Source organism: Croceitalea sp. W27 (genome assembly GCF_055693185.1).
The window spans coordinates 2,975,591-3,033,261 of the sequence record NZ_CM146327.1 but is presented as its reverse complement, the minus strand read 5'-3'; the positions used below and the strand labels follow the sequence as shown (position 1 = coordinate 3,033,261).

The window sequence follows — 57,671 nt, the reverse complement described above, 5'->3', positions numbered from 1 at the left end:
CGCCTCTAGAGATTTATGTTCAGTAAAAAGACAAGAAACCAATACCCCTTTACAAGCCCTGGTATTATTAAATGACCCGCAACTGATAGAAGCATCAAGAGCTTTAGCTGCGAATACCATTAAGTTACGACCAAATGAAAACAAAAATCAGATAACACATATTTTTCAAAAAGCTACCTCTCGCCTGCCCGATTCTGAAGAGATGGGGATGCTTTTGACCCATTATGATGATATAATGGCCAAAATAAGTTCAAATGAAATTATTGCTTCAGAATATGTTACCATTGGCGATTTCGTAGCTGATGCGACTATACCACAAGAAAAACTTGTGGCGCTATCTTTAGTTGCCCATACTATTTTGAATTTAGACGAAACTATTACCAGAGGATAATATGAGTGAGAAGAAAATTATACACGAACGTTCTTTATCATTGAACAGAAGGTCTTTTTTAGGAAAGTCTGCCCTTGGCGTTGGTGGTGCAGCATTAAGCACGCTTATGGGCTGTTCTTTTTTCAGAAAAGATGAAAATGGCATACTTACCAAAGAATCAAGCTTTGGCAGTAATCAAGGAACTTTAGATGTGCTTCATCACGCCGCAAAGGCTAAAAGAGTAATTTATTTATTTCAAAGTGGCGGACCGTCACAGTTGGAGCTTTTCGATTACAAACCAACGCTAATCAAAAGAAGGGGTGAAGAACTTCCTGAATCTATTAGAAATGGGCAGCGCTTGACCGGAATGACCTCTGGGCAAGATAGTTTTCCATTAGCAGGCTCGGTTTTCGATTTTAAGCAGTATGGCAAAAACGGTACTTGGGTAAGTGATTTACTCCCTTATACCGCAAAAATGGTCGATGAACTCTGTATCGTAAAATCGATGTTCACCGAAGCCATTAATCATGACCCTGCGGTAACTTTTTTTCAAACTGGGTCGCAACAACCTGGTAGACCAAGTATGGGTTCTTGGTTAAGCTATGGCTTAGGCAGCGAAAATAAAAATTTGCCTGCATTTACGGTTCTGCTATCCCGGGGTTCTGGTAGACCTAATGGACAGCCATTATATACAAGACTATGGGGCAACGGCTTTTTACATTCGCTTCACCAAGGAGTTCAATTTAGAGCAGCCAAAGACCCAGTGCTCTATTTAAACGACCCAAAAGGAATCACCAAAGAAAGTAAACGTGATATTCTAGATAAAATAGCTGAACTCAATGACAAGCAATATGACGAATTTGGTGACCCGGAGATTCAAAGTAGAATTGCGCAATATGAAATGGCCTATAAAATGCAAACATCTGTTCCCGATGTCATGAATACCGATGACGAACCAGATTATATTTATCAAATGTATGGTGCAGATGCCAAAATTCCAGGTACTTATGCTGCCAATTGCCTATTAGCAAGAAAACTAGCAGAAAAAGATGTTCGCTTTATCCAATTATACCATATGGGTTGGGACCAACATGATAATCTGCCAAATGCTATTGAAAAACAAGCTAAAGATGTAGATCAGGCTTCTGCAGCACTCGTTGCCGATTTAAAGCAACGAGGTCTATTAGAAGATACCCTTGTTATTTGGGGTGGAGAATTTGGAAGAACAAACTATTCGCAAGGCTTACTTACAGACACTAATTATGGTCGTGATCACCATCCTCGATGTTTCACCATGTGGATGGCAGGAGGAGGCATAAAACCAGGAACAGTTTATGGAGAAACTGATGATTTTGGTTATAACATTATCAAAGACCCAGTTCATGTTCATGATTTTCAAGCAACTATGCTTCATTTATTAGGTATCGATCATGAAAAACTTACTTATAAATATCAAGGTAGACGCTTTAGACTGACCGATGTTGAAGGACATATCATGAACGATTTACTGGCCTAATGAAAAGAAGAAACTTTATTAGAAATAGTAGCTTAGCAACTACTGGTTTAGCTTCAGGACTGTTAAACGCAAATCATTTGTTTTCATATAAAGACGCTGTAATAGGTCATAATTCCCACCAATATAAAATAGACTTGCAATGGGGAGCACTAAACTCTAACTTTTATCCTGTGAACGATTGTCATGAAATGGTTCAAGACTCTAAAGGAAGAATCATTTTATTGACAAATCATACCAAAAACAACATTATTATTTATGACCGTTCGGGAAAGCTACTGGAAGTATGGGGGACGGATTACCCAGGAGCACACGGGTTAACTTTAAATGTCGAAAATGGTGAAGACGTACTATATATTTCAGAAAATAACCGGCATGAAGTTATTAAAACTACCATAGATGGAAAAGTCATTCAAGTGTTTCCATACCCCAAAAAATCAGGAAAATACGCTAAAAAAGAAAACTATATTCCAACTGAAACTGCAATAGCCAAAAACGGTGATGTTTATGTTGCCGATGGCTATGGAGAACAGTTCATTATGCATTATAGTAGTAAAGGTGAGCTCTTAAATATTTTTGGAGGTCGAGGTGAAGAAGAACATCAATTCAATAATGCACATGGTATTTGTATTGATGACCGCGATGCATCGAACCCAACATTACTCATAACTGCACGTCAACAGAATAAGCTAAAACGTTTTAGCTTAAATGGTGACTATTTAAATAGCATTGATTTGCCCGGTGCATTTATTTGCAGACCCGTAATTCATAATGAGCATATTTATTTAGCAACTATTTGGTCCGGAAATGGTGCCGAAGGAACTGGATTCATTAGCATTTTGAACGAAAACAACCAATTAATTTCTGCCCCAGGAGGCTGTGAACCAAAATACATTGATGGGGAATTAAATTCAATGTATCAAACCTTAAAAGTATTTCAACATCCACATGATGTATGCCTTGATGATGATGAAAATTTATATGTGGCGCAGTGGAATTCTGGTAAAACTTACCCCATAAAATTATATCGTGTCTAATGAAATTCAAGATTAGTTTTTTCATATTGATAGGTTTTGGGGTTTTATCCTGCCAACAAGGAGGCAAACCAAGCTTTAGTTCGTCAGAAATTTTTGAGTTATCGCCACCTCAACTTACGATAGATTCACTTCTTTTTACGACCTCCGCTAAGCTCGAAGCAAACTTTGAAGTCAAGAATGCTAAAATTCATTATACTAGAGATGGTAGTAGCGTTAATGAAAGCTCAGCGGTGTACAAGAACCCAATTACCATACAAAAATCCGGCACATATAGTTTTAAAAATTTTCATCCTGATTTTAAGTCAAGTGATGAAATTAGCATTGACCTAATAAAGATTACTAACGATATTTCTAAAGCTAAAATCACAATTTCTCCAAATCCACATTCGAATTACGGAGGGATAGGAGTTCGTGGATTGGTGGATCTAAAAAAAGGAAGTACACAATTTAGAAATGGAAATGAATGGCTTGGATTTCAGTCACCCGTTATCACCATTAATTTAGATTTTGAAGAACAGCTCGAAATTTCAAAAATTATACTAAGTACGCTTAAAGACCATAATTCATGGATATTCTTTCCAGAATCTATCGCGGTTTCAAACCAAACAAGACGAATAGGTTCTTTAAATTTAGCGCCGCCCAAAGCACCTCAAGAAACCAAGCTATCATTTATTGAAATTCCAATTAAAAAAGATTCTTATTCTAATTTAGAAATTCAAATACACCTTTTAGACAAAATTCCGAACTGGCATCAAGGCAAGGGCACATTACCCTTCTTTTTTATTGATGAAATAATAGTTGAATAAACAATGACATACCTAACCATAAATATTGGCAATTTTCATCCTATTTTGGTACATCTACCAATTGGGATTTTGATTTTTGCCTTTTTATTAGAAATCTACCAACGTTTTAAGCCAAAAGAAAACATAACGGGTATCATAAAATTTGCCATTGCCATTGGTGTCTTAAGCGCAATAGCGTCTATAATTACCGGTCTTTTTTTAGAAGATAGTGGCTCTTACGATGAAGATGCCATTTTCAAACATAAGTGGATGGGTATTGGCATGACGGCAATAGCTATCTTATTATATTTTGCTAAAGACAGTGGAAATAAAGTTGTATCTAAACTTTATCTCCCCATGTTTGTTGCTGTAATGATAATGCTAACGATTGCAGGTCATTGGGGAGGGAACATGACGCACGGCGAAGGTTTTTTAACCAAAGATATTACCTCAAATGAAATCATAATCGAAGATGTAAACGAAGCCTTAGTTTATAACGATATTATTCAGCCTATTTTAAATAACAAGTGCGTTAGTTGTCACAATTCTAAAAAAACCGAGGGAAAGCTGTTGTTGACCTCACAACAAGAGCTACTTCTAGGTGGAGATTCCGGGAGCCTTTTAGAGGCAAAAACATCAGAGCAACCCTTACTTTTGCATCGAGTTCAATTACCGGAAGAAGATGAAGAACATATGCCCCCAAAGGGTAAAATACAATTAACAGCCAGTGAAATTGCACTGTTACAGTGGTGGATTGAGAATGACAATTGTTTTGATTGTGTTACTTCAGATTTGGAACGTAAGAAAAAAATTCAAACCTATCTAAATGAATTAGAAGAAGATACTTCTATAAGGGCAATGATTGCTAAAGATTTGGACATTGTTGACCATAATTGGCTTACATCTAAAAAATTATCTGGCATTTCTATTTATCCCTTAAAAGAGGGAAGTCCTTTATTGCTCGTTAATTTATCCAATCGTAAAAATCTTTCCAAAAATGATTTCCTAGGACTCAAAAAATACGCGGAGCACATTGTAGAACTAAACTTGGGATATTCGAATTTTCAAGATTCATTGGCTTCTTCCATTTCAATCTTTAAAAATCTTACCAAACTGCAATTGCAAGGCACAGCGGTTGACGATGAGACTATAAAAGTAATTGATGGATTTGATAAACTAGAATCTTTAAACCTCTATGGAACGGAAATCACCGATACTGCAATAGAAACATTAAAAAACTTGACCAGTTTAAAAGATTTGTACCTATGGCAAACGAACCTTACGAATGAGGCAATAGCGCAATTAACATCAGAAAACAAAAATTTAATCGCTCATCAAATCAACAAAGATATCTTTTCAGCATCCGCTATTACTCCTCCCCTGTTTATTGTAGCTTCAAATTTTATAAAAGACTCACTACCTGTGGAGTTAGCGACTTCATTTGAAAATGCAAGTATTTTTTATACCACTGATAATTCTGAACCGGATACCTCTTCTACAAAATACTCAGAACCATTTCTTCTAAAAGAAACAACGACTGTAAAGGCGATAAGCCATAAAAAAGGTTGGGGCAAAAGTGAGGTTGTTACTACAAATTTTAAAAGAAGTACCATAGGCTACACCAATGTTGCCTTAAATAAGGAGCCAAGTGAGAAATACCAAGGAAAAGGGGCAGAAACACTTATTGATTTAGAAAGAGGAAGTGAGCGATTTGTAGATGGAAAATGGCTTGGTTATGAGGGCACACATTTTAATGCCACTTTTCAGCTGGAGGAAAAAAAAGAAATCTCATCAATTTCTGTTAGCGCCTTATCAAATCCTACCAACTGGATTTTTCACCCAAAAGGATTCAAAATATGGGTCTCAATCAATGGAAAAGATTTTAAACCTTGGCATACTGTTAAGCTTCCTGAACAAGAACCCTCATCAAATAGTAGCATTGATTTCTTTGATATTGAACTCCCCAAAGTGGAAACAAAATATGTACGTATTCAAGTTGAAAGTATTTTAAAGAATCCTTCTTGGCATCAATCTCCTGGAGGGAAAAGTTGGTTATTTGTTGATGAAATACTAATCAATTGATCTGCTGTAATTCTTGAAAGATTTAAAATCCATAAATTGTAGCTGAAAGAAACCCTTTATCATGAAACTTATTCTCAGAATTTTACTTAGCGCCGTGGCCGTTGTTATACTTTCAAAAGTACTGCCCAACGTAAGCGTAGATAGTTATGTTACCGCAATTATTGTTGCTGTAGTTCTAAGCCTTTTAAACTTCATTGTCAAACCCATATTGGTGATTTTGACCTTACCTGTCACCATTATTACCCTTGGTTTGTTTTTGCTGGTGATCAATGCGATTATCATTTTATTGGCCAGTAATTTCATTGACGGTTTCACGGTTAATGGTGTTTTATGGGCAATAGTTTTTAGCCTCTTACTTTCTTTATTTCAATCTATTTTATATTCTATTTTAAAAGAGGATAAAAAATAGTAAGTTATAGTTTGGTTTTCAATAGCTTAAAAAGTTGGCAAGCAATACAAAATATAGTATTTTTGCCACCCATTTTAGAAAAGCTAATAGTTAACTTCAGATGAATATTACAAAAGAACAGATAGACGACTTAAATGCAGTAGTAAAAGTAGCTATCACCAAAGATGATTATCAAGAAAAGGTAGATACTATCTTAAAAGACTATAGAAAACAAGCGAATATTCCTGGTTTTAGAAAAGGTCAGGTTCCTATGGGGCTTATCAAAAAACAATACGGAAAAGCTGTTTTAGTTGATGAAGTGAACAAATTGTTACAAGACAATTTGAATAAATACCTAACTGAAGAAAAACTTGATGTTTTGGGTAACCCATTGCCGAAACAACAAGATGGTTTTGATTGGGATAACGACGAATTCGCCTTTGAATTCGAATTAGGTCTTGCCCCAGATTTTAAGGTTAATGTGAAGACCAAAAAAGCAATAACCCAATACAAAATTGTTGCTGATAAGAAAATGGTCGATGAGCAAGTAGAACGTATTCAAAAACAGTACGGAAAATTGATTTCTAAAGCTGAAGTTGGCAAAACTGATGAAGTATCAGGGGTTTTCAAGAATGAATCTGAAGAAATAGATAACAAAACTACGGTTGAGCTGGATAAAATTAAAAGCAAAAAAGCTATCGATGCTTTGGTTGGTAAAAAAGTTGGTGATGTCGTTACCATAAAAACCAAAGGTTTATTTAAAGAAGATTACCTATTACCATCTGCCCTTGGTATTGCAAAAGAAAAGGCTGAAAAGTTAAATACCGAAGTATCTTTTACGATTGAAGAAATTAACGAAAGAGAATCTGCAGAACTAAATCAAGAGCTTTTTGACAAGCTCTTTGGAGAAGGTAATATCAAATCGGAGAAAGAGCTTAAGGCACGTATCAAAGAAGATTCTGAAAAACAATTCGAGCAACAGGCCGATCAAAAGTTATTGAATGATATTACTGAAAAGCTGATTGATGAAACAAAATTTAACCTTCCGACCGAATTCCTTAAAAAGTGGATTCAGGTAAGTGGCGAAAATCCGTTATCAGAAGATGAAGCTAGTGAAGAATATGAAAAATCAGAAAAAGGACTTCGTTATCAACTCATTGAAGGCAGAATCATCAATGAAAACAATCTTCAAGTTCAATTCGATGAATTAAAAGAATTTGCTAAAGGTTTTATAAAATCTCAAATGGCACAATACGGGCATTTAAACCCGACCGAAGAAGAGCTTGAAAATGTTGCTACAAGAGTCATGGGCAATCAAGAAGAAGTTAAAAGAATGTCAGAGCAACTTATGAGTCAAAAGCTGTTGGATCTTTATAAAGAAAAGGCTAATCTTAAGGTTAAAGAAGTTACTTATGATAACTTTATAAAAGAGGCCTACAAATAGCATTCTAAATAATATGTATCTTTGCGGTTCTGAAAACTTGAGTTTTCAGAACCGTTTTTTATTAAAATAAGCTTTAAAAATTCTATGGATTACGGAAAAGAATTTAAAAAATACGCCACTCAACATCAAGGCATAAACAGCATGTACTATGACCAAATCGTCAGTAGTATGTACCCGGTAAACTTGACACCGAACATTATTGAAGAGCGTCAGATGAATATCGCTGTTTTTGATGTTTTCTCTCGATTAATGATGGATCGTATTATTTTTCTTGGCACGGGTATCAATGATCAAGTCGCAAATATAGTTCAGGCCCAATTGCTATTTTTAGAAAGTACCGATGCCAATAAAGACATATCTATTTACATAAATTCACCTGGTGGCAGTGTATATGCAGGTTTAGGCATTTATGATACGATGCAGTTTATCAAACCTGACGTGGCAACAATTTGTACCGGAATGGCGGCATCTATGGGAGCTGTGCTCCTCTGCGCAGGTGAGAAAGGAAAACGTAGCGGACTGACCCATTCTAGGGTCATGATTCATCAACCCATGGGAGGCGCTCAGGGCCAAGCAAGTGATATTGAAATTACCGCTAAAGAAATACTTAAACTAAAGGAAGAATTATACGCAATCATTGCAAATCATTCGGGTCAAACTTATGACAAGGTTTATGAGGATAGTGACCGTGATTATTGGATGAAAGCAGATGATGCCAAGAAATACGGTATGATTGACGAAATCTTAGTAAGAGATAAATAATAATTTCGACCAACTACACGTCGCAAAGTAAACCATTCTTGGGCTTTTTGCGTTAGTGTACTGTAAACTTTAATGCTTTTTATGGCAAAGGAAAATCTAGAATGCTCATTTTGCGGAAGAAAAAAACCAGAAACCAATCTTTTGATTGCGGGTCTGGATGCTCATATTTGCGATAGATGTATTGAGCAAGCCTATAGCATTGTTTCAGAAGAGTCAAAGCAATCAAAGAATAATGATCTTTCATCAGAATTGGTCTTAAAAAAGCCAATGGAGATAAAAGAATTTCTAGACACTTTTGTAATTGGCCAAGAACGTACCAAAAAAGTAATGTCGGTCGCTGTTTATAATCACTACAAAAGATTATTACAGCCCAAGAGTAAGGAAGATGATATTGAAATCCAAAAAAGCAATATCATTATGGTCGGGCAAACTGGTACGGGTAAGACCTTAATTGCTAAAACAATAGCTCGAATGCTCAATGTGCCTTTAGCCATAGTTGATGCCACTGTACTTACCGAAGCTGGTTATGTAGGGGAAGATGTAGAAAGTATTCTAACCCGTTTGTTACAAGCTGCCGACTATAATCTAGAAAAAGCGGAGCGTGGCATTGTTTTTATTGATGAAATTGATAAAATTGCCCGTAAGAGCGATAACCCCTCCATTACGCGAGATGTTTCGGGTGAAGGAGTACAGCAAGGGCTTTTAAAACTTTTAGAAGGTACTGTAGTCAATGTGCCACCAAAAGGAGGAAGAAAGCATCCAGACCAGAAATTTATTGAGGTTAACACCGAGAACATTTTGTTCGTCGCCGGTGGTGCTTTCGATGGTATCGAAAGAATGATTACCAAACGCTTGAACATGCAAGCTGTTGGTTATAGCGCATCAAAAGCCGAAGACAACTTAGACCAAGAGAATATTTTACAGTACATCATTCCGAAAGATTTAAAAGATTTTGGATTGATACCAGAGATTATTGGTCGTCTTCCTGTCTTAACACATATGAATCCCTTAGATGCAAAGACTTTACGTGCTATTTTGACCGAACCTAAAAACGCTATCATCAAACAATATGAAAAATTGTTTACCATGGATGGTATTGAGTTTAGTATCACCGAACAAGCTCTTAACTATTTGGTAGAAAAAGCAATAGAATACAAATTAGGCGCAAGAGGACTCCGTTCGTTGTGCGAAGCGGTGTTTACAGATGCTATGTTTAGTTTACCTAGCAGCGAAGAAAAAGAATTTAAGGTAACCAAAGCGTATGCAGAAGAAAAGCTGTCTTATGAAACCATTAAGAAACTCAAGGCCGTATCTTAATTTGAAGATGATTTGAAATAAAAAAGGAGCCCTCAATTTGAGGGCTCCTTTTTTTATACTTTATATCGATTTTACACTGCCTTTTTGGTTACTTTATGTAAAAGTTCCATACAGACATCACCAATAATCTTTTCATCAGAATACAGCTCATGCCCAAAACTTGGAATAACATTTAAGGAAACACCAACTTCTTTCGCCCATTTCATTTCAGGTTTGAATTTATCACATTCGCCAAAAATTAGATTCATATCTACTTCTGGAGAAGCATCTTCCATTCTAATACGTGTAGCCGAAATTGCCGTAAGCGATTTCATCGGAAGCCCTTTTAATGCAGCTTTCCAAGCTATGGTTCCCCCGGTACTAAAGGCCAAAACATGGCTAGCCTCTTTCTCTTTTTTAAGTAGGTGGGCCACTGCCGTATCTATACCTCCGTTTGTAAACGCTTTATGTAAATTTTCCTCTGTATTGATAAGCTCGTCTATGTTAGCAAGTTGCTGACAATCGTAAAAAGTAATATCATAATACTGCTGAAGGTATCCGAAATAAGAGGTTATCCAAAGCCCCTTTTTTACGCCCCACATATCGGAAAGAATTAGTAATTTTTCTGCCATAATTTTTAACTTTTGTTTGATCTAAGTTTTAAGATTGGGGAATTATCTTATAACAAACTTCAACCTTAAACGTCGCAAATCCTTATTTATTTGTTCAAGCAAGAAATTTGTTCGATGAATGGTTTAAATCTACGAAAACGTTTTCGTAGATTATCGATAATATGTGTAAGTGGTCTGTTTTAGGTTATTCCTTGTTGATATCCAACAACTCTTCTACATAACATCTATCATTAGATAATCTTGGAATTTTGTGTTGCCCTCCTAATTTATCCTTAGATTTTAACCAATCATAAAATAAATTTTCACGGGCAACATGCACTTCGGGCATTTTTAAAGTAGTGTTGTTATAACGTTTAGCTTCGTAATCTGAGTTTAGCGATTTAAGGGCATTGTCCAAGAACTCGGTAAAATAGGCAATGTCATCCGGTGATTTACGAAACTCAATAATCCATTCGTGTGCTCCTTTTTCATTGCCCTTCATAAATACGGGCGCAGCGGTATAATCTTTAATTTCAGCGCCTGTCTTTACACAAACCTGTTTTAAGGCTTCCTCTGCGTTTTCGATAATCAACTCTTCGCCAAAAGCATTAATATGATGTTTGGTTCTGCCCGTTATTCGAATTCTATATGGGTCAGTAGAAGTAAACCGGACAGTGTCACCAATTTTATATCGCCATAATCCACCGTTGGTAGTTATTACAATGGCGTAATTAACCCCTATCTCGACATCCCAAATAGGTACTGTCTTTTGCGTTTCCTTTCCATAAGAGTCCATAGCAATGAACTCGTAAAAAATTCCATAGTCCAACATCAACAACAAATCTTGAGAGTTGTTGCGGTCTTGTATCCCGAAAAAACCTTCCGAAGCATTATAGGTTTCATAGTAGTTAAACTTCTTTCGCGGAAGTAGCTTTCTATACTGTTCGCGATAGGGAGCAAAACTTACCCCGCCATGAAAATAGACCTCTAGATTTTCCCAAACTTCAAAAAGGTGATTCTTACCTGTTTTTTCAATCACATTGTTCAACAATACCAACATCCAAGAAGGCACACCTGCCAAACTAGTAACATTCTCTTTGATACTCTCTTCAATAATGGCCTCGAGTTTGGTTTCCCATTCGCTCATCAAAGACACTTTGTTACTTGGGGTACTGCTATACTCTGCCCAAAGCGGCATATTATCTATAAGAATAGCAGAAAGGTCACCGAAGAAACTTCCATTATCCTCATACAACTCTTTACTGCCCCCTAAACGCAGACTTTTACCATTGAATAATTGAGAATTCTCGTTATTGTTCAGATAAAGGCATAACAAATCTTTACCAGATTTGTAATGACAGTCTTCTAAAGCCTCTGAACTAACGGGTATAAACTTGCTTTTAGCATTTGTAGTCCCGCTACTTTTTGCAAACCATTTAATATGTGTCGGCCAGAATAGGTTTTGCTCACCCTTACGTGTACGCTCTATTAAAGGGGCAATTTCTTCATAATTGACAATTGGCACGCGCTCAGAAAACTCTTTATATGTAGAAATGGAATCAAAACCATATTCTCGACCTAAAGCCGTCTCATCGGCATAGGATAATAATTGATGTAATACCTCATCTTGTACATCATCAGGATACTTTAGAAAAAGTTCTATCTGGTGATAGCGTTTTTTAAGCAGCCAAGATGCAATAGAATTAAATAAAGGTATTGGCATTTTAGGTATATTTAGTCTAGTGAACTTGCATAGACCTTTTTAATTTGCTAAAAAATTGTCTTTTTGTACTGTATTTTTGCCAAAAATAAAAAGCCAATACAAGTTCAGTGAAAAATCAGCTTGGTCTTATAGCTAAAATAGCTTTTATTTTCAATATCATTTAATACAATCCGAACCAATGTTATACGAAGGTGTTTTAAGAAAAATGCAAACGGAACTGGGTAATCCAATCCAGTATTTTTTAGTTTTTGAGAACGATTTTATCAATTTCAACCAGGCCTTGAACAAAAAATTACAGCTTAAGTTCATCAAATTTCAATGTTTGAGCTGCGGTAACGACCGGCCTATTTACCGCCAAGGCTTCTGCAAATCGTGTTTTTATGAAACCCCAGCTGCAGGAGATTGGATTATGAAACCAGAACTGAGCACCGCACATTTAGATAAAGAGGACCGCGATTTAGCATACGAAAAACGCGTACAATTGCAACCGCATATTGTCTACTTAGCAAACTCAAGCAACGTAAAAGTTGGGGTGACCAGAAAAGCGCAGGTACCTACTCGTTGGATAGATCAAGGTGCCCATGAAGCCATTGAAATTGTTGAAGTACCTAACCGCTATTTGGCCGGCGTAACCGAAGTTGCCCTAAAAGAGCATGTTGCCGATAAAACCAACTGGCGTAAAATGCTTACCAATAGTGTTGAAGATGTGAACTTGGTCGAGTGGCGTGAAAAGCTAAAAAGCCATATTCCTGAAGAAGCACAAGAATATTATATCAATTCAAACACTGAAACCAATTTAGAGTTTCCTGTTTTACAGTACCCTGAAAAAGTACAAAGCTTAAATTTAGACAAAACACCAACTTTTGAAGGCGTTTTAAAAGGAATAAAAGGTCAGTACCTCATTTTTGAAGACAATACTGTTTTTAATGTAAGAGGCAGCGAAGGCTATTATGTGGGCATCGACATCAACTAATTCAATTTATAAGCAACCCGAAATGAAGACATCAAAAATCCTGTTAGTTTTACTGTCCACTTTTCTTTTCTTCTCATGTAAAACGGAGAAAAAAGAAATCGTTGAAATAGAAAAATTTCAATTTGCCTCTCCAAGCGAAGTCGGAATGTCTTTAGATAGTCTAGCTAAAATTGATACCATGGTTATGAAGTTTGTTGAAACTAAAAAATACCCTGGTGCAGTTACCTTAATTGCTAAAAATGGCAAAATCATTTATGAATCAGAGGTAGGTTGGACAGATTCTACACGAACGGAACCTTACCGAAAAGACCATTTATTTAGAATGGCTTCCATGACAAAGCCAATAGTTTCCGTTGCGACCATGCAATTGGTTGAAGCAGGCAAACTAAATTTAGACGACCCGGTAGGTAAATACATTCCGTCATTTATGGAGACGGAAGTGCTAACAGATTTTAATGAGGTGGATACTACATGGACGAGCACAGCTACTGCCACTATACCTACTGTTCGTCAATTATTAACACAAACTGCTGGTGTGCCTTATGGTTTTATGAATCCTAAAGTGAATGGGGCGATTTTGGCCAAGCACGGCATACCCGATTTAAGTACGCATTTACCTATAACCATAGCAGAAACTGCCAGTAAATTAGGCAATTTGGCTTTGATGCACGAACCGGGAGAAAAATGGATGTACGGACTCAACACTGATGTTTTAGGGCGTGTTGTAGAAGTAGCCTCAGGAATGAAGTTAGATGACTACATCAGAGAACATATTACCGAACCCATTGGGGCCGATAAGTTTGATTTCTATTTTAATGGCTCCCTTACCAGCAAACTAGCTAAGGTACATTTAACCAGACCTGATGGAACTATTGTACTTGCGCCAGAAAATATGGGGCCATTTTACATACCCAATTACCCTACCCAAGGCGCTAAAACCTATTTGTCTGGCGGTAGTGGTATGACAGGTACAGCTAGGGACTATTTTCTGTTCTGCCAAGCTATGCTCAATGATGGAAAGCTGGGGAATGCCCAAATTTTAAACCCTGAAACGGCTCAATCCATGCATAAATCTCAGATAGACACGCTTAGTTTTCCTTGGGGCACTGGTAGCTTTGGCTATGGTTTTCATGTAGCTAAAGGCGAAACTTCAAGGCCCGATGGCACCTATAGTTGGGGCGGGGCTTTTAGCACCACGTTTTGGATTGACCCGACAAATCAATTAATCGTAATTCAATTAAGACAAGTATTACAATCTCCTTATAACCCCGAAATTGATGGCAAGCTGGAAGAAATTGTGTACAGTAGCTTAAAAAAGTAACACAACGAATTCAAAGCAAAAAATCGCCCAAGAAACCCATGGACGATTTTAAACACTAACTAATACTAATTCAAATTAGTTACCATCTCCTACACTAGGGTTGGTTGGTGAAAAAATTCCCTCAGGATTATCTTTTACAATCCATACATGAAGTTGCCATTGGCTTAAGTTTGGATTGATCTCCCATTCATCTTCCGAACCTGTAAAACCTTCGGGCGGAGAACCTGGATTGTCCAAATCCTCAATTGGTATTGCATATTCCACTGCAACAAATTGCATAACACCATTCTCATCGGGTGCGTACAGTAGTATCTCTGGCTCTTCCAATACAAAAGTTTGATCCACACGAGGAGGGAGCAAATAGTGATGACCCATATTGGGTACAAACCCAGAGGCATCAAAAAAACCTTCATTTGTCGCTACACCAACGTCGCTATACTTTGCAGTAGCAGCTTTTAACTGATCTATTTCAATTTCCAATGGAGTTAACATTATTTCATCATTTTCGTCATCACTGCAACCAATACTTAAAAGTATTACTGGCAGGACCCATATCAAATTCTTTGTTAATTGCTTTGCGTTTTTCATAATTTACAGATTTTAATTATTTATTGTTATACAAATTGAATTCCGTAGGATTTAGATATTTTGGCTACCGTTTCAAAATCAGGTGGACCTTCTGGCATTGCGTGGAATTCGTCAAACATAAGTTCCATTCCCGAAGGAAAAGCACTTACCAACATTTTGGCTTTCTGACTACCAACAACTTTCCAAGAATGCACCAAATTTTTTGGAGCATAGGCCATATCGCCTTTTTTTAAAATCGTTATATTTTCTCCAATCATAACTTCGACCTCTCCTTCAAGTACCCTAAAAACTTCATCTTCCTTGGTATGGATATGTGGCGGTATACCAGAACCAGGAGCTAAATCATCAACCCATTCGAAGAACTGATTTCCTGTATCGGAACCAACTACTTTATGCAGTTGAGGGTTCCCGAAAATCCGTAGTTCAGTACCCTCATCGTTGCGAACCACTTTAGCATTTGTCCAAATTTTTGATAATGCACTACTCTTAAAAAATGCTTTTGCCGAACTTAAAGGCAACAAAGCCATCAAACTAGTTCCTCCTAATTGCCTTAAAAACCGTTTTCTGTCCATAATCATATATTTTTTGTTATTTATGTCAATGCAAATCTATTTGGACGGTGAATTCTAAAATGGCAATGTCGTTGCAGGTTGTGATTGTTTTGTTGCAAACTTCGTTACATGAAACAAAAGTGTTATTTCATGAAACATCCCTGTCAGGATATAAGTAGTCTACCATCGAACTTTGTGGTAATAGGTACAACAGCAAAATTCAGTATCTTTTATTCCGTAACATGAAGAAATTATCCCTTTTAGCGGTTTTTATGCTATTTCTGAATATGATTTCAGGGCAAGAAGTCTATGAATTGGACCCAAAATATCCCGTACATGATTTAGACCCTTATCTTCAGGTATATGCCGATAGCACAGAAAGCTTGTCGGTTGATAAATTATTAAATGGCACCGACCTATCTTTCACCCAAGGCGATGAACTCCCTCGATTGCTACAAACCCATATCACCTATTGGGGCAAATTACAATTAAGGGCTAAAGCTAAATTACCAGGGTGGACCTTACAGTTTGAAGACATCATGATTGGCCCTCCAGCTTGGAGTAAAAGTAACGGCAAGGTAGATGTGTATGCCTATGCGAACGGGCAACAGCTCTTTAATCAGAAGACAGGGGTTGACTACCCTAAAGAAGAGCGGGCAGCCTCAAAGCATTGGGTGCTCAACAATATTAGCTTGGCGGCATTACCACCTGATACCGTGGTCACCCTTATCATAAAGGTTCAAAGCAATAGCTTGGGGTACCCAGCTTACTTTAACTTGAGCGCGCGAAGTCCAAAACAGGCCTTCTACCATGAACCATACCAATACCACCGTATTTTCAATACCTTTATGTTCGGGGTTACCTTCATCGTTTTTCTGTACTTTTTCCTCCAATTTCTATACCTAAAAGAACAGGTCTATCTCTGGTTCTCGGTCTGGATTTTTTTCTGCATGTTGACTCATGTCATGACCATAGGCCTAATTATTGGTAATTTGACGATTGCACTACGATATCCCGTCTGGATGCTCTTGGCGCATGGCATCTTTTTTACTTTTTGGTTTTTTGGTCGGTCGTTTGTCAACTCCAAAGAAAAGTTTCCACTGCTCGACAAGTTCATTTTAGCATTGGCCTTTTTTATTTTGAGCGGAATCTTACTTACAATATCATACATAGTATTCTTTAAGCCCAAGCCGTTTTTCACCTCACCTCACCGTCTACATTATCTCTTTCTCCATCTTTATGCTATTGGTAGTTTGATCTTATCTGTTCTTTTGACCATAAAAAAAGACTCATTTGCGCGTTACTTCGGTGTGGGCTCCACTATTGCCAGTATATTTTTGATTTTTGGCACACTGTGGTCTATGGGTATTCTAAAACCTCCCTTTGGCATAGATCCTTACGCTACAGGTATGTTCTTGCAGATTGTTATTTATTCCTTCGGAATTTCCTATCGTAGTCAAAAAATCAATGAACAAAATCAATTGAAATACCTAGAAGGTGAACGCTCATTGGCAGAAATACAGCGCATGAAGGATCTGGACGAAGTGAAGACCCGATTTTTTGCCAATATCAGTCATGAATTTAGAACCCCTTTAACACTTATCCACGGTCCATTGCAACAGGCGGAAAAACAATCACAGAAACTTCAAGATAAATCTGTACAGCTCTCAGAGAAGTCGTTCTCCATTATTAAAAAGAATACGGCTCGTTTACAAACGCTTGTCAACCAACTATTGGATTTGTCTAAAATTGAAAGTGGCAATCTTCAGTTGAAATTAAGCAAAGGCGGGCTCGTTCAATTTCTTCGCACACATGTCTTTTCATTTGAAAGCCTGGCCGAACGTAAAAACATTAGTTTAAATACCCATTTTTCAGGGGAATTTGAAGAGTCGTATTATGATAAAGACAAGCTTGAAAAAATTGTAAATAATCTATTATCAAACGCATTTAAATATACACCACAGGGAGGGGCAATACATGTTAATGTAAGTCTAACGGACAAAAATCTATCCTTTGAAGTTGTCGATACCGGCAATGGCATGCATAAAAAAGAAATCGACCGTATTTTTGATCGTTTTTATAGAGTTGAAGGCACCGAAGCCAACGGGTCTGGCATTGGTCTGGCACTGACCAAAGAATTAGTAACTATACAAAATGGCCAAATTAATGTGCATAGTGAAAAAGGTAGGGGTACTACTTTTAAAATTCGACTTCCCATTACTTTAGAAGATTTACCAGAGGGCGCACATATGGCCGACAAACCCGGCTCATCCCTAGTAGAAAATAAAGAAATTATCGAATCATTAGATGAAATTTCCAATGAGCGGGCCGTGTCACTTCAAGCTCATGAAGAAGTGGTCTTATTGGTGGAAGACAATAAAGATTTACAAGGTTTTATCGCTGAGATATTAGCACCACATTATAGGGTTCTTACTGCAAAAGATGGGGCACAAGGTGAACGAATGGCTTTTGAACATATTCCCGATTTAGTCATCAGCGATGTGATGATGCCCAAAAAAGATGGATATGAACTGTGCAATACCTTAAAAAACAATGTAAAGACCAGTCACATTCCCATAATGATACTTACTGCAAAAGCAGGCCAATACAGTAAAATAGCGGGACTTACACAAGGTGCCGATGCTTATTTGACCAAACCGTTTGATGCAGAAGAACTATTACTTCGCACAAAAAACCTAATTACGGCGCGGAAAAAGTTTTGGGACTATTTTAAATCGCTCGACCTTAGTGTAGTTTCAGATTTAAAACTTAGCTCGGTAGATGATACTTTCTTACAAAAAGTGGTGAAAATCGTTAATGACAATCTTGACAATGAATTGCTTACAGTGGAAGACATTGCTTCAAAAGTTGGCTTTAGCCGCGCACAGTTACATCGTAAACTCAAAGCACTGACCAACAAGTCGGCAGGGCAACTTATGAATGAAATACGATTGAACAATGCCAAAACAATGCTTACCCAAAAAGTGGGTTCGGTTTCAGAAGTTGCCTATTCCGTGGGGTACTCCAACATGTCTTATTTTACAAAAAGCTTTAAGGAAAAGTTTGGTGTTCTACCTAGCAAAGTTTGAGTTACTAATTCACCGTATCCTTTTTCTTCTATTTGCCCAATAAGCTCCTTCCCTTAATCAAGGGAAGGTGGATTTTGACAAAATCAGCATAACAAACACCCCTAAAGTCCCCTCAAGGGGACAATACCTTAAGCTAATTCTTTTGCTGTGTAGTGTCCTTTTTCTTCTTTTTGCCCAATAAACCTCCCAGAATATTCCCAGCGGCTTCTTTAACCGCATCTTTTTTAGCAGTAGAATCTGGTTGTACAGAGTCTTTCTTTTTCCCTAGAAGACCGCCTAATATTTCAGAGGTAGAAGTTTTGGTAGAGTCTGTTGCCGTAGAATCGGTTTTATTACCGCCTAAAAGTCCACCCAACAAATCTTTAGCTTTGTCTTTTCCTTTATTCAATAACTTTTGTTTTTCTATCTCCACCAACTGCTTGGTTAAATTAGAAACACCGGAAGTTAAATCTGTAGTTACATTTGGGCTGGTATAATTACCCCCGATGTTAGCTATAACCGGTATGGTCAAGTCTTTAAGGCTATCATCATTAATTCTTGCGATAAGCTTATTTACGTCTTCGCCCAAATATTTGGCCGGCACGTCTAAAGTGGCTTTGTACTGCAACTGCCTGTCGAATGTATGGCTACCATTCACATTAACGGTTATGTCTTTGTATTTTAGCGCGAAAGGCTTCACTTTCACTGTTCCATTTTCAAAGGACAAGGCTGTTTTCAATCCTTTTAAGTCGATTGCCTCCATATCCAAAAAACTCAATTTACTATCTAAAGCTTTAAGCAAAGGCGCATTTTTGGTATCTATATTGGTAGACAACACCTCAGCTAGAATATTACCTGTTAGCGCTCCAAGACTGGGCGTCATATCGTCTTTTAGATTCCCGGATAGTTTTATGGTAGAATTTAGTTTTCCTTGTAAAGCACTAGCTACTGGGGCCAATACCTTAAACATGTCCAAAGCTTTAAAGGACTCCCCAATTTTAAAACCGTCCATCCCCAAAGCCATATCAAAAGTGGATATTTCGCTTTTTGTAGACACAGAACCGTTCATATTTAGTTTACCGTCAAACAAATCTGAAGTTAAGTTCTGTAATGTCGCAGCTTCATCCTTAATTTTCAATCGCCCAGAAACATTTTTTAAATTAAGATTATCATAAAGCACATTGTTTGCCATGGCCTCAATAGTAGCGTCTAAAAAAGAAGGTATTTTAATACGTTCATTGGTTGTTGGTGTTTCTGAAGTTACATCGGTTGAAACCTCTTCATCAACCATAAAATCATTTAATGCAAAGGTGTTGGACTGCAACTTAAAATTACCTTCTACATTTTCATCATTAAACAAAAAACCCAACAAATTGTTTATGATGCCAGTAGCCTTAAAATCGGTCTGGCCTGTTTTACCATCGAAAGAATTCAATGAAACCGTACCTGGATTAAAAGTAACGGCAGCTGTGTTGATGGCCACTGGATTTTTCAACTCTTCAGAATTGTATTTGAAACCTGTTAAATCCATTTTACCACTGGTCTTTGTATTCTCGTACTTTTTATTTTCTATAGAAGCCATATCAAAAGCCGTGGTAACATCAGCTGTCAAAAGCCCCGATAAATCTAAATCTGAAGGAATAGGATACGCCTTGGAGATATTGGCCAAATTCATTTTACCGTCCATATGGGCGTTTACTTTTGTATTACCCAGCAACTCTCTAATTTTTGCATTTACATTAAAACGGTCTTCATCTATTTGAAAAGAAAGTTTATTGATGCTTACATAGGTGTCTTCGGTGATACCCGTTTCGTTGTTGATATCCGTATCTATAAATACATTTTTGACCGCTTTGGGCAAATCTGGATATTTAAATGATGCGTTATCGGACTTTAATTTGATATTGAACATTGGAATGTGCGTATCATCAACAATACCTTTTAGCACCCCGTCTACCTCAAAATTTCCAGTGGTCTTTACGCTTTCAATATTCTTGGAATATTCTTCAGGAATTACGGCAAGAAAGTTCTTAAAATCTGAAGATGGTGTCTTAAAACTAATATCCACCTCTTGGTTTTCTTCGTTGACCTTTACAAAACCATCAAAAACCAGTGGTAGTTGATTCACCAAAGCCTTATTCTCTAAAAAGGAATATTTGTTTTCTTTTAAATCTATCCCGATAAGCGCATCCAAAGAAACCTTATTTTTATTCAGGTATTTGGTGCTATCGAGCTCGAAAGAAAGCAAGGCATCCGTTTTGGTTTGTAATTCTGATTGTTCCAAGGACAAATCACCCGTTCCAGCATGGTTGATTTCAGAAACCACCAAATGTGTTTTAGTTGCAAAATCATCATATATGACCTCAGAATTCGTTATCTCATACGATTCTAAAGCCAGTGTAAAACTATCCGAAGCTTCTTCCGGAGTCGTGATTACTTCATCTACTGTCTCTTTGGCGATATCATAATTGGCATTTTCCGCTTCATCTACCTTAATATGTAGTTTGGCATTGTCTACTGTCAGGCTTTTTATACTAATCGGCTCTTCAGCACTTTTAAAGAGTTCTTTTATCGACATACTTAAGGCCACGTTACCTGCTGCAAAAAGTGTATCGCCCTCGAAAGGAGTTTTATTCACCAAAGAAGTATTCGTGAGATCTACATAGGCATTCGGAAAGCTCTTGATAAGACTAAGTTTTGCATCTTCAAAATCAAGCGTTGCATTGACGTTCTGATTGACTTTGTTCTTTACAATGGTTGCTATTTTACCCTCTAGAAAAAACGGAATTGCAATCAGCAAAGCCAACAATACTAAAAAAATGATTCCGAAAATCTTTAAGAATTTCTTCTTTGTTTTTGCCATGGTTTATGTTTTTCAATAAAATAAGAAGTTGAATTAATCCAACTCAATTTCTTCTCCTATTTTTAAGTTAAATCTTTTTCGCAATAGATATACGAAAAGATAAAGCAAAGGGGTGTCGAGAAATGCTATAAAAATCTTAAAAATAAACCCACTGATGACCAATCCGTAAAAAAGCTCCCACGGAATCTCACCAAAAGCACATAAAAGCAGTACAACGGTAAAAGTGTCTATGAATTGGGAAGAGAACGTAGAAAAGTTATTTCGCAACCATAAGTATTTGCCTTTGGTCACACGTTTCCAAAAATGATAAATCTGTATATCTACAAATTGCGCTAAGAGATAGGCCATCATTGAAGCAAAAACAGCCACAATGGTATTACCGAAAACATCTGAAAACATACTGTTTGAAACCGGAGACCATTCCGTTGCCGGAACCGCAGAAGCCGTGTAAACAATAGCCAAAGAGAAAAAAGACGCAAAAATGCCGGCAATCACCACTTGGTTGGCCTTGCGCTTACCAAAAATCTCCGAAATTAGATCCGTAATCAAAAAGGTTATCGGGTAAGGCAAAATACCCACGGAAATCTCAAATATCGAAGCGCCAAAAATCTTAATATCTCCGAGAGGGTTCCAATAAAAAAACTTTTGAAAAATTAGGTTCGATACTACCAGTGAGGTAATAAACAAAGCTCCAAGATAGAGGTAAATTTGAAACGCAACTCTTTTGTCTTTTTGGGTCATATTCAAAACACCCCTAAAGTCCCCTCAAGGGGACAATAGCAAGGTTTTATTTTATGTTTAAGGTAAAAGGCATTCTAGTCTGAACTCCCTTTTGTTTAGATAGTTGCTTAAATTCTTTTAAAATCTGAAAAGCTTCATTGCCCAATTCTTCTTTAATGAAAGCTTCACCTACTTTTGCCTTTGCACCACCAAAATCTTCCATTAATTTTTCAAAATCAGATTTATATTTTGGATACTTACGAATACCATAACTTTCTAAATCTACCATTTCGGCCGCTGCAGCAATGGCGTCATCTAAATTTCCTATTTCATCGACCAGGCCTAAATCTTTGGCGTCAACTCCGCTCCAAACACGACCCTGTGCAATAGAATCGACCTCGGCAATCGACATATTTCTACCATCGGCAACACGCTGTAAAAAAGTATCATAAGTCTGTTCAATACCTTCTTGAACTTGATTTCTAAAGGTATCGGTCATCGGCTCAAACAAAGAATAATCGACCGAATTTTTATTGGTACCCACTTGCTCGGCATTCACACCGATATCAGCAGCTAATTCATTTATATTCGGTATCGTTCCAAAAACCCCGATGGAGCCCGTAATGGTTGTTGACTCGGCAAAAATCTTGTCAGCTCCGGCAGCAATATAATATCCGCCAGAGGCAGCTACATTACCAAAAGAAACGACCACAGGTTTTATTTTTTTGGTCAGTTCTATTTCTCTCCAAATTATATCGGAGACCAAGGCACTTCCCCCTGGGGAATTCACACGCATTACAATCGCTTTTACGCTCTTATTATCCCTTGCCTTTTTTAAGGCCTCGTTGACAACTCCTTGTCCAATAAAATCTTTACCGCCTTCACCATATAAAATCTCACCCTGAGCATAGATAACAGCAATTTTATCGGCACCGGTTTTTAAGGTCTTTTTACTGGCTACTTTTGCATAATCTTCAAAATCAACATAATTCAGCTTTGCATCGGCTTCAACAGCAACACTTTCTCTTAACAAGGATTCATATTCATCAAAATACATATTTCCGTCTAAGAGTCCTGAAGCGACGGCGTATTCAGGTGTTCTACCTCCCAAAGTATCTGCAATGACGTTTAAATTGGAAATGTCAATATTTCTTGAAGTAGCGATATCCGTTAGCATACTCGTCCATAAAGAAGTGATCAACTCTTTTATTTGCGAACGATTCGCATCGCTCATGGTGTTCGATAAATAGGGCTCCACGGCGCTCTTGTATTTACCATGGCGAATTACTTCCATTTTCACCCCTGTCTTTTCTTGTAAATCTTTATAATACAATACCTCAGAGGCCAAACCTTTAAAATCCATGGCACCCAATGGGTTTAAATACAGTTTATCCGCGATAGTTGCCAGATAGTAATTTTTTTGTGTATAAAAATCAGAGTATGAATAGATAAACTTACCCTCAGCCTTAAAATCGGCAAGAGCTGCCCGTATTTCTTGTGTTTGGGCCAATCCTGCCTGCAAGAAACCGGTGGTCATGCTTATCCCTTTTATTTTATCATCATTTTTGGCTACCGCTATGGTATGTAGTATTTCATCCAAGCCCTGACCTTCTTCAAATAATGCCCCGAAAGGGTCTGAATCATTTTTTCCTTCATAATCCCTTATAGGCGAATTTAAACTCAACTCCAAAATCGAGTTTTCTTTAACTACCACACCGTCATCGCCACTGCCAACAAGTGCCGCGAAGACAAAAAACATAAAAAATAAAACACCAAAAGCAATCAAGCAGCCTAGAATAGCCGCGAGTAAATTTCTCAAAAACTTCATTTCACTTTATTTAAATCGGCTACAAAGATAACCATTGTTAGTATGTCTCCCTTTTACGAAATATGTTACAGGATAATTGCGTTAGCTCTTCAAATGTTTTAGTTATTTTGCCATGAAATATGAATAATTCGAATCAGGCATATCTATCTATTGGCAGCAACTTGGGCAATAGACACCTAAACCTACAAAAGGCCCTATTAGCCTTGTGTAAAAAAGGAGTCACTATTCTTAAGACCTCAGCGGTTTATGAGAATGCAGCCGTGGGTTTTGATGGTGAAGATTTTTTAAATGCTTGTATCTTGATAGAAACGTCTTTATCACCCTCGGCCCTTTTGGAACAGCTCAAAAAAATTGAGTCTGGTTTTGGAAGAAAAAAAGATGCTGAAGAAGGTTACGCTTCGAGAAACATTGATTTGGATATTCTTTATTTTGATGATTTAATTCTTAATGGGGCGGGGCTCTCCATACCTCACCCTAGAATGACCCAACGAAATTTTGTTTTAAAACCTTTGGCCGATATTGCCCCACAAGTATATCATCCTGTTTTTCACAAAGACACCAGAAATCTTTTACAGGAATGCAAGGACAAAAACAAATTACAAAAAACAGAACACCGGCTTTATAAAAGTAGGATGGAGCTGTTTTCTCAATTACAGTTCTTGGCAATCGAGGGAAATATCGGAGCAGGTAAGAGCACGCTTGCCAAAAAAATAGCCGAAGATTTTAATGCAAAACTCGTCTTGGAACGTTTTGCAGATAATGCTTTTTTGCCAAAATTCTATGAAGACCAAGCGCGCTACGCCTTTCCTTTAGAGATGTCTTTTCTGGCAGATCGTTATCAACAATTTACAGATGACACTTCGCAGTTTGACCTTTTCAAAAAATTCATGGTGAGCGATTACGATATCTTTAAATCACTCATTTTTGCGAAAATTACTTTGCAAAAAGAGGAATTTGAGCTCTACAAAAAGGTGTTCGGTTTTATGTATAACGAAGTTAAAAAACCTGACGTCTACGTCTATTTATACCAGAATACGAGCCGACTTTTATCTAATATCAAGAAACGCGGACGCGACTATGAACAGAATATTAGTGCCGATTATCTAGAAAAGATAAATAGAGGATACTTGGATTTCATTAAAAGCCACCCTCATCAAAACACCTTAATGATTGATTTGGGAACCCTTGATTTTGTTGAGAATAATGATGATTACGAGGTTATCTTGGCACTACTCGAAACACGTATAATCGAGCTTACACATTAAGATAATTTTTAGAAAATATTTGGATATAACGAATGGTTTTTATTTATTAGCACCCTGCTTAGACAGAAACTAACTAACTCAAACTATATGTTATGCCCCTGACCAAAAGTCGGGGGTTTTTTGTTGCCTACCCCACTGCAACTTAAATTTAAACGCTTAGCTTGGTCCAAAAATCCCATACCACTACACCTGCACTCACTGAAATATTTAAAGAATGTTTTGTGCCAAATTGAGGAATCTCTAATACTACATCACTCTTAGAAACTACATCTTGAGATACCCCCTTCACTTCATTACCAAAAACAAGGGCATACGTCTTATTTTCTTCAGTATTAAAATTATTTAGCATAGTAGCATTTTCAGCTTGCTCTATTGCTATCACCTCAACATTTCTTTTTTGGAGTTCTTCAACCAAATCAAGCGTACTTTCACGGTACTCCCAATCAACGCTTTCTGTAGCACCCAAAGCGGTTTTATGAATGTCTTTATGTGGAGGTTTTGCCGTAATACCGCACAGATATATTTTTTTGATCAAGAAGGCATCGGCGGTTCTAAATACCGAACCAATATTGTTTAGGCTTCTAATATTATCAAGAATTAAAATAAGCGGGGTTTTCTTGGCTTTTTTATATCCTTCCACATCTAATCTTCCTAATTCGTCGTTGGCAAGCTTACGCATGAATTTATCCACTTTTGGCCTTATAATATCAACAATGGTTTAAGAAACATTTCGAAGTTCCTATTTTCGGTAAAATTAAACTTTTAGAATTGGCGAGTTCAACGAAAACAAAAAAGGTTACCCCTTTAATGCAGCAGTACAATACTATCAAGACCAAACATCCTGATGCGCTTCTGCTTTTTCGTGTGGGTGATTTTTACGAGACTTTTGGTGAAGATGCCATAAAGGCTGCGCAAATACTAGGCATTGTTTTAACCCATCGTAATAATGGGGGTGATAAAACAGAACTTGCCGGTTTTCCGCACCATTCTTTAAACACGTATTTACCAAAACTGGTAAAGGCTGGTCAGCGCGTAGCCATTTGCGACCAATTGGAAGACCCGAAACAAACCAAAAGTATTGTCAAACGCGGTGTTACAGAATTGGTGACGCCTGGTGTTGCTTTAAACGATGATATTTTGAACGCCAAAAGCAATAATTTTTTGGCATCGGTACATTTTGGTAGAACAAAATTGGGGGTTTCATTTTTGGATATTTCCACTGGGGAGTTTTTAACTTCGGAAGGATCTGCAGAGCAAATTGATAAATTGCTCCAAAATTTTAGTCCCAATGAAATTCTTGTCTCCAAGGCACATAAAAAGGAGTTTTTAGAGCTTTTTGGCAGTCAGCTGCATTCCTTTTTTCTCGAAGATTGGATTTTTCAGGAAGATTATGCCAATGAAAGTTTAACCCAACACTTTAAGACCAAAACACTTCAAGGTTTTGGCGTATCACATTTGCAACACGGTATTATCGCTTCAGGGGCAATTTTACACTATCTCTCTGAAACCCAGCATCGCCAACTACAACATATCAACACCCTACAGCGCATTGCGGAAGAAGAATATATCTGGATGGACCGTTTTACCATACGTAATCTAGAACTGTACCAGTCTACCAATCTTAATGCCGTTACCTTATTGGCAATTATTGATAAGACCATTTCACCCATGGGTGGTCGTCTATTAAAGAGATGGCTGGCACTTCCATTGAAAAATGCTGAAAAAATACAACAACGCCATCAGGTTGTCTCTTATTTAAAAGAAGAGGAGACGCAGCTGCAAAAAATACAGCACTGGATCAAGCAAATGGGCGATTTGGAACGTTTAATTTCAAAAGTCGCTACTGGCAAAATTAACCCCAGGGAAGTCGTCCAGCTTAAAAATTCTTTGGAGGCCGTTGTGCCTATAAAACAGTTGGCAAAAGAAAGCTCGAATGTCTCACTTCAAGAAATTGGACATAAGTTATTTTCTTGCGAAGAACTAAGGAGCAAAATAAAGGAAATGCTCAATGAAGAAGCTCCGATAAACATTGCCAAAGGAAATACCATCGCCAAAGGGTATTCAGAAGAGTTAGATGAGTTGAGAGGTTTGGCATTTTCGGGTAAAGACTATTTGAACAAAATGTTGGAACGTGAAACCGAAGCTACCGGTATCACTTCATTAAAAATTGCTTCAAACAACGTTTTTGGATATTATATTGAGGTACGGAACGCACATAAAGACAAAGTACCGGAAACTTGGATCCGCAAACAAACTTTGGTAAACGCAGAGCGCTATATCACCGAAGAACTAAAGGAATACGAAGCCAAAATACTAGGTGCCGAGGAGCGTATTTTTAGTTTAGAGCAGCAACTTTTTGAGCAATTATTAGTTTGGATGCAAGCACATATTGTAGAAGTGCAGCAAAATGCACAATTAATTGCACAATTAGATTGTCTTTGTGGTTTTGCCCAATTGGCAAAAGATAACAATTACTCACTACCTGAAATTAACGATGGCACTGCGCTAGAAATTAAAGAGGGTCGCCACCCGGTTATAGAAAAACAACTTCCTTTAGGTGAAAGTTATATTACCAATGATGTTTTTTTAAATAGGGAAGACCAGCAAATTATTATGATTACCGGGCCAAACATGAGTGGTAAATCTGCAATCTTAAGACAAACGGCCTTGATTGTCTTATTAGCACAAATGGGGAGCTTTGTACCTGCAGCTTCGGCAAAAATAGGGGTAGTGGACAAAATATTTACACGAGTGGGCGCTAGTGATAATATCTCGATGGGTGAATCTACCTTTATGGTAGAAATGAACGAAACTGCCTCAATTCTTAACAACCTGTCAGAACGCAGTTTGGTACTTTTAGATGAAATAGGGCGTGGAACAAGCACCTATGACGGTATTTCAATTGCTTGGGCGATATCTGAATACCTTCACGAACACCCCTCTCGAGCCAAAACACTTTTTGCGACACATTATCATGAACTTAATGAAATGACCAATACCTTTGTTCGAATTAAGAACTATAATGTATCGGTCAAAGAGTTAAAAGATAACGTACTTTTTCTAAGAAAACTTGTTGCAGGGGGCAGTGAACACAGTTTTGGAATACATGTAGCAAAAATGGCCGGAATGCCACAGCAGGTAGTTCAAAAAGCCACCAAGATGCTGAAAAAACTTGAAAAATCACATTCAAGTGAAGAATTAGCCGCTAATTTAGAAACTGCTCAAAACGAAATGCAATTAAGTTTCTTTAATCTTGATGATCCCTTGCTGGAAGAAATAAAAGAGGAAATTCTTCATTTAGATATTGATACCTTAACCCCTGTTGAAGCTTTGATGAAACTTAACGAAATTAAACGCCTACTCAGTAAAAAGAAAAAGGCAAGTTCTTAAAAAAAGTAGGTGCTAAGAAGTTTTATCTTTTCATTTAAAAATTCTTTTAGATTTCAAGAATTGTATTAAATTTGCATCCGCACTTATGAAAGTGCACGTTCATTAAAATGCGAAAATAGCTCAGCTGGTAGAGCATCACCTTGCCAAGGTGGAGGTCGCGGGTTCAAATCCCGTTTTTCGCTCAATTTCAACTCCGCTCTCTCACCGTGGGTGGAGTTTTTTTATTCTGATACCAATTATCAGGCCATGCCATAGGCAGGCAAGCTCGAGTGGTGGAATTGGTAGACACGTTGGACTTAAAATCCAATGGACATTAGTCCGTGCGGGTTCAAGTCCCGCCTCGAGTACAAAGGGAAAGCCAAGATTTAAGTCTTGGCTTTTTTATTTCAGGTACAACATAGGTACAACAATTCTGTATCTTCAGACTTTAACATTTTAGTTAACTCAATTTGGTGTTCTTTAGATTCTTGGCCATATAATCTTGCCAAGTAACTAAAATAAACTTCTCTTTTCCACCTTCAATTTTTTTTAAAAACCCGTATTCATAAACAAATAGATAAACCTCTCCTTTTTGGTTCTTCCAGTAGTGAGTAAAAAAATTGGAATCAAAATCTAAAAGAATTTTGGCTCTGATTACAGATTTGCCTGCTTTATTATATTCCTTTAGGAGCTTCCGATTCAACTTCAATTGGTTATCCACCTTATTGTAAAAACGTTCAGGCTCTTCTTTTTGCTTTTTGTATTGGTAAGCACTTTTACAATGTAGATTACAGTACTTTTTATCCGTTCGACCTTCTAGCTGCTTGTTACAATACAGACATTTCTTTTGTATTCTCATCAAATTTGAAAGTTAGTCGAATGCTATTCGAACAATATTCGATTAAGATACGACTATATCATTTTCTTTGTTGATATTGTAAAAAAAAAATCATGTTCAAAGGAAGGAGCATTACCCTAAGGCATTTACTAATCGATGGCAGAAAACACATTGGACTCCAGTTTAAATCTGACAAAGTGATTCAAGCTCTTGTTGAAAAATTACCCGCTGTTGTTTGGAATGAGGAATTTGGTATGTACCATATCATGAACAGTAAAGTCAACCTTGGAGTTCTCATCAGTACTTTTCGCGGCGAGGTATGGATTAATGGAAACTATTTTTTCGAGAATAAGGTCGGGCTCAATTCGGAAAAACCCAAGAATATTTCCTGGTATAGAACAAGAGAACTCGAAGAAGGATTCAAAAGATGTCCTAAGGAATATCTAGACAAATTGGAACTAAGAAAATATGCTGACAATACGGTAAAGACCTATGTTCACCATTTCGAAACCTTCATTAACCATTATCGGAACATTAAGCCCCAAGCAATAACCGAAAACGAGATAAGGCTTTACCTGCAAAAACTTTCAAGAGAAGGGCGCTCAAGCTCCTATCTAAACCAGGCAGTAAACAGCATTAAGTTCTATTTTGAAGTGGTTATGGGAATGCCGAATAGGTTCTATAACATTGAACGGCCTATCAAACAAAAAAATTGCCAAAGGTACTCTCGAAAGAAGAAATCCTTAGTTTGATAGAAAATACAAATAATCAGAAACACCGTTGTATTGTTTCTCTATTATATTCTGCCGGTCTACGTAGAAGTGAACTGTTAAACCTAAAATTGGGTGATATAGACAGTAAAAGGATGCTGATTACCATACGGGCAGCTAAGGGCAATAAAGACAGAATGACGGTTTTAAGCCCTACCCTATTGGATGACCTACGTAAATATTACAAGGAATATACGCCCAAGAATTTTCTTTTTGAGGGACCCGGACAGAACGCCTATTCGGCATCCAGTGTATTAAAACTTATCTCTATGGCCGCTAAAAGAGCAGGTATTTATAAAAAAGTGACGCCCCATATGCTCAGGCATAGCTTTGCTACCCACTTATTAGAAGGTGGTACAGACATAAGGCACATTCAATTGTTATTAGGTCACAGCTCGACCAAAACAACCGAAATCTACACTCACGTCGCCGAATCCTCCTTCAAAGGCATAAAAGATCTCTTATCTTAGTTCCACATATATAAGATATATAGATCATATGATCTATATCCTTACGTTGTGTTTAATTTCAAAAAAGGAAAATTATCGAAAAAATAAATATTTACGTTTTAGTCATCATTCTGATTTTTGGAATCATTATTCTTTTTGCGATTTATGGACAAATTAAAAAGAGAAAAGAAGGAAAACAGGGCTGGAAAGTATCTAAAAGAGGAAGGGATGGAATTGTTTACTCTCAAAAAGTTGACGGAGAATGGAAATCTATAGAAGTAGACGGAGAATTACTTCTAGGCAAAATAAGTCATGTTATTTACTTCAAAACCGAAGATGAATGGACTGGTTACCCAAAATGGGCTCAAAATAGGACAGAAATAATCAGTCGGATTAAAATAGTGTTCCCGCCAGCTCGAACGGAATACGAAAACGCATAAAAAACTAAACACAACAAAGGCTAAAATTCATTGCTTGCGGATTTCCTAAACGGAAATCACGCGCAAAAAGCTATCTTTAGGTTCGGCTGGATTGTCCTTCGGACGAATCACCGCAACGAACCTTAGCCCAACCGTTACCCACAAGCTGAAAAACTGAATCAAATAAATGGAGATATTCGATAACATTTGGACATATTTAAGTCCAGTAATTGCATCTTTTTTAACATACTTTATTACTGTTAAAGGAAAAAATAAAGATGTCGATATTGAAAAAGTTAAAAAGCTAAATATCGTAATATCAAATTTATTGGATGTTTGGAATTATTTAGGAAAACTTGAGAATTTTTCTGACTTAAACAAAACGGACTTACCAATACCATTTAAAATTATACCTCATATTTTATTAAGTTCTAAATCCTTAAATGACAAATCTTTTAAAGAATTAGAGAATTCAATAAGCTTACTAAAAGAATATGACCCAATTACTTATTATGAATTGAGTGGAATTGGAAATAGATTTGACGAAATTAAAAATAACTTCATTTTACCATTTTTAAACGCTAAAAACCAAAACGACTTAAATAAAAAAATATCCGAAACTTACATTAAAGAAACTATCGAAGAAATTGAAGAATATTTAATCTCAATTTCAAAACATTTGGGATATAAAACATCCAGAAGAATAAAGAAAAAAATCAATAAGCATATAGAAAACGACCTAGAGGAAACTAAAAAAGAGTTAATTGAAAACTATTATGACTTTATGATGACTTTAATTCCTGAAAATCAAGAAAAACCGACTTTGGAAGAGTTCGAAAAAGAACTAAATAGCCCAGAAACGAAAGAAATGCTTGATAAACAAATGGAGATATTTACTAGTGCTAATTTTGGACAAATAATGAGTATAGTAGCTGAAAATCCATACATTTCAGTTGAGGAAATGAAAAACAATTTAGGATTAAAAGCCAGTGGGTAACAATGTATCCTATGAAAAGCCATAGTCCAGTGTCCCAAAGATAGTTAATATGTAATTTTTATCTTAAACCACTTTTTTCTTTTTAGTATAACTTGCTCAGCATCCTATATGTGATCGTCTTTAAAGTCGTCACCAGCATCTGTATGATTATAAGCTATAATACGTTCAATCACTTGCTAACCGATGTGATGACCTGAATACGGGCCTCACCTACATTGTTATGTGCTTTGAACGTTTGCCTTTAAATGAGCTTGGCTATCATTGTTTTTATTCTACTACCCCTATTTCATAGGGCGTCCTTGTTTTGATAACGGCCAATGTCCGGCTCAATAGCTTTCTGGCCACTTTAACGATTACTTTTTTAACGTTCTTTCCTTGGTGTTTCCTGTAATACCGCTGCATAATGGGGTCGGCACGTATCGCCTGCCATGATGCCTCAATGAAATAACTGCGCACCAAACGGTGCGCACGCATGGCCATTCCCGTATGTTTTAGAGTGTCCCCGCTTTGGTAAATGCCAGGGGAGAGACCAACATAGCCCGCCAGCTGTTTGATGTTCCTGAACCTTCGCAGGTCCCCCAGCTCGCTCAAGATGCCACTGGCAACTATGGGGCCGATTCCCGGGATACTGCGCAGGAGCATATAATCTTCTTTGTAATGTTTCTTGGTCCATTTGCGCAGTTGTGTGGAAACGTCCCTGAACTCCCGGTCGATGAACCTAAAGCTCCGCATGCGGCTCTCCAATGACTCCTTGCCCGTTTGGAACTCAAAGTCCAGGGCATCCAACCAATGCCTGAAACCATGGCTCCAGTGGTCGTTGTCGTACTGTTCGGGCACCTTGATACCATAATAGAGCAACTGCATCTTGATGTAGCTCTTTATCTGGCGCATGTCCTTCACAAGGTCGTTCCTCCTTCGGAACAGGCTGCGAAGCTGCTCACGCTTGGGATCCGGTACCTCGATACCGGCCAACCTGCCGTCCTTGAGCTCCCTTGCCAATAGTTGCGCATCTATGCTATCGGTCTTGGTATGGCGCTCCTTGCCACGGCGGAAAACATCCGCCGGGTTCACTACCATTGAATCCCAACCATAGGACTCAAAACAACGGTGGGCGGAATAACCGCAGCAGCCCGCCTCATAGACAGTGCTGACATGGTGGCCACCATAGTACTTGTTCACGTAGCTCTCCAATTGATAAGCGTCCGGAACCATGGAAAAGGTCTTGCCCATTCCGATATCAGTGGCACAATGTACCTTCCAGCTCCGTTTGTGGATGTCAATGCCAATGTATAACTTAGGTGTTGCAGTAATTTGAGTGTCCATATCTTAAGTTTTTTGCTAACCTTTAAGATACTCGACTTACTGCTTTTTCATAGATGCTAACCGCAATTACGGCGGATTCGACTACGTCCGAATCCACTCGGAATTGCTAAAGTCTGTGCCAAACCGAAAATTAACGCATATTAACCCGTAACTGACGGTTATACTAGACCGTTGTGGGTAATTTAACTGAATGACCGAGAAAGATTTAAACATATTAAAATCATTATTGGAACGGACTGAAAACCTTCCCGATATTCTGCATTTAAGAGCAGCACCTTTAGGTTATGAATTAACCCAAAATGATAAAGATTTACTTCTAGACACTTATCAGAAGTTAGATGACATTTTAAAAGAAGTTGCAGCCTTTATCAACGTCAAATTTCCAGGTAGACAAGATTACATACAACCTTGGAATAAAATAGATTTTGACACAAAGATTGGTGGAATGAAAATAGTTACGACTGACAGAGAACACACCAAATCAGCGTGGAAAAAAGGAATGTTTGACTTAAAAAGTTTAATAAAATCACTTATTAACGAAGTCAGACTTCTTGTTGATGAAGAAAATGAAATGAAAAGAAACCCATTATTTGATGAAAATGAATGGAAAAAATATTTGGACAAGCGACTTGAAAAAAGAGCTGACGAAGCGGATTTTTTTCTTGATATGATAATAGAGAAAGGACTTATCAATTTAGACAAGTCATCGGTAAGAAAGCATTTTAAAAGCTGGTTTAAAGAGACTCAAAATTTTGATTTACAATTTAAAGATGGAGACTTTGCAATTGAAGATGGAGATATTCAAATTGTTCCCGATTTCGACAAAAACAATATTCCTGAATTTCTAAATTGGTTCGAAAAGAAAGGCAATAAATTTATGGACTATTTAAAAGAACAAGGTGTGAATGTAAAGAAAGGTGCAAAAGAGACAATTATCAATAATGGAAACATGATAATTAACAAAAAATCGAAGATTGGAAAACAAACTCTCAATAACGGAAAAGAGGAAAAAGAATCGAATTGGTCAAAGGCAAACGTTATTATAGCTTTAATTGTTGGAATAGCAACAATAGTTGGAATCGTTTGGCAAATAATGAATTAAAAAACTACCCACAACAATGGCTCCTATGAAAAGCCATAGTCCAGTGTCCCAAAGATAGTTAATATGTAATTTTTATCTTAAACCACTTTTTTCTTTTTAGTATAACTTGCTCAGCATCCTATATGTGATCGTCTTTAAAGTCGTCACCAGCATCTGTATGATTATAAGCTATAATACGTTCAATCACTTGCTAACCGATGTGATGACCTGAATACGGGCCTCACCTACATTGTTATGTGCTTTGAACGTTTGCCTTTAAATGAGCTTGGCTATCATTGTTTTTATTCTACTACCCCTATTTCATAGGGCGTCCTTGTTTTGATAACGGCCAATGTCCGGCTCAATAGCTTTCTGGCCACTTTAACGATTACTTTTTTAACGTTCTTTCCTTGGTGTTTCCTGTAATACCGCTGCATAATGGGGTCGGCACGTATCGCCTGCCATGATGCCTCAATGAAATAACTGCGCACCAAACGGTGCGCACGCATGGCCATTCCCGTATGTTTTAGAGTGTCCCCGCTTTGGTAAATGCCAGGGGAGAGACCAACATAGCCCGCCAGCTGTTTGATGTTCCTGAACCTTCGCAGGTCCCCCAGCTCGCTCAAGATGCCACTGGCAACTATGGGGCCGATTCCCGGGATACTGCGCAGGAGCATATAATCTTCTTTGTAATGTTTCTTGGTCCATTTGCGCAGTTGTGTGGAAACGTCCCTGAACTCCCGGTCGATGAACCTAAAGCTCCGCATGCGGCTCTCCAATGACTCCTTGCCCGTTTGGAACTCAAAGTCCAGGGCATCCAACCAATGCCTGAAACCATGGCTCCAGTGGTCGTTGTCGTACTGTTCGGGCACCTTGATACCATAATAGAGCAACTGCATCTTGATGTAGCTCTTTATCTGGCGCATGTCCTTCACAAGGTCGTTCCTCCTTCGGAACAGGCTGCGAAGCTGCTCACGCTTGGGATCCGGTACCTCGATACCGGCCAACCTGCCGTCCTTGAGCTCCCTTGCCAATAGTTGCGCATCTATGCTATCGGTCTTGGTATGGCGCTCCTTGCCACGGCGGAAAACATCCGCCGGGTTCACTACCATTGAATCCCAACCATAGGACTCAAAACAACGGTGGGCGGAATAACCGCAGCAGCCCGCCTCATAGACAGTGCTGACATGGTGGCCACCATAGTACTTGTTCACGTAGCTCTCCAATTGATAAGCGTCCGGAACCATGGAAAAGGTCTTGCCCATTCCGATATCAGTGGCACAATGTACCTTCCAGCTCCGTTTGTGGATGTCAATGCCAATGTATAACTTAGGTGTTGCAGTAATTTGAGTGTCCATATCTTAAGTTTTTTGCTAACCTTTAAGATACTCGACTTACTGCTTTTTCATAGATGCTATAAGTAATTGCTTTTTCTCGCCTACTTCTGAAAATCCTCGCGGATTTTCAGTTTGGTGTGTACTTGCAAAGTTAAGTGCTAACCCACGCAACTACTCATAGCCGAGACCGTTGTAGGTAATTAGATAATATGAAAAACGTCTTTTTTGTTCTCGTTCTTCTTGTTTTTTCATCGTTCTCAAATGCCCAAGAATTGATGAATGTCAACCCAATTGAGATCAATACCAAATTCCGAATCAAACTAATAAAGAAAGGGTCGTCCGGTTTTTCATATGAAATTATTTCTAAGGTTCCCTTCAATGATGAACTGAATTCCGGTAAAGCCCAGTCTATCCTTGATGACTCTCTAGAGGTCAATGAAATTCAAGGAATCTTTGCAGTCGGAACATTCGGCAACAAGGAGAGCACTTTACTTGTTTTGAAAAGTGGAAGGAAAGATCCCTTACAGTATAACCTCTTTATTGACCTAAAGGGGAGAAATAAATTCAAAAAGACATCAACTCTACCGCTACACTCGGAATATCCGAGTATTGAAGTTTGGCAAGACTATATTCATGCTATCAAGTTCGCAAGCTTCAAACAGATTGCACTTGGGCAGACAGAGCCTCAAATGGAATTGGATACAACATGTTATAGCGCTTTAAATATCAATCAGGGGAACATCCTTTTGAATGATCAATTAACTTTTTTATCTGAGTTAATTAACAATCAAGAAAAGTCAGCAGTAGATAAAATTAAAAAGTATGAGGATTCTATAAATTCAATTTCAAAATCCTCGTGGGGTTGGGGAGATCAACTTAACATTGTTGACAACAATGGCAGAAAAATTGGAGAACATGTTAAACCAAAAAAAATAAAGGACATATTAGTATTCAAACTAACCGAGTGTCCTTATCTAAGTAGGGAAGTAGGTTATTTTTTTTCAAAAAAAGATAGAAAATTAAAATTTGTTGTCTTTAAATGGCGCCAAAGACGGGTTAATGGATGGCGATCCAGAGATTACAAAAACATGAACGATGATTATAGGTCTAAATATGAATTTCTAAACAAATATTTAAACTTATCACTTGGCCCACCCACAAATAGTTTAAATATAGAAAATAGGAGATATAAAAATAAATGGTTGTCAAATAATGGCTTGAGTGTTGAATCTACCCTGTATATCGATCAATACTCACGAAGTTTAAGGCTTAAAATCTATTTACGGGATAAATAAAACTACCTACAACATTGGCTATAATTCATTGCTACTTTTCGTTAACTTGAAACCTTTAAACAAATAAGTCGGCTGGATTTCATACGGAAAGGTCCTTCGGACATTCTCCGCAACGAAATCATAGGTACTGTGTCAAAAAACAAGTTTTTTCTTTAAAATATTAGGAAACAAGTTGAGTAATCAATTTGTTATCCCGCGCAGCAAGGGCTTCATGCTTTTGCTGCTTTTTTATTTCAAACTCGGCATCATAAACTTCTTCGTTCTTCCATAGGGTGTACATCAATATCAATAGCTTTCTCTGAACCGCTACCAAGGCCACTAATGGCTTCGCTTTTTTAGGCTTCAGTCTATTATAGAATTGTTTCAGTGTTGGGTTACAGCGCACACAGGTCATCGATGGCATATGTAGCGCTGCTCTGATATGACTGTTCCCCTTTTTACTGATTCTTGTTTTTCCTTTGAAATTACCGGACTCTCGCAATACAACATCATAACCGGCATAGCCGGCCAGTTGTTTTGCGTTGGTTATCGATTCAAAACCTAAGGTCTCTCCAACGACCGTAGCAGCCGATATGAAGGAAATACCCGGTATACTCATCATAAAACCAATCTTCCTTTCCAACTCTTCGTTTTGTGAAATAAGCCCTTTCATCTCCGATTCTATCATTTCTATCTGTGCGTTGAGAAGTTTTAATCTGTTCTTGTGTCTCTTTAAAGCTTTGGCATTGCTATAAACACTAGATGCAATGGCTCCCTGGCGATTATTCTCTATCGTCCTGTCCTTTAACAAAGAGCTACGTTCCCTGCTCAATGCCTTTAATGCTTGAAGTGCCTTACTTGGTGGGTTCCAAAGACGAATAGACCTTTCCAGACCAAGCATACTGAGCATCCTACTATCCAGGGCATCGGTCTTAGAGCGTTGATCCAAACTCTGAGCATAACGCTTTACACGACCGGACTGCATCACACAAACATTATAACCATTATCATACAGATAATGGGCTATACCTTGGTGATAGACCCCAGTAGCTTCCATGACGACCAATAGTTCCACGCTAGGGTCAACCGAACCCTTTAGCCAGTTCAAAAGCTCTTTATAACCCAATATATCATTGGGTACATCTGGATGGGAATTGAATTCCTTGACCAGCTTATCCGTTAGAAATCCAAGGGACAATGATAAGTTCAATTTTGAAACATCGATTCCCAAACTTTGTTTTAACCGCTTTTCCATTTTATCATTTTTAAAGCTAAAATCCCCTGTATCATCTTTGCTCGCATTTGATTCGACCTCTATAAATAGGATCTAGGTACTGTTCAGATTCCAAGAAGATTATAGAAGGGCCGAAAACCTATGAAACGATATCATTCAATGCATCTAGCCGAGACCTCGATGTCCCTCCTATTTAAGCTTGTTAATTGCTTTCTAAGCTAAAGCTTTAGCTTAGAAAATATTTTGATAATTATAGTATCTTCATCATCAATAACAAACATACGAGCCGAGACCGTTGATAGTCATTGAAACGGAAATGCATTTATATGATAATATTCTGAATAACCAAGACTTTACTTAAATTCAAACTTTAAACTATTTTTTATGAAAAATTTTAAATTCTTTTTATGTCTATTACTTGTAGGACTATACTCTTGTAATCAAAATCCAAATAATTCAGTATCAAAAGAAACAAAGACCGAGAAGGAAACGATAATTTCAGAAACAGAGCAAGCCATTAACCAACTAGTAACTGATGCCTATAAAGTCATTACTTTTGAGAAAGGAACAACGCCAGATTATGTAGCTATGAAATCCCTTTTTACGCCTAAAGCTACCTTGATTAATTTTCGGGAGGATAGCTTGAATTCCTACTACATTGATGAATTTATTGAAGAATTCAAAGCTGGTAATTTTGCCGGTGAATTAACTGCTTTTGATGAAGTAGAATTGGGAGGTAAAACCGAATATTTTGGCAAAATCGGACATCGTATTAGTGCTTATGCCACTAAATTTAATGGAGCCGAAGAAATTGGAGAAAGAGGTGTTAACAGTTTTCAGGTCTTAAATGTGAATGGAAAATGGTTAATTAGCTCGATAATATGGGATATTGAAAAAAGTGGCCAACCAATTCCAAAAAGATACATAACTGATTAATTGGAATAAAACAACGAACTACCAACAACGTTTATAATTAATGGCTAGTTCTCGCCTACTTACGAAAATCCTCGCGGATTTTCTATTCGGTTTTTATTTGCTGAATTAGGTGCTTAAACACGCCACTAATCATACACAAGACCGTTGTATGCAACCAAAAATTAGAACACAAATGAAAAGAATAAATCTAATTGTATTAATAGTATTTTTTTTTATTAGTTGTGAAAAAAGAGTCGAAAAGGATATAAATATTGAAAATTTTGACCTCATAAAGTTGGCAGAAGGAGTTTATGCCTGTATACACAAATTTGGTGGAAAAGCTATTTGTAACTCGGGCATAGTAGATAATGGAAATGAAACCATAATATTCGACTCTTTTTTATCCCCAGAAGCAGCAAAAGAGTTGATTGAAGTCGTAAAAAAATTAGATTTATCTCCGATCAAATATGTTGTTAACAGTCATGGTCATAATGACCACATAAGAGGTAATCAATCTTTTGATTCAGATGTAGAGATTATTGCTACAAAAAAGACAAAAGAAAAAATAGAGAATGAAGAGCCCGAATCAATAATGGCAGAAAAAGTATATGCCAAAGCGCGATTTGAATACTTTGAAAATCAAATGAAAAAGTATAATGGAGATACCACCTCTAGAGGTTATTTAGAGTTGAAAATGATGAAGCCTTACTTTGAAGAGTTATCTGTGAGTTATGAAAAAATAAAGACTCGGTTGCCAAATAACTTTGTAGAAAAAGAAAAGAGAATAAACGGCATCTCCAAAGACGTGATTTTGATAGAATTAGATTCAAGCCATACTGTAAGTGATTTAGTAATGTATTTACCGAAAGAAAAGATATTATTTTCAGGAGATGTTATATTTAATAAATTTCATCCCTTTTTAGCAGATGGAAATTCAAAACAATTAAAAAATAGTCTAAGAAGTCTAAAAGAAATGGAAATTGATAAGATTGTACCTGGACATGGAAATATTGGAGGTAAAGAATTGTTATCAATAATGACTAATTATGTTGAAGATTTAGAGGTTGTTGTAGAACAAACAATAGAAAGAGAAGAAGGTCTTGAAGAATTGAAAACAAAAACTATTTTGAATAAATATGAAGATTGGTGGCTAGGGAGTTTTTATCCTATGAACTTGGAATATTTATACAAAATGAAGCTAGATCAATAGGCAGCATACAACAACGGCTATAATTCATTGTGGTCTTGTGCCACATCAAAATAAAAGTATAAATCAAACGGCTGATTTCTAAGCGGAATAATCCTGTGGATGATTCCACAACGAAATCATAGCCTAGACCGTTGTAGCCCATTAAAAAACCCAACAGAATAAAATGGAAATATTTCGAAATAGAATTTACTTCATCCTTTTAATTTGTCTTACGACTACTACCTATGGTCAGGAATATGAAGATTTTACCCTAGAAGAATCAAGAAAATTTCATCAGGAATTTGAAAATAGTATGTTTATTGGTGGTGGTGAGATGTCTCGATATTTATATCTTCATTATTCTGAATTTTTCCCTCATACAGTAATCACCAGAGGAGATACTATCAGAGAATTACCCATCCATTTAAGAAAAGAGGTTTCTAATCATTTAGTCACTATCGATAGCCAAAAAAAAGCCCTTCATGATTATGTCTATAACTCACCAACTGACGGAGTAATCATTATCCATAAGGGACAAATAGTATTTGAAGAATATCCTCGGATGTTGCCAAAAGACAAACACATCTACTTCTCTGTTTCAAAAACTTTCGTCTCAACTTTGATTGCAATATTGGAGGATAGAGGTATGATTGATGTATCAAAACCTATAGAACATTATATGCCAGAACTCAAAAATTCTGGATGGGAAGGAATTCCAGTTGTTGATATTTTGGATATGAGTTCAGGTATCAATTGTCGAGAAAAAGAAGAAGGCGCATATTATAATCCTGAAACTTGCTTTCAAAAATTCATGGCTGGATTTGGATTTCCTAATCTCGATAATGCCCTTGACAATCCAGTTGAGTTGTTAAAAACAATGGAAAAGTATGAGCCAAACGGAAAAAAAATGGATTATACTTCAGTTAATACCTGGCTCTTGGGATGGTTAATCGAGAGGGTGTCAGGAAAATCTTTTAGTGATATGATGGCTACTGAAATATGGCAAAAAATGGGAGCTGAATCAGATGCTTTAATGTTAACTGGAACACAGGCTCATGCTGCCACACCACTTGGAGTTAATTCAAATTTAAGAGATTTGGGGAGGTTTGGTTTATTATTTACGCCATCTGGAAGGCAAGCACCATACGATATTATTTCTGACAATTACCTTGAAAAAATCCAACATGGAGGTAGACCAGAAATATATGCTAATGGATATTGGCCAAACTTGTTTAAAGATAAGACAATAATAAAGCATAATACCTATCAATGGGACCATGTTACTCAAGAAGGAGACTTTTTTAAAGCAGGCATTGGCGGACAAGGATTGTACATATCGCCAAGTAGAGATTTAGTAATTGCTTTTTTCGGAACACATGATGAGAAAATGACCGAAAATCTAATGCCAATGATTGCAAGACAATTAGCAATATCTGGACTATTTGAGGAATAAATAAATTGAGAACGGGCTACAACAACGCGTATAATTCATTGCTGGTACTTACCTACTTACGAAAATCCTCGCGGATTTTCTATTCGGTTTGTATTTGCTAATTTAGTTGCTTAAACACGCAACGAAATCATACACAAAACCGTTAGAGCACATTCAGCTGAAGCTGATTTTTTTGGCTGTTTAAGTGCTTTTTGTCTAATAAGAGTTTTCTTTACTAATCAACAGCGAGCGAAACTATGTTTCGCGCTGCAAGCCCAAAGCTTACCAAAAAAACTTAGTGCTGGATCCTGTTTCGATGGTATTGCGTTTCCGAGAGATTAGCAATTTTATGACATCGAAATAGGGCACTCCTATTTAGTCTCAAAATCCCCTTTTTACTAAAAAATGAATTGATAATCAGTGTATTATATAGTTTTTTACTAAAAAATCTTTTTACTCTTAAAATTAAATACCTAAAAATGAGATACTTATAAAAATAACCTGCGCTAGCAGGTTATCCTCTTGCTTCTCCGAACCTATTGCAAAGCAATACTTAAAAAGAAGTTTTTCATTGTTAAAAAAGCAGGTTGGTTGCGACCTATTGAATTTTTGATTTACGCTTACCTATCTGGACACTACAAAATTTCAACAGGAACCATTCGCAAAAGTTAAGGGTAAGAATTTGGGGTTAGATTTTTCTAAGATTTAAAAGTTCACAACTTTTTCAAGAGCGTCATCCTTTTCATCATTCATGAAGTTTGCTTGATACATCATTGTTGTAGTTATAGTAGAATGACGATAAAGTTTCTGTAACATCTGAATGGGAATTCTACTGCCTGCAATATTACCGAAGCTGTGACGAGCAATATGCATAGTCAGTTTTTTACTTATTTCAGTTTTCTGTGCTATCTCTTTAAGATATTTATTAAACTTTTTAATTGCTGTTTTTGATTTTCTAAAGACATCTTTAGCATCTTTAAGATTAGCTTTTTTCATTTCAGGAAACACGAAATCACTATCATTGCTTTTAAGTATTTTATAAGAATCTAAAATAGGGAGTACTTTTTCTGGAAGAAGTAATGATAGTAATTTTGAGTTTTTACCCATACGATAGTGTAATCGCCCATCAAAAATATCACTCCATTTAATCAATAACACATCACTGACTCTAATACCCGCAAGGTAAAAGCTAAACAACCATACATTAAGTGCATGTCGCTGCTGTGAAGATAAATTTTCTATTGATTCTAACTTTTGAACTTCTGAAATGGTTAGCCCTATTTTATCTGTTTCTGGAAATCTAATTCTAATTTTATCTGAACCAAAAGGGTAAAGTTGTCGTTTAGCAACCCCGTTTTTTATAGCCCGATTATAAATAGTGCGTATTACTACCAAATTATTAATAACTGATCTTTCGGATAAACCTTTTTCATTTTTTAAATAAGTTTGAAATTGCCTTAAGAAAGATTCGTCTATTTCTTGAAAAGTTAATTGCTTGGATTTGGCAAAATTCAATAAGTGATTTACACGAACCCTATCCGCTGAAACTCTTGTAAGTTTTTTATCATTCTCCAGTTCTATCAAATAATTACTCGCAACATCATAAAAATTACCAAACTTGTTGCTTGAAACAATTTGCTTCTTTACTTGATTTGCGGAAACATCTTTAGAATTAGACTGTAGTTCCATCAATTTTCCATTTGCCTCCGTAAGTTTCGAAAGCAAAAGCGTATTCAATTGATTTGAGTTGGGATGCGATTTTCTCACCTCCCTATTTTTCTCATCCCAATGTTTTAATTCAATATAATGTCCAATATAGATGTAGGTAGATTTTCTATTTTTTGTGATACGAATCACTAATGGATACAGCCCCGCTTTATTTGGTTTTTTACGTATTGTAATCTTAGCTTTAGAAGCCATTCCTATAGTTTTATATCATAAAGATATAAGTTTTAGGTACAACATAGGTACAACATTTATCGATATTAAGTGATATTCTTCAATATCATAAAATATTAAATCATTTGTAATCAATTGATTATGAGAAATATTATATCAAATTACAGATAAACCCATTGGACTTAAAATCCAATGGACATTAGTCCGTGCGGGTTCAAGTCCCGCCTCGAGTACCAATAAATGAAAAACCAAGGTTATACCTTGGTTTTTTTATGGAATAAAATGAGTTAAACTTGTTTAAGTGAAATTTTATAACAAACAAACCAATTCATGTAGAATTGGTTTTTCATTTTCAAAAGGTTTGGGTGGGACTCAGCGAAGCTAATTCCCGCCTAGAGTACAGAAAAACTCCGTAAGCATAGCGTTTATGGGGTTTTTTTCTTTCATTTCCTTGCATTTTCCTTGCATTTTCCTTGCAAGTAAGAAAATTGCCATATTTATCAAAACCATTTTCAATAAGCACATAATGTGTTTAGAAATTATCTGATTTCGATTTATGATTGAATCTCCAAACTCCCGTCATCCACACTTACACAAAGACTTAATCAACAAAATTATAGTTGTTTGCGCAATTTAATTTAATACTTTCCGAACATTCTCCAAACAATTCTCCTTTTAGTGATGGAAAGCCGATTCTCAGTTCTTTAAATTTAATTCTATTCAAAAAAGGTACTAGGTTATGGAACTTGTAAAAGAGTTGTAATCTGAAAGTTTTTTGTAATTTTCGGGTTTTTAGATAGATTTATTTAAGGCTATTTTTGCTGAACATGAGACTTTTAATAATTATTTTCTTTTTGATTTTTGGTTCCAATAATTTGAATGCTCAAATACAGGGTTTGAAGGAGGAGGGATTGAAATTAGCAGTTAAGTTGAGTAATGAAAAAGGCAGGCCAATTGGTTCAGGTTTCTTTTATCAAGATTCTACTGCCCTTTATCTTGTCACTGCTAAACACGTCTTATTGACAAGGATAGGGAAAAGAACAGTTCCCATTTTTAGAAAATTTAATATCGAGTTCTTTGGTAAGGAACAGTCTTTCAAAGAGAAAAGTAAAGTCGAGATTAACTTAGAAGTACTCGTACAAGATTCAAAATATGTCAGGTTCAATGAAAAGGACGATATTTTGGTTGTTAAGATAGGTGACCTCAAAGAAAATAAAATTCAACATCCCGATGTAATTAAACTGCCTCTAGGGAAATTTGGACCAGAGGTTGTTTATTACACATGGTTGAAAAAATTTGATGAGATTAATTATGGTTCGGAAAGTTGGATTATTGGTTATCCCGAATCTTTAAATTTGGTTGCTCTAAATCAATATAATTTTGAGGTCCCTTTACTCAGAAAAGGTATTGTGGCTGGCAAATACTCAGAAAAAAAAACACTTGTGATTGATTGTCCTTCTTTTCCTGGAAATAGTGGTGGACCGGTTTTTAATTCAAGTAGGGGAAGGGGGAATAGATTTAATATAGTTGGAATTGTTGTGGCATTTATCCCATATGCTGAACGTTGGACTAATAAGCAATTCAATATAGTAAATACAGAATTTTCTAATTCAGGATATTCAATTGTTGAACCCATGGACAAAGTTCTCGACTTAATTAATGAGTAAATACCAAATGTTGGTAAAAAGGGACTCCAAAGAAATCTTGATTAAGCATATTATAATCTTGCAGATAATCGGTCTTTTCTGAAATCAATCGTTTTAATTGCTCCTTATAATCAAGATGCTTGATTGCTTGAAATTGCGTAGATTATACTCCCGCCTCGAGTACTTAAAAAGCCGAAACAAATGTTTCGGCTTTTTTATTTTAGTCTTCGATTTCCAACTCAAAAATGTCGTTCACGGAAATTTCAAAAACCTTAGAAAGTTTTAAAGCCAAAACTGTGGAAGGTACATAACGGTTTTTTTCAATAGAATTAATCGTTTGCCTAGAAACTCCTAATAGCTTTGCCAAGTCCTCCTGTGTTAAATCCTTTATGGCACGTTGTACTTTTAGATTATTTTTCATCTTAAGTACTACGTTTTAAAGCATGAAAGAACATAATCTGAACCAACAAAATATAGAGCAATACTTGAAAGTAACCATTGTCTATTTTCGCATTTACAGGGTCTAATAAAGATTCGATACCATAAGTCACATAGGGTTGTATTAAAGCATACAAAACACCTATAATCAATGCCAACCGATAAGAAGTTGCTCGTAGGCTAGCCATAAGTTCATCCTCTATTTTTTCTTTAGAGATAGAAACCATTAAAAAACCTAAAATCATAACATTACGTAAGACTGGTTTTACCCAAGTAGGTTCATCTACAAATTTCTTTGCTATCATTAGCACAAAAGCACCTATTATAACGGCCCATCCTATCTTCTTGTACTTATTGGGCAATTGAAACTTACCCCAACGATGTAACTTGTTACGTTCAGATTCACATATATTCTTCATACTATTAAAAGTAAAGTTTAAAAGTCTAAATGTATGTTTTATTTTCCATAATGACAAATATACTTTACATTTTACTATAAAAATAAACCGAAGTATACGCTTCGGTTTATCGCAATTTTTTAAAAAATGAGGTATGTACTTAATACCAATAGTGTTATTAGACCACCAACTATCCAGGCATATTTCCAGGGTGTCGTATCAATTACATCGGTAACCTTTGGTACATAAATATCTGTTTTAGGTTTAATAAGCCCTACTATCAACATAATTATAATATTTACCACAAATAGAATTCCCATAATATGTAAAAAGTGCGGATAAGCTTCAGCTTCAACTAATTTTACATTATCCATATAGGCATCTACATCAGTAACGTTTATACTTTCAAAAAATGCTTTTTTAGTATCTACTCCGTCTTCAACCTTTAGACTATTTATATAGCCTGTACTAACCAAACCTTTATCCTCAAGTGACGATGCTATCATATTTGGACCAAGAATCAAGAGACTTATTAAATACATGATTACACCGGCTATTAAAACAATCTTTGCTCCAATAGCGGGCACCTTTTTTGTTAGCATACCAATAAGAACTACTGCTAAAATTGGCACACTTAAACTTCCTAATGCCTGTTGTATGTATGAAAACAATCCATCTGGCGCATATCTTATAAATGGTGCAATAGACATAGAGATAACAGCAAGTGCCAAGCCAAAACGTTTTCCGGATTTTACGGTTTGAAGCTCAGTAGCGCCTTTATTAAAGAACTTTTTATATAAATCAAATCCGAATAATGTAGCACTACTATTTAACAAACTATTGAACGAGCTTAAAATAGCCCCAAACAATACCGCCGCAAAGAATCCCAATAAGCTACCCGGCAGTACTCTTCTTACCAATTCGGGATAAGAAGCATCTGCATCTGTTAGTTCTGATCCAAACATATTATAGGCAATGACACCTGGCAAAACAACTATAACGGGTATTAAAAATTTTACAAAAGCGGCTAATAACACCCCTTTTTGACCTTCTTTTAGACTTTTAGCCCCGAACACACGCTGTAAAATAGACTGATTGGTTCCCCAATAATACATTTGCGCAATCATCATACCCGTGAAAATAGTACCTGCCGGAATTGACGAAGTGACACCCCCGGTAACATCAAACTTATCTTGATTTTCAGACCATAGTTTGGCCAGACCTCCTGAAATGGTTCCGTCATCGCTAATCATTGTTAATCCGAAATATGGGATCAATAATCCCCCAATTAACAACCCGATGGCATTCATCAAATCTGATACTGCTACCGCCTTTAAACCACCATAAATAGCATAAACGATACCTATTAATCCAATACTCCATACACATATCCAATAACAAGCCGTTTCAGAAATACCCAACACTTCGGGTAGTTGAAACATGGTAATAAATGCCTTGGATCCTGCATACAATATTGTAGGTAGCAATACAATTCCAAAAGCAATAAGGAACAAAACTGACAGAATCGCCTTTGTATTCTCATCAAAACGACCCTGAATGAATTCAGGAATGGTCGTAATGCCCTTTTTCATGTATTTGGGCAAAAACCAAATGGCCGTTATCACCATTGCGATTGCAGCAAGGGTTTCCCAGGCCATTACCAAAATGCCTTCGGTAAATGCCTGACCGTTTAGTCCAACAATTTGTTCGGCGGAAAGGTTGGTTAATAATAATGATCCGGCAATGGTAAGCGCACCTAGACTTCTTCCGCCAAGGTAAAAGCCATCGGCAGATTTTTCATTCGTTTTTCTCGTGGCGTACCAAGCCACCCCAGCTACCAATAGTGTAAAGCCTAGAAAGGAAATAATGGATAATGTCCCCATATGTTGGTTATTTTAGTTAGTTAGTCAGTCGTAACTGAGCCATACCGCAGACAGGAACTTTTAAAGCGTTAACCCCTTCCATTAATTCTAGGGTTTCTTCACTAACAATCGCTCCCTCGCAATCAAAAATTTGGCATTTAAAAGTACCAAAATTATGTTTAGCAACAAGAATTATGGATTGTGAAGGCTTTGCATTTAAAATATCAATTTGATTATGAGCAGATTCCAATTCGATAAAATTATTTTCAAAGACACCTATTATTGCTTTTTTATCAGATGAAACCGATTTTAATGGATAATTTGCCATAGGCGAGGTTGGTATAAAATCACCTGACAGCAATAATTCGGCATTACTATTCCAAAAATCGGTGTAGAAACGAATCATATTTATGTGGGCCAAAGGGGCCTCATGCAGCATAACCGAGATTTGCGGAACCCCAAACATTGTATTAAGGTAGTGCAAAGCGGCGTTTTCTACACTTTCATCAAAATGCCAAGTAACCATATCAGAATGAACTGCTGTATCACCGCATAACATTTTAATATCGGCTATTCGTACGCGGTTCATGGTATAATCTCCCGGGCAGTCGAAAGCACGAAGCATGTTACCATATTTTCGCATCGCCGGACCTGTATATTTCTGTCGGAATTCTATAAAAATATCTGGATTCACTTTTTTGACCTCATCACTGACCTGCGTTAACAATGCATCTACAGCATCATTAATGGAAGCAAAATCGCGTTCTGCATTTGGCTCAAAACACGTATCTGGGTAAGCCTTAAAATCATCGATAAAATCGAGTTTAAAACCATCTAAGCCCCAGTCTTTGACAGCTGCAACATAGATACCTACCAAGTAATTTCTGATTTCAGGAAACCTAGGGTCAAAAACAGGTGCCCATCGATGGTTCTCTGTCAAAAATTTACCTTTAAATCTTTGATAGGCCTTGGATTTTTTACCGCAGAACGGCACGGAATACCATAGACCTACTTTCATTCCGAGATTTTGCATACCTCTTACCACCGCTCCAAAATCTTCAAAACGCTCTGATTGCCAATCGCCTGTATAATCGTAACCACGATTGTTATCTTCGGTCTGCCAGCCATCATCTATAATAATGGCTTCAAAACCTAATTCTTTTGCCAAACCACATTCTTTTAACAATAAAGCCTCATCTAAATTCTGATGAAATTGATACCAAGTAGAATACAAGGGTTTTTTTGCTATTGCGGGAACGGCGCACGGTTTTAGGGCTGCAAAGCTTTCCCACCAAAGCCCTGTTTCGTTAAGTGCCCGTGAAAAATGGATATTTCTATAGTCTAATCGTATTTCTATACTAAAATCCTTAATGGCATACTTGCACTCGGTAAACAGGATTATTTTACAATACACAAAATCATCTTCTTCGCGATACTTGGCCCCTAACTCAATTTTATTAATCGCATTGGAACACGAAAAACAAAGTATGTTTTCATCTTTATTACCAAAAAGGGAGATTACAGGAGAATCTATTGAGATTCTTGATTCATGATTCTCCAACTCCCAATCTGCCTCTATTCGTTTCGAAAAGTCGGATGTAGGTTTCCATATCCCTTTAACATTTAAAGCGGGTATCTTCCACTCTAGCTCTATAGGTTCGGGAATAAACTTTTCATTAGATAGTACATCTAGTTTATAGATTACAATATCATCTTTATCAAAAATCGTATTTAAGGCACAATCTGCATTGTTTCGGTTTTCAACAATCTTTATCTCTTCTCTCACTCTGTTTAGAACACTTCTCATTGTGTTATTTTTTTGTTCCACTCAAATACCCTAACGCTCTCATTATTCTGACCAACAAGAAACAGGCTATTATTCTCTCTATCTTTAATCTCAATTATTTGACTTGTATGCCCGGGAGCATAAAAGCCGCTTTCATCTACTGGCACTGGTTTAAAACGACCATTACCCCTTCCTTTTAAAAAAATCCCGTTTAGCGCATCGTACCTTCCAAAACTACTTTCGGAATAAAAATCGTTTCCAGCCAAAAGCGCGTCTAAATTACCGTCGCCATCGAAATCTTTTACCATTATCGACTTTAAAGGCGCTAGCTGACACTCAAATGGCAGAGAAATATGCTTAAACTTTCCTTCTCCTAGATTTTCTAAATAAGCACTTTCAAAAACACTGGCCGTTAAGGATACTTCGTTCAATGCTTCAATATTCAACAATGTCTTAAAATCGACTTCAGCAAACTGTTGGTAACTTTGATACCTATCCTTAAGAAGCGTTAATTGCTTCATAATATCATCTCTAGACTGCAAGGGCTTTAGTTCTTTTCCTTGACCCGTATCGTAATAAACGGCTACTACGGGGTCAATACTGCCATTTTTATCATAATCTCTATTATAAATGTGGATTGGATATTCTTGACTGGGGTTGACAAAATTGTTGAGTCCTTGATTGCCTATTAAAAAATCAATATCCCCATCATTATCAAAATCACCTTTTGCAATGGAATACCACCACCCATTGGAAACGATGGTTTCGTTATTCTCGGACTTAATTTCAATATTCCATTTCTTTAAAACTCCCGAATCATTTTTAAAAATCGTTATTGGCATCCAATCACCTACAAGCACTAAATCCGTCCATCCATCATTATCAATATCTGTCCATACAGCATCCCTGACCATACCGATATCTGCTAAACCTTCAACTTGTACATCAGAAAAACTTCCATTTTCATTGGACAAAAAAGAATTCTTAGGAGCTACGGGATAATTACCAGGAACTATATTCGAACCAACGAAAAGGTCGATATCCCCATCCTTGTCAAAGTCAAAAGGTTTAATACAACTGGTGGCTGATGTATTCAGAGGCAATTTTTCTTCTGTTAGTTTAAATCCTTTACTTCCAACGTTTTCATATAATCTATCTTGATATTCCGGTGCTTCGGCATCAAACTCATTTCCACCACTACCCACATATAAATCTAGATCACCATCGGAATCATAATCAAAAAAAGCCGCAGCCGTGTCTTCATAAATGGAATCTAGTTTTTGTGTTAGTACATATACATTTTGTTCATTTAGGCTCCAAACTGTACCTGGTTCTCCTTTACTGCCTCCAACAAATAGTTCATCACCATTTTCTCCATCACTATTTGCCGAAGCAAAACAGGGCCCCTCTTTAGAGTGCTGTGTCAGCAGTAACTGTTGGGAGCGATAATCGTTGGATGAATTCTCTTGATGTTTAAAAACAAAAGTGTCGGTGTTGTCAACGAAGTATGTCTCACCGGTAGAATCTTCAAAATTTTCGAAAGTTGGATCGGTTATATCTAAAACTAAAGTTTGATTTGGCGTAAGACCTGTTCTTCTAGTAATTTCACCTGTTGGCCATTTCACTTCTAACGAATCAATTCTGTTGTTTTTGAGACCGAAAAAAACGGTAGGATCAACAGAAGAAAGATAGCCGCGAATGACCGATTGAAAATGCGTTTGTAATTCTCCTTGACTCCAAACCGATACCTTTGCACCAATTGCATCTTTATTCTGCTCTAGTCCTAAAAGTTTTATTTTCAAATAATTGTAATTCTCCCTTGAGGAAGCGGTATTTTTAAGAATAAACGCTTTCTCGTTAATGTTATTCACGATTAGGTCCAAATCTCCATCCAAGTCTAAATCGGAATAGGCAGCACCGTTGGATAAAGAAAGCCTCTTAGTGCTCCAAGAGGTGGAAACGTCATTGAAGTTTACATTTCCATCATTTTCAAAAAAATAATTTTGGAGCTTTACCGATTTCTGGTTTTTTACCAACTCCTTAATTCTCTTATCTCTACTTTCTGGTGTTCCAAAGACATTAGCTTGATTGGTATAGTTTATAAAATCTAAGTTGGTGATATCTAAACCGTATCCATTGGTAATAAAAATATCTTTATCGCCATCTGCATCTAAGTCGACCAACAGAGGAGCCCAACTCCAATCGGTTTGCGCTAGTTTGGCAGCAAATGAAACATCGCTGAACTTTAACGGAGCGCCATCACTGAGACCGTTATTAATTTGCAATGTATTCCGCATATATTGTGGCGAGTACCCATTCTTTAGGCTTAATTCGTACTTATCATAATTTGTAGAACCTATCATTGTTTTGAGGCGGTTATAATTTTTGGGCAGCATGTCCAAAACTATAATATCAGGGTGTGAATCATTATTTATATCGGCAATATCAACCCCCATACCGTTATAGGTTTGATGTGCCAATAATTCGCTAGATGATTCTTTAAAATAAGCCCCTGTCGTGTCCGAAATTTTTGAATTGATATAGAGTAAATCATTGGTAATAAAGTCATTTGCCACATAGACATCTATCAAACCATCATTATTAAAGTCATTTATACCTACGCCTAGTCCGAAACCTTTTTCAACTTTTCCCAACTTTTCTGAAACCTCTTTAAAAATAGGATGTCCTACAGTTTCAGAATCATCGTTACGTAAAAGAACATCACTTAAATGATTGGGAAAATAACGTTTTGGTATTGGAGAGTTTTTATCAAACTGCACATTTCCGTTTCTAACGATGTAAGCATCCAAATCACCATCTAAATCATAATCAAAAAAAACCGTCTGTTGCGAATACTCGGCATCATCTAAGCCATATGCCTTCGCATTCTCCACAAATTCGGGAATTCCATTTTCATTTACTCCCTGATTTATAAACAATAAATTATTACAGTTGCCATCGCAATTGGCACCACCAACACTAAGGTAGATATCATCTAGGCCATCGACATTTATATCAATTATTGAAACCCCAGTTATCCAACCTTTTGTTTTAAAATTTGATTCTTCTGTAGTATCAAAAAATTTTAAATCACCTTTATTTAGGTAAATTCTAGAATTAACCTGATTACCTGTAAATACAATATCAGGAAGCCCATCGCTATTAAAATCTCCTATCCCAACTCCCCCTCCGTTATAGCAATATTGAAAATCAATAACATTGATATTCTCATTTATGGTAATTGTATTTGAAAAGTCTATATTGGTAAGTTCTGCATCCACATATTCAAAAAGTCTAGTTTCCTGTTTGTTTTCACATGAAAACAGAAAAGCAATTGCACTATAGAAAGCTAGTTTTTGGATACTCATCCTCATTTTTAATCCCACGGTTTTTTTAAATTAAAAGCCAAGCAATAATACATCACTTGGCTCTTAATAACTACTGAACTTAAACTAAATCAAACTAAATATTTATAATCAAAGGTTGTGTTTAGTACCCTGGGTTTTGGTTCAAATTTGGATTGGCGTTTAATTCTGGAACCGGAATCCAAATTAGCTCGTCACGTCCTGGTGTGAATACTGCACTTTCTCCAGCTAGAGATTTTGGGTGCCTTCCGCCTGCTATCGTAGAACCTGCACCTAGCACCTCTTCCGCCAAGCCCCAGCGCACTAAATCTAGATAGCGATGGCCTTCACCTGTAAGCTCCATAATTCGCTCTTCAACTATCGCATCAAAAACCTCAGTACTGCTTAATGTATTTGGCAAGTCAGCTATTTGCGCTCGTTGCCTCACTTGGTTAACCAATGCGATTGCTTCCGGAGTATTTCCATTTTCATTTTCTGCTTCAGCTAACATTAAAAGCACATCTGCGTATCTAATTATTCTCCAATTCAATCCAATATTTTCTCCAAAGGGTGAAATTTGATCACGAGTACCCGCAAACAGCATGGCATATTTACGAGTAAACAACGGATCCACCCCTGCTACTTGTGCTGCTTCAATGTCTCCAGCAAAATCTTCCAAGAATGGGGTTCCACCATAACCGGTAGCACCTGGATAATCAAACGCTATTGTTTCATTTCTTCTGACTGTATCTCCATTATCCTCAAACGCTTGTAATATATGCGGATTAATGTAGTGCCCTCTATCTAAGCTGTAAGTCGGTGGTGCATAATCAATAATATAGTTACTTTGAGATCCTGTAAGCGGTATATCTGATCCCCATACAAAATTATCTTGCGCAGCAAATTGCAATTCAAAAACAGATTCTGAATTATTTTCACCTACCACATTAAAATTATCTCCATACTGTTCAGCAGGAAGTAGACTATACACTCCGCTGGTCACCACAGCTCTTAAATCTGTTGCAGCTTCTGAAAAGTTGCCCATATATAAATTCGTCTTTCCTCTTAGTGCCAATGCCGACCCAGAAGTTGGTCTTCCCAAATCATTATCAGACCATGTTGCTGGCAACATACTTGCAGCCATAGCTAAATCAGATAACACCGAATTAAAGATTTCTGTTTGAGTCGCAGGAGATGGAAAAAACTCTTCTTGATTTTCAGGAGTGCTTAAAACTAAAGGAACATTGCCCCAAAAAGCCGCCAAATACCAATTTGCAAAAGCTCTCATAAAGTAAGCCTGTCCTAATACTTCATCCCTACCACTACCTGCAGGTAGGTTTTCATCATTTGCTTCCTCTAAAATGGTATTTGCCCTAAATATAGTTTGGTACAGTTGCGGAAACATATTTGATGACCAACGACTAACACCTGGCACGCCTTGTAATGTTGACATGGTTGTGTTATTTGCAAAAGGCACTACATTAAATGCATCTGATCTAAGAGTTGGACCCGTATGCACAACCCTACCCCAGAAAAATACTGCGGTAATAGGGTGTATCATTCCATTTACAGCAACTCTAAAATCTTCTTCATTATTAAAAAACGCTAATTGTGATACTGTATTTGGATTGGATATTTTAAGCTCATCCTCGTTACAACCATTTAACGGCACTAGCATAGCGGCCAATAGCGTAACAATCATAAATTTACTTGTTCTTAATTTCATTTTGTCAAATTTCTAATTATTCATAAACAATTTAAAACGATACCTGTAATCCTAAGATGAATGTTCTTGGTCTAGGCTGTGCACCTAAATCAATACCCCTACCAAGAATTGGTGGCGTATTATTTGGGAAACCAAAAAACCCACCTCCAGTACCTACTAGAGTAGATCCAATTTCGGGATCATAACCACTATAACCCGTAATTGTGAAAACATTTTGCATGTTATAAAAGACGCGAGCACTACTTACCCATGGCAAATCGATTACCTGTGTCAAATCATAACCTATCTCAATAGACCTTAATCTTAAATAAGAGCCGTCTTCTACAAAGAAATCTGACGGTAATTGATTACCAGCCGCATTTGGCAAAGAAGCTCTAGGAATATTTGTAGTTGCGTTATCTGCCCCTGGCGATCCAAAAGCGTTCCTTAAGAAACCAAATTTGTTTCCATCTAAGAAAAATGTTCCTGTGAATAATTGGGCGTTGTAAATCTCGTTTCCTTGAACTCCATTTAAATTAAGACCAAAGTCCCAATTTTTATAAGTTCCATTAAAATTAATACCATAAGTAAAGTCAGGGATTGGAGATCCTAAATTGGTTCTATCATCGTTGTTAATTTGACCATCACCATTAATGTCAACTCTTCTAAAATCACCTGGTTGTAAAATGGCTCTTCTTTCTGGGTCATTTGCCAAAGCTGGGTCATTATCGATATCACCCTGGCTTCTATAAAGTCCGTCGTTTTGAAATCCAAAGAAAAAACCTATTGGCTGACCAACTTCAAATCTATTGGGAGTATTTCCTTCTTCATCTATGGATGGTCCGACTAGAGGATTTGGTAAAGCTGTTAGTTCATTACTAAAAGTTGCAAATGTCAATCCTACGTTAAACTTAAAATCTCCACCGTTATCATGATCATAATTTGCTTGTAGTTCAAAACCAGAATTACGTATCGACGCAGCATTTTGAGTTACCGGCGTAGCAGATCCTGTGGTAGAAGGAACAGCAACTGCAGCAAGAACATCATTGTTATTTCTCACATAGTAGTCCATTCCTACGGAAAGCTTGTTATCCAATAAAACAGCGTCCAAACCAAAACTTGTTGATTCTGCAGTTTCGAATGAAATATTGGGGTCTACTAGCGAAGTAATTGCAAAACCACCCGCAGTCGTATTGTTAAAACTTACGTTCGAAGCTGGATTAAGTACTGACTGAAATAAATAATCACCTATATTCTGAGAAGCCAATTCTCCATAACCAGCGCGGAACTTTAATAAATTAAAAACAGAATCCTCTGGCCAAAAATCCTCATTACTAATTACCCAACCTGCTGAGAACGCAGGTAGGACAATACTGTTAAAATCACCATCCGCCGAAAATCGTGAGGAAGCATCTCGTCTGACAATAGCGTTAAAAATGTATTTATCATCAAACTTATAATTTACCCTTCCAAAGACTGAGAAAATTCTTGATAAAAATCTACCCCCTCCAGAATTTACAATAGCATCTGTAAAGCCAGCTATATTGGTAATATCGTCTGAAGGCAGACCTTCTGCTTGTATTGCAATAGAATTGTTATCTATCTGTTGTCTAGCACCACCAAGTAACACATCAATATCATGCTTCCCAAAACTATTTTTATAGTTGATGGTTGGTTCTATGTTAGTGGATAAAATCTCACCGCGCACTTCAGTCAAATCATTTAGTGCATTTAAATTAACCTGAGCGTCCGTTGGGCTCATATCAAAGCGAGGTCTTCTAAAATTAACATATGTATTACGATAATCAACACCATAGTTTAAACCAAGTGTCAGACCATCTATCACTTCATATTCTACTTTAAAATTGCCTAGAACGTTACGTTGCGTAGTTTGGTCATCAACCAATTGTGCCAATGCATAATTATTGGTACCTCCAGAACCGCCAAATAAATTAGAATCAATAGCTTCAAACCCACCTAGCCTTTCTGGCGCTGAGGCTCTTACAACAGGCGCAGTAAATGTACCGCTTCCAAAAAATGGATTCTGATTTAAGTCTCTTTGATTGTAGGAAAGAGATTCTTCGATTTTCCATTTTCCAAAATTAAAACGACTATTCAAGCGAATATTGATACGTTGAAAATCTGTACTCGTGACAATACCTTCTTCATCATAATAATTAGAAGAAAAATAATAAGAAGAACCTTCACCACCTCCAGTGATATTAAAGCCAATATCTTGTATTGTTCCAGAATTTAAAGATAAATCTTGAAAGTCAGTATTTACACCATTATCTACAATATTAGCCGGAAGCCCTTCATTGGCACTTCTTTGATTTAAGAACTGAACAAACTCTGGTCCATCTAAGAAGTCTAGTGTTCTAGCAACCGTATTGGCCCCTCCGCGTATATCCACAGAAACTTTTGGCGCAGAATTAGCAGTGCCTCGATTGGTCGAAACAATGATAACGCCATTTGCCGCTCTGGTACCATAAATGGCTGCAGAAGTAGCGTCTTTTAATACCTGAATATCAATAATATCTTTAGGGTTTAAAAAAGTAATATCGTCTACAATAGCCCCATCCACAACATATAACGGAAAAGTGTTTGTTAATGAGCTGATTCCCCTAACAATCACATTGGTGGGAGCACCTGGCTGCCCGCCTCCACTTTCAACTTGCACACCTGCAAGTCTTCCTTGAAGTGCATTGGTAGGGTCTGCACTAACAATTTGTTTTATTTCTTCTTGTTTAATTTGAGAAATTGCACCGGTAACATCAA

Annotated in this window: 43 protein-coding genes and 2 tRNA genes (2 of these 45 running past the window's edge); 25 read left to right on the top strand and 20 right to left on the bottom strand. The window is 36.9% G+C overall.

The window, feature by feature from the left end; translation table 11 throughout:
• The 9 genes from ACZ1GR_RS13655 to clpX all read left to right on the top strand — a co-directional run.
• Positions 1–391 carry the end of a PSD1 and planctomycete cytochrome C domain-containing protein gene (locus ACZ1GR_RS13655; protein ID WP_472609487.1) on the top strand. Its footprint begins 1,985 nt before the window's first position, so the window shows 391 of its 2,376 coding nt (coding positions 1,986–2,376); its start codon lies beyond the left edge, outside the window; its stop codon occupies positions 389–391.
• A 1-nt stretch (position 392) separates the two neighbouring features.
• Positions 393–1,886 (top strand): DUF1501 domain-containing protein, encoded by a 1,494-nt coding sequence (locus ACZ1GR_RS13650; protein ID WP_472609486.1) that lies wholly within the window; start codon positions 393–395, stop codon positions 1,884–1,886.
• Positions 1,886–2,920: an NHL repeat-containing protein gene (locus ACZ1GR_RS13645; protein WP_472609485.1), complete on the top strand. Its 1,035-nt coding sequence runs from the start codon at positions 1,886–1,888 to the stop codon at positions 2,918–2,920. Before ACZ1GR_RS13650 ends, ACZ1GR_RS13645 begins: the two co-directional genes overlap by 1 nt.
• Complete coding sequence (locus tag ACZ1GR_RS13640; protein ID WP_472609484.1) at positions 2,920–3,726, top strand: chitobiase/beta-hexosaminidase C-terminal domain-containing protein; 807 nt, start codon at positions 2,920–2,922, stop codon at positions 3,724–3,726. Before ACZ1GR_RS13645 ends, ACZ1GR_RS13640 begins: the two co-directional genes overlap by 1 nt.
• A 3-nt stretch (positions 3,727–3,729) precedes the next feature.
• Positions 3,730–5,787, top strand: a complete 2,058-nt coding sequence (locus tag ACZ1GR_RS13635; protein WP_472609483.1) for a chitobiase/beta-hexosaminidase C-terminal domain-containing protein — start codon at positions 3,730–3,732, stop codon at positions 5,785–5,787.
• Between the two features lie 61 nt (positions 5,788–5,848).
• A complete protein-coding gene (locus ACZ1GR_RS13630; RefSeq protein WP_472609482.1) occupies positions 5,849–6,196 on the top strand; it encodes a phage holin family protein in 348 nt (115 codons plus the stop codon).
• Between the two features lie 100 nt (positions 6,197–6,296).
• Positions 6,297–7,619 carry a trigger factor gene (tig, locus tag ACZ1GR_RS13625; RefSeq protein WP_472609481.1) on the top strand — a complete coding sequence of 441 codons (1,323 nt, stop codon included), beginning with the start codon at positions 6,297–6,299 and terminating at the stop codon, positions 7,617–7,619.
• A gap of 84 nt (positions 7,620–7,703) precedes the next feature.
• Complete coding sequence (gene clpP, locus ACZ1GR_RS13620) at positions 7,704–8,381, top strand: ATP-dependent Clp endopeptidase proteolytic subunit ClpP (protein WP_377767377.1); 678 nt, start codon at positions 7,704–7,706, stop codon at positions 8,379–8,381.
• 81 nt (positions 8,382–8,462) lie between these two features.
• The gene (clpX, locus tag ACZ1GR_RS13615) at positions 8,463–9,698 is read left to right on the top strand and encodes an ATP-dependent Clp protease ATP-binding subunit ClpX (protein ID WP_377767378.1); all 1,236 of its coding nucleotides are present in this window, start codon (positions 8,463–8,465) and stop codon (positions 9,696–9,698) included.
• 71 nt (positions 9,699–9,769) lie between these two features.
• Here clpX and ACZ1GR_RS13610 read toward each other — a convergent pair whose 3' ends face one another.
• Both ACZ1GR_RS13610 and ACZ1GR_RS13605 read right to left on the bottom strand, forming a co-directional pair.
• Entirely contained in the window at positions 9,770–10,309 is a 540-nt protein-coding gene (locus tag ACZ1GR_RS13610) for a hypothetical protein (RefSeq protein WP_472609480.1), read from the bottom strand.
• Between the two features lie 184 nt (positions 10,310–10,493).
• Complete coding sequence (locus ACZ1GR_RS13605; RefSeq protein WP_472609479.1) at positions 10,494–12,011, bottom strand: GH3 auxin-responsive promoter family protein; 1,518 nt, start codon at positions 12,009–12,011, stop codon at positions 10,494–10,496.
• Positions 12,012–12,189: 178 nt separating this feature from the next.
• On the opposite strand from ACZ1GR_RS13605, the gene ACZ1GR_RS13600 reads away from it, so the two are divergent.
• Entirely contained in the window at positions 12,190–12,984 is a 795-nt protein-coding gene (locus tag ACZ1GR_RS13600) for a DUF2797 domain-containing protein (protein WP_472609478.1), read from the top strand.
• A 22-nt stretch (positions 12,985–13,006) separates the two neighbouring features.
• Positions 13,007–14,305 carry a serine hydrolase domain-containing protein gene (locus tag ACZ1GR_RS13595; protein ID WP_472609477.1) on the top strand — a complete coding sequence of 433 codons (1,299 nt, stop codon included), beginning with the start codon at positions 13,007–13,009 and terminating at the stop codon, positions 14,303–14,305.
• Positions 14,306–14,380: 75 nt separating this feature from the next.
• On the opposite strand, the gene ACZ1GR_RS13590 is transcribed toward ACZ1GR_RS13595, so the two are convergent.
• A complete protein-coding gene (locus ACZ1GR_RS13590; RefSeq protein ID WP_472609476.1) occupies positions 14,381–14,893 on the bottom strand; it encodes a hypothetical protein in 513 nt (170 codons plus the stop codon).
• A 26-nt stretch (positions 14,894–14,919) separates the two neighbouring features.
• Positions 14,920–15,465 carry a cupin domain-containing protein gene (locus ACZ1GR_RS13585; protein ID WP_472609475.1) on the bottom strand — a complete coding sequence of 182 codons (546 nt, stop codon included), beginning with the start codon at positions 15,463–15,465 and terminating at the stop codon, positions 14,920–14,922.
• Positions 15,466–15,686: 221 nt separating this feature from the next.
• On the opposite strand from ACZ1GR_RS13585, the gene ACZ1GR_RS13580 reads away from it, so the two are divergent.
• On the top strand, positions 15,687–18,533 hold the full coding sequence (locus ACZ1GR_RS13580; protein ID WP_472609474.1) for an ATP-binding protein: 2,847 nt from the start codon (positions 15,687–15,689) through the stop codon (positions 18,531–18,533).
• Between the two features lie 133 nt (positions 18,534–18,666).
• On the opposite strand, the gene ACZ1GR_RS13575 is transcribed toward ACZ1GR_RS13580, so the two are convergent.
• Genes ACZ1GR_RS13575 through sppA form a run of 3 tightly spaced genes read right to left on the bottom strand, consistent with a single transcriptional unit; the run spans position 18,667 to position 23,923 of the window.
• Positions 18,667–21,375: an AsmA family protein gene (locus ACZ1GR_RS13575; protein ID WP_472609473.1), complete on the bottom strand. Its 2,709-nt coding sequence runs from the start codon at positions 21,373–21,375 to the stop codon at positions 18,667–18,669.
• 33 nt (positions 21,376–21,408) lie between these two features.
• A complete protein-coding gene (locus ACZ1GR_RS13570) occupies positions 21,409–22,116 on the bottom strand; it encodes a queuosine precursor transporter (RefSeq protein ID WP_377768036.1) in 708 nt (235 codons plus the stop codon).
• A 46-nt stretch (positions 22,117–22,162) separates the two neighbouring features.
• Complete coding sequence (gene sppA / locus ACZ1GR_RS13565; RefSeq protein WP_472609472.1) at positions 22,163–23,923, bottom strand: signal peptide peptidase SppA; 1,761 nt, start codon at positions 23,921–23,923, stop codon at positions 22,163–22,165.
• 119 nt (positions 23,924–24,042) lie between these two features.
• On the opposite strand from sppA, the gene folK reads away from it, so the two are divergent.
• A complete protein-coding gene (gene folK, locus ACZ1GR_RS13560; RefSeq protein WP_472609471.1) occupies positions 24,043–25,188 on the top strand; it encodes a 2-amino-4-hydroxy-6-hydroxymethyldihydropteridine diphosphokinase in 1,146 nt (381 codons plus the stop codon).
• A 148-nt stretch (positions 25,189–25,336) separates the two neighbouring features.
• Here the strand turns inward: folK and ACZ1GR_RS13555 are convergent, their stop codons facing one another.
• On the bottom strand, positions 25,337–25,867 hold the full coding sequence (locus ACZ1GR_RS13555) for an RNA methyltransferase (RefSeq protein ID WP_472609470.1): 531 nt from the start codon (positions 25,865–25,867) through the stop codon (positions 25,337–25,339).
• Positions 25,868–25,995: 128 nt separating this feature from the next.
• On the opposite strand from ACZ1GR_RS13555, the gene mutS reads away from it, so the two are divergent.
• From mutS to ACZ1GR_RS13540, 3 genes are all read left to right on the top strand, one after another.
• Positions 25,996–28,578 (top strand): DNA mismatch repair protein MutS, encoded by a 2,583-nt coding sequence (gene mutS / locus ACZ1GR_RS13550; RefSeq protein ID WP_472611819.1) that lies wholly within the window; start codon positions 25,996–25,998, stop codon positions 28,576–28,578.
• A 109-nt stretch (positions 28,579–28,687) separates the two neighbouring features.
• A tRNA-Gly gene (locus tag ACZ1GR_RS13545) sits at positions 28,688–28,760 on the top strand.
• An 81-nt stretch (positions 28,761–28,841) separates the two neighbouring features.
• A tRNA-Leu gene (locus ACZ1GR_RS13540) sits at positions 28,842–28,925 on the top strand.
• Between the two features lie 92 nt (positions 28,926–29,017).
• On the opposite strand, the gene ACZ1GR_RS13535 is transcribed toward ACZ1GR_RS13540, so the two are convergent.
• The gene (locus ACZ1GR_RS13535) at positions 29,018–29,416 is read right to left on the bottom strand and encodes a hypothetical protein (RefSeq protein WP_472609469.1); all 399 of its coding nucleotides are present in this window, start codon (positions 29,414–29,416) and stop codon (positions 29,018–29,020) included.
• Positions 29,417–29,508: 92 nt separating this feature from the next.
• Between ACZ1GR_RS13535 and ACZ1GR_RS13530 the strand changes: the two genes are divergently transcribed.
• The 3 genes from ACZ1GR_RS13530 (at position 29,509) to ACZ1GR_RS13520 (ending at position 32,030) form a co-directional block, all read left to right on the top strand.
• On the top strand, positions 29,509–30,147 hold the full coding sequence (locus ACZ1GR_RS13530) for a phage integrase N-terminal SAM-like domain-containing protein (protein ID WP_472609468.1): 639 nt from the start codon (positions 29,509–29,511) through the stop codon (positions 30,145–30,147).
• Positions 30,108–30,635, top strand: a complete 528-nt coding sequence (locus ACZ1GR_RS13525; protein WP_472609467.1) for a tyrosine-type recombinase/integrase — start codon at positions 30,108–30,110, stop codon at positions 30,633–30,635. Before ACZ1GR_RS13530 ends, ACZ1GR_RS13525 begins: the two co-directional genes overlap by 40 nt.
• A gap of 585 nt (positions 30,636–31,220) precedes the next feature.
• Complete coding sequence (locus ACZ1GR_RS13520) at positions 31,221–32,030, top strand: hypothetical protein (RefSeq protein WP_472609466.1); 810 nt, start codon at positions 31,221–31,223, stop codon at positions 32,028–32,030.
• A gap of 267 nt (positions 32,031–32,297) precedes the next feature.
• On the opposite strand, the gene ACZ1GR_RS13515 is transcribed toward ACZ1GR_RS13520, so the two are convergent.
• Positions 32,298–33,353: an IS110 family RNA-guided transposase gene (locus tag ACZ1GR_RS13515; RefSeq protein ID WP_472608679.1), complete on the bottom strand. Its 1,056-nt coding sequence runs from the start codon at positions 33,351–33,353 to the stop codon at positions 32,298–32,300.
• Between the two features lie 190 nt (positions 33,354–33,543).
• Between ACZ1GR_RS13515 and ACZ1GR_RS13510 the strand changes: the two genes are divergently transcribed.
• The gene (locus tag ACZ1GR_RS13510; RefSeq protein WP_472609465.1) at positions 33,544–34,455 is read left to right on the top strand and encodes a hypothetical protein; all 912 of its coding nucleotides are present in this window, start codon (positions 33,544–33,546) and stop codon (positions 34,453–34,455) included.
• A gap of 281 nt (positions 34,456–34,736) precedes the next feature.
• Here ACZ1GR_RS13510 and ACZ1GR_RS13505 read toward each other — a convergent pair whose 3' ends face one another.
• Positions 34,737–35,792 (bottom strand): IS110 family RNA-guided transposase, encoded by a 1,056-nt coding sequence (locus ACZ1GR_RS13505; RefSeq protein WP_472608679.1) that lies wholly within the window; start codon positions 35,790–35,792, stop codon positions 34,737–34,739.
• Positions 35,793–35,980: 188 nt separating this feature from the next.
• Here ACZ1GR_RS13505 and ACZ1GR_RS13500 point away from each other — a divergent pair, with 188 nt between their 5' ends.
• On the top strand, positions 35,981–37,066 hold the full coding sequence (locus ACZ1GR_RS13500; protein WP_472609464.1) for a hypothetical protein: 1,086 nt from the start codon (positions 35,981–35,983) through the stop codon (positions 37,064–37,066).
• A gap of 160 nt (positions 37,067–37,226) precedes the next feature.
• Here ACZ1GR_RS13500 and ACZ1GR_RS13495 read toward each other — a convergent pair whose 3' ends face one another.
• Complete coding sequence (locus ACZ1GR_RS13495; RefSeq protein ID WP_472609463.1) at positions 37,227–38,300, bottom strand: IS110 family RNA-guided transposase; 1,074 nt, start codon at positions 38,298–38,300, stop codon at positions 37,227–37,229.
• A gap of 363 nt (positions 38,301–38,663) precedes the next feature.
• Between ACZ1GR_RS13495 and ACZ1GR_RS13490 the strand changes: the two genes are divergently transcribed.
• The 3 genes from ACZ1GR_RS13490 to ACZ1GR_RS13480 all read left to right on the top strand — a co-directional run bounded on the left by ACZ1GR_RS13490 (position 38,664) and on the right by ACZ1GR_RS13480 (position 41,836).
• Entirely contained in the window at positions 38,664–39,215 is a 552-nt protein-coding gene (locus ACZ1GR_RS13490; protein WP_472609462.1) for a hypothetical protein, read from the top strand.
• A gap of 172 nt (positions 39,216–39,387) precedes the next feature.
• Positions 39,388–40,404, top strand: coding sequence for an MBL fold metallo-hydrolase (locus ACZ1GR_RS13485; RefSeq protein ID WP_472609461.1), 1,017 nt, complete (start codon positions 39,388–39,390; stop codon positions 40,402–40,404).
• 163 nt (positions 40,405–40,567) lie between these two features.
• Positions 40,568–41,836 (top strand): serine hydrolase domain-containing protein, encoded by a 1,269-nt coding sequence (locus tag ACZ1GR_RS13480; RefSeq protein ID WP_472609460.1) that lies wholly within the window; start codon positions 40,568–40,570, stop codon positions 41,834–41,836.
• 684 nt (positions 41,837–42,520) lie between these two features.
• On the opposite strand, the gene ACZ1GR_RS13475 is transcribed toward ACZ1GR_RS13480, so the two are convergent.
• Positions 42,521–43,735: a phage integrase SAM-like domain-containing protein gene (locus tag ACZ1GR_RS13475; RefSeq protein ID WP_472609459.1), complete on the bottom strand. Its 1,215-nt coding sequence runs from the start codon at positions 43,733–43,735 to the stop codon at positions 42,521–42,523.
• Positions 43,736–44,610: 875 nt separating this feature from the next.
• Between ACZ1GR_RS13475 and ACZ1GR_RS13470 the strand changes: the two genes are divergently transcribed.
• A complete protein-coding gene (locus ACZ1GR_RS13470) occupies positions 44,611–45,381 on the top strand; it encodes a S1 family peptidase (RefSeq protein WP_472609458.1) in 771 nt (256 codons plus the stop codon).
• A 199-nt stretch (positions 45,382–45,580) separates the two neighbouring features.
• Here the strand turns inward: ACZ1GR_RS13470 and ACZ1GR_RS13465 are convergent, their stop codons facing one another.
• From ACZ1GR_RS13465 to ACZ1GR_RS13435, 7 genes are all read right to left on the bottom strand, one after another.
• Positions 45,581–45,781 (bottom strand): helix-turn-helix transcriptional regulator, encoded by a 201-nt coding sequence (locus ACZ1GR_RS13465; protein WP_472609457.1) that lies wholly within the window; start codon positions 45,779–45,781, stop codon positions 45,581–45,583.
• A 1-nt stretch (position 45,782) separates the two neighbouring features.
• Entirely contained in the window at positions 45,783–46,217 is a 435-nt protein-coding gene (locus tag ACZ1GR_RS13460; RefSeq protein WP_472609456.1) for a hypothetical protein, read from the bottom strand.
• A 119-nt stretch (positions 46,218–46,336) separates the two neighbouring features.
• Positions 46,337–48,079, bottom strand: coding sequence for a solute:sodium symporter family transporter (locus ACZ1GR_RS13455; protein ID WP_472609455.1), 1,743 nt, complete (start codon positions 48,077–48,079; stop codon positions 46,337–46,339).
• A 16-nt stretch (positions 48,080–48,095) separates the two neighbouring features.
• Positions 48,096–49,865: a glycoside hydrolase family 36 protein gene (locus ACZ1GR_RS13450; RefSeq protein ID WP_472609454.1), complete on the bottom strand. Its 1,770-nt coding sequence runs from the start codon at positions 49,863–49,865 to the stop codon at positions 48,096–48,098.
• Complete coding sequence (locus ACZ1GR_RS13445; RefSeq protein WP_472609453.1) at positions 49,862–53,212, bottom strand: VCBS repeat-containing protein; 3,351 nt, start codon at positions 53,210–53,212, stop codon at positions 49,862–49,864. Before ACZ1GR_RS13445 ends, ACZ1GR_RS13450 begins: the two co-directional genes overlap by 4 nt.
• Positions 53,213–53,333: 121 nt before the next feature.
• Positions 53,334–54,914: a RagB/SusD family nutrient uptake outer membrane protein gene (locus ACZ1GR_RS13440; RefSeq protein ID WP_472609452.1), complete on the bottom strand. Its 1,581-nt coding sequence runs from the start codon at positions 54,912–54,914 to the stop codon at positions 53,334–53,336.
• Positions 54,915–54,945: 31 nt separating this feature from the next.
• Positions 54,946–57,671 carry the 3' portion of a SusC/RagA family TonB-linked outer membrane protein gene (locus ACZ1GR_RS13435; RefSeq protein WP_472609451.1) on the bottom strand. It continues 346 nt past the right edge of the window, so 2,726 of the gene's 3,072 nt are visible here — the last part of the coding sequence; its start codon lies off the right edge, out of view; it ends in the stop codon at positions 54,946–54,948.

Bases quoted from the DNA above. Each gene is read 5' to 3' on its own strand.
- ACZ1GR_RS13650 (WP_472609486.1), top strand. From the start codon at position 393: ATGAGTGAGAAGAAAATTATACACGAACGTTCTTTATCATTGAACAGA.
- ACZ1GR_RS13645 (WP_472609485.1), top strand. From the start codon at position 1,886: ATGAAAAGAAGAAACTTTATTAGAAATAGTAGCTTAGCAACTACTGGT.
- ACZ1GR_RS13640 (WP_472609484.1), top strand. From the start codon at position 2,920: ATGAAATTCAAGATTAGTTTTTTCATATTGATAGGTTTTGGGGTTTTA.
- ACZ1GR_RS13635 (WP_472609483.1), top strand. From the start codon at position 3,730: ATGACATACCTAACCATAAATATTGGCAATTTTCATCCTATTTTGGTA.
- ACZ1GR_RS13630 (WP_472609482.1), top strand. From the start codon at position 5,849: ATGAAACTTATTCTCAGAATTTTACTTAGCGCCGTGGCCGTTGTTATA.
- tig (WP_472609481.1), top strand. From the start codon at position 6,297: ATGAATATTACAAAAGAACAGATAGACGACTTAAATGCAGTAGTAAAA.
- clpP (WP_377767377.1), top strand. From the start codon at position 7,704: ATGGATTACGGAAAAGAATTTAAAAAATACGCCACTCAACATCAAGGC.
- clpX (WP_377767378.1), top strand. From the start codon at position 8,463: ATGGCAAAGGAAAATCTAGAATGCTCATTTTGCGGAAGAAAAAAACCA.
- ACZ1GR_RS13610 (WP_472609480.1), bottom strand. From the start codon at position 10,309: ATGGCAGAAAAATTACTAATTCTTTCCGATATGTGGGGCGTAAAAAAG.
- ACZ1GR_RS13605 (WP_472609479.1), bottom strand. From the start codon at position 12,011: ATGCCAATACCTTTATTTAATTCTATTGCATCTTGGCTGCTTAAAAAA.
- ACZ1GR_RS13600 (WP_472609478.1), top strand. From the start codon at position 12,190: ATGTTATACGAAGGTGTTTTAAGAAAAATGCAAACGGAACTGGGTAAT.
- ACZ1GR_RS13595 (WP_472609477.1), top strand. From the start codon at position 13,007: ATGAAGACATCAAAAATCCTGTTAGTTTTACTGTCCACTTTTCTTTTC.
- ACZ1GR_RS13590 (WP_472609476.1), bottom strand. From the start codon at position 14,893: ATGAAAAACGCAAAGCAATTAACAAAGAATTTGATATGGGTCCTGCCA.
- ACZ1GR_RS13585 (WP_472609475.1), bottom strand. From the start codon at position 15,465: ATGGACAGAAAACGGTTTTTAAGGCAATTAGGAGGAACTAGTTTGATG.
- ACZ1GR_RS13580 (WP_472609474.1), top strand. From the start codon at position 15,687: ATGAAGAAATTATCCCTTTTAGCGGTTTTTATGCTATTTCTGAATATG.
- ACZ1GR_RS13575 (WP_472609473.1), bottom strand. From the start codon at position 21,375: ATGGCAAAAACAAAGAAGAAATTCTTAAAGATTTTCGGAATCATTTTT.
- ACZ1GR_RS13570 (WP_377768036.1), bottom strand. From the start codon at position 22,116: ATGACCCAAAAAGACAAAAGAGTTGCGTTTCAAATTTACCTCTATCTT.
- sppA (WP_472609472.1), bottom strand. From the start codon at position 23,923: ATGAAGTTTTTGAGAAATTTACTCGCGGCTATTCTAGGCTGCTTGATT.
- folK (WP_472609471.1), top strand. From the start codon at position 24,043: ATGAATAATTCGAATCAGGCATATCTATCTATTGGCAGCAACTTGGGC.
- ACZ1GR_RS13555 (WP_472609470.1), bottom strand. From the start codon at position 25,867: ATGCGTAAGCTTGCCAACGACGAATTAGGAAGATTAGATGTGGAAGGA.
- mutS (WP_472611819.1), top strand. From the start codon at position 25,996: ATGCAGCAGTACAATACTATCAAGACCAAACATCCTGATGCGCTTCTG.
- ACZ1GR_RS13535 (WP_472609469.1), bottom strand. From the start codon at position 29,416: ATGAGAATACAAAAGAAATGTCTGTATTGTAACAAGCAGCTAGAAGGT.
- ACZ1GR_RS13530 (WP_472609468.1), top strand. From the start codon at position 29,509: ATGTTCAAAGGAAGGAGCATTACCCTAAGGCATTTACTAATCGATGGC.
- ACZ1GR_RS13520 (WP_472609466.1), top strand. From the start codon at position 31,221: ATGGAGATATTCGATAACATTTGGACATATTTAAGTCCAGTAATTGCA.
- ACZ1GR_RS13515 (WP_472608679.1), bottom strand. From the start codon at position 33,353: ATGGACACTCAAATTACTGCAACACCTAAGTTATACATTGGCATTGAC.
- ACZ1GR_RS13510 (WP_472609465.1), top strand. From the start codon at position 33,544: ATGACCGAGAAAGATTTAAACATATTAAAATCATTATTGGAACGGACT.
- ACZ1GR_RS13505 (WP_472608679.1), bottom strand. From the start codon at position 35,792: ATGGACACTCAAATTACTGCAACACCTAAGTTATACATTGGCATTGAC.
- ACZ1GR_RS13500 (WP_472609464.1), top strand. From the start codon at position 35,981: ATGAAAAACGTCTTTTTTGTTCTCGTTCTTCTTGTTTTTTCATCGTTC.
- ACZ1GR_RS13495 (WP_472609463.1), bottom strand. From the start codon at position 38,300: ATGGAAAAGCGGTTAAAACAAAGTTTGGGAATCGATGTTTCAAAATTG.
- ACZ1GR_RS13490 (WP_472609462.1), top strand. From the start codon at position 38,664: ATGAAAAATTTTAAATTCTTTTTATGTCTATTACTTGTAGGACTATAC.
- ACZ1GR_RS13485 (WP_472609461.1), top strand. From the start codon at position 39,388: ATGAAAAGAATAAATCTAATTGTATTAATAGTATTTTTTTTTATTAGT.
- ACZ1GR_RS13480 (WP_472609460.1), top strand. From the start codon at position 40,568: ATGGAAATATTTCGAAATAGAATTTACTTCATCCTTTTAATTTGTCTT.
- ACZ1GR_RS13475 (WP_472609459.1), bottom strand. From the start codon at position 43,735: ATGGCTTCTAAAGCTAAGATTACAATACGTAAAAAACCAAATAAAGCG.
- ACZ1GR_RS13465 (WP_472609457.1), bottom strand. From the start codon at position 45,781: ATGAAAAATAATCTAAAAGTACAACGTGCCATAAAGGATTTAACACAG.
- ACZ1GR_RS13460 (WP_472609456.1), bottom strand. From the start codon at position 46,217: ATGAAGAATATATGTGAATCTGAACGTAACAAGTTACATCGTTGGGGT.
- ACZ1GR_RS13455 (WP_472609455.1), bottom strand. From the start codon at position 48,079: ATGGGGACATTATCCATTATTTCCTTTCTAGGCTTTACACTATTGGTA.
- ACZ1GR_RS13450 (WP_472609454.1), bottom strand. From the start codon at position 49,865: ATGAGAAGTGTTCTAAACAGAGTGAGAGAAGAGATAAAGATTGTTGAA.
- ACZ1GR_RS13445 (WP_472609453.1), bottom strand. From the start codon at position 53,212: ATGAGTATCCAAAAACTAGCTTTCTATAGTGCAATTGCTTTTCTGTTT.
- ACZ1GR_RS13440 (WP_472609452.1), bottom strand. From the start codon at position 54,914: ATGAAATTAAGAACAAGTAAATTTATGATTGTTACGCTATTGGCCGCT.